Source organism: Methanococcoides vulcani, from assembly GCF_900111645.1.
GTDB classification, from domain to species: Archaea; Halobacteriota; Methanosarcinia; order Methanosarcinales; family Methanosarcinaceae; genus Methanococcoides; species Methanococcoides vulcani.
In genome coordinates this window covers 57672-100656 of record NZ_FOHQ01000008.1, presented here as the reverse complement: position 1 = coordinate 100656, position 42985 = coordinate 57672, and the positions used below count along the sequence as shown (strand labels likewise).

General features: G+C 42.9%; 47 protein-coding genes, 2 tRNA genes and 1 pseudogene (1 of these 50 running past the window's edge). 30 read left to right on the top strand and 20 right to left on the bottom strand.

Annotated elements, in window-relative coordinates; translation table 11 throughout:
• The coding region (locus tag BMX02_RS11085; RefSeq protein ID WP_342707221.1) for a type II secretion system F family protein at positions 1-1136 on the top strand (1136 nt) is incomplete at its 5' end.
• 71 nt (positions 1137-1207) lie between these two features.
• Here the strand turns inward: BMX02_RS11085 and BMX02_RS11080 are convergent.
• The 3 genes from BMX02_RS11080 to BMX02_RS11070 all read right to left on the bottom strand — a co-directional run bounded on the left by BMX02_RS11080 (position 1208) and on the right by BMX02_RS11070 (position 2721).
• A complete protein-coding gene (locus BMX02_RS11080; RefSeq protein WP_091690787.1) occupies positions 1208-1780 on the bottom strand; it encodes a FumA C-terminus/TtdB family hydratase beta subunit in 573 nt (190 codons plus the stop codon).
• Positions 1780-2619, bottom strand: coding sequence for a fumarate hydratase (locus BMX02_RS11075; protein ID WP_091690785.1), 840 nt, complete (start codon positions 2617-2619; stop codon positions 1780-1782). Before BMX02_RS11075 ends, BMX02_RS11080 begins: the two co-directional genes overlap by 1 nt.
• A gap of 16 nt (positions 2620-2635) precedes the next feature.
• Positions 2636-2721: transfer RNA gene (locus BMX02_RS11070), tRNA-Leu, on the bottom strand.
• A 157-nt stretch (positions 2722-2878) separates the two neighbouring features.
• On the opposite strand from BMX02_RS11070, the gene BMX02_RS11065 reads away from it, so the two are divergent.
• The 7 genes from BMX02_RS11065 (at position 2879) to BMX02_RS11035 (ending at position 8927) form a co-directional block, all read left to right on the top strand.
• Positions 2879-3337, top strand: a complete 459-nt coding sequence (locus BMX02_RS11065) for an ester cyclase (protein ID WP_244624923.1) — start codon at positions 2879-2881, stop codon at positions 3335-3337.
• Positions 3338-3448: 111 nt separating this feature from the next.
• Positions 3449-5194, top strand: coding sequence for a site-2 protease family protein (locus BMX02_RS11060; protein ID WP_091690783.1), 1746 nt, complete (start codon positions 3449-3451; stop codon positions 5192-5194).
• Between the two features lie 98 nt (positions 5195-5292).
• The gene (locus tag BMX02_RS11055) at positions 5293-6297 is read left to right on the top strand and encodes a potassium channel family protein (protein ID WP_091690781.1); all 1005 of its coding nucleotides are present in this window, start codon (positions 5293-5295) and stop codon (positions 6295-6297) included.
• Between the two features lie 10 nt (positions 6298-6307).
• Positions 6308-6997, top strand: a complete 690-nt coding sequence (locus BMX02_RS11050; protein ID WP_091690780.1) for a potassium channel family protein — start codon at positions 6308-6310, stop codon at positions 6995-6997.
• A 23-nt stretch (positions 6998-7020) separates the two neighbouring features.
• Positions 7021-7797, top strand: coding sequence for a sulfite exporter TauE/SafE family protein (locus BMX02_RS11045; protein ID WP_091690778.1), 777 nt, complete (start codon positions 7021-7023; stop codon positions 7795-7797).
• 91 nt (positions 7798-7888) lie between these two features.
• A tRNA-Arg gene (locus BMX02_RS11040) sits at positions 7889-7983 on the top strand.
• Between the two features lie 86 nt (positions 7984-8069).
• The gene (locus BMX02_RS11035) at positions 8070-8927 is read left to right on the top strand and encodes a hypothetical protein (RefSeq protein ID WP_091690776.1); all 858 of its coding nucleotides are present in this window, start codon (positions 8070-8072) and stop codon (positions 8925-8927) included.
• 76 nt (positions 8928-9003) lie between these two features.
• Here the strand turns inward: BMX02_RS11035 and pheT are convergent, their stop codons facing one another.
• Positions 9004-10626, bottom strand: coding sequence for a phenylalanine--tRNA ligase subunit beta (pheT, locus tag BMX02_RS11030; protein WP_091690774.1), 1623 nt, complete (start codon positions 10624-10626; stop codon positions 9004-9006).
• Positions 10627-10847: 221 nt separating this feature from the next.
• On the opposite strand from pheT, the gene BMX02_RS11025 reads away from it, so the two are divergent.
• Genes BMX02_RS11025 through rnhB form a run of 3 tightly spaced genes read left to right on the top strand, consistent with a single transcriptional unit; the run spans position 10848 to position 16046 of the window.
• Positions 10848-13088, top strand: coding sequence for a type II/IV secretion system ATPase subunit (locus BMX02_RS11025; RefSeq protein ID WP_244624915.1), 2241 nt, complete (start codon positions 10848-10850; stop codon positions 13086-13088).
• Positions 13089-13107: 19 nt separating this feature from the next.
• A complete protein-coding gene (locus tag BMX02_RS11020) occupies positions 13108-15354 on the top strand; it encodes a type II secretion system F family protein (protein WP_244624913.1) in 2247 nt (748 codons plus the stop codon).
• A 47-nt stretch (positions 15355-15401) separates the two neighbouring features.
• Entirely contained in the window at positions 15402-16046 is a 645-nt protein-coding gene (gene rnhB / locus BMX02_RS11015; protein ID WP_091690773.1) for a ribonuclease HII, read from the top strand.
• A gap of 222 nt (positions 16047-16268) precedes the next feature.
• On the opposite strand, the gene purQ is transcribed toward rnhB, so the two are convergent.
• The 5 genes from purQ to BMX02_RS10990 form a co-directional block, all read right to left on the bottom strand.
• On the bottom strand, positions 16269-16964 hold the full coding sequence (gene purQ / locus BMX02_RS11010; RefSeq protein WP_091690771.1) for a phosphoribosylformylglycinamidine synthase subunit PurQ: 696 nt from the start codon (positions 16962-16964) through the stop codon (positions 16269-16271).
• A complete protein-coding gene (purS, locus tag BMX02_RS11005; protein WP_091690769.1) occupies positions 16965-17213 on the bottom strand; it encodes a phosphoribosylformylglycinamidine synthase subunit PurS in 249 nt (82 codons plus the stop codon).
• An 87-nt stretch (positions 17214-17300) separates the two neighbouring features.
• A complete protein-coding gene (locus BMX02_RS11000) occupies positions 17301-17846 on the bottom strand; it encodes a CDP-alcohol phosphatidyltransferase family protein (RefSeq protein ID WP_244624904.1) in 546 nt (181 codons plus the stop codon).
• Positions 17847-17964: 118 nt separating this feature from the next.
• A complete protein-coding gene (locus tag BMX02_RS10995) occupies positions 17965-18585 on the bottom strand; it encodes a tetratricopeptide repeat protein (RefSeq protein WP_091690765.1) in 621 nt (206 codons plus the stop codon).
• A 141-nt stretch (positions 18586-18726) separates the two neighbouring features.
• Entirely contained in the window at positions 18727-18978 is a 252-nt protein-coding gene (locus BMX02_RS10990; RefSeq protein ID WP_091690763.1) for a hypothetical protein, read from the bottom strand.
• Between the two features lie 163 nt (positions 18979-19141).
• Here BMX02_RS10990 and BMX02_RS10985 point away from each other — a divergent pair, with 163 nt between their 5' ends.
• Positions 19142-20647, top strand: a complete 1506-nt coding sequence (locus BMX02_RS10985; protein WP_167879259.1) for an asparagine synthase — start codon at positions 19142-19144, stop codon at positions 20645-20647.
• A gap of 14 nt (positions 20648-20661) precedes the next feature.
• On the top strand, positions 20662-21351 hold the full coding sequence (locus tag BMX02_RS10980) for a diphthine--ammonia ligase (protein WP_091690759.1): 690 nt from the start codon (positions 20662-20664) through the stop codon (positions 21349-21351).
• A gap of 48 nt (positions 21352-21399) precedes the next feature.
• Here BMX02_RS10980 and BMX02_RS10975 read toward each other — a convergent pair whose 3' ends face one another.
• Positions 21400-21732: an RAD55 family ATPase gene (locus BMX02_RS10975; protein WP_244624902.1), complete on the bottom strand. Its 333-nt coding sequence runs from the start codon at positions 21730-21732 to the stop codon at positions 21400-21402.
• A 266-nt stretch (positions 21733-21998) separates the two neighbouring features.
• On the opposite strand from BMX02_RS10975, the gene BMX02_RS10970 reads away from it, so the two are divergent.
• Positions 21999-22541 carry a TIGR00288 family NYN domain-containing protein gene (locus tag BMX02_RS10970; protein WP_091690756.1) on the top strand — a complete coding sequence of 181 codons (543 nt, stop codon included), beginning with the start codon at positions 21999-22001 and terminating at the stop codon, positions 22539-22541.
• A gap of 108 nt (positions 22542-22649) precedes the next feature.
• Here the strand turns inward: BMX02_RS10970 and BMX02_RS10965 are convergent, their stop codons facing one another.
• From BMX02_RS10965 to BMX02_RS10935, 7 genes are all read right to left on the bottom strand, one after another.
• Positions 22650-23828, bottom strand: a complete 1179-nt coding sequence (locus BMX02_RS10965) for a homocitrate synthase family protein (RefSeq protein WP_091690754.1) — start codon at positions 23826-23828, stop codon at positions 22650-22652.
• A 69-nt stretch (positions 23829-23897) separates the two neighbouring features.
• Positions 23898-24734: an NAD(+)/NADH kinase gene (locus BMX02_RS10960; RefSeq protein ID WP_091690753.1), complete on the bottom strand. Its 837-nt coding sequence runs from the start codon at positions 24732-24734 to the stop codon at positions 23898-23900.
• A 4-nt stretch (positions 24735-24738) separates the two neighbouring features.
• Positions 24739-25539: a bifunctional fructose-bisphosphatase/inositol-phosphate phosphatase gene (locus BMX02_RS10955; RefSeq protein ID WP_091690751.1), complete on the bottom strand. Its 801-nt coding sequence runs from the start codon at positions 25537-25539 to the stop codon at positions 24739-24741.
• Between the two features lie 26 nt (positions 25540-25565).
• On the bottom strand, positions 25566-26573 hold the full coding sequence (locus tag BMX02_RS10950) for a type II glyceraldehyde-3-phosphate dehydrogenase (protein WP_091690750.1): 1008 nt from the start codon (positions 26571-26573) through the stop codon (positions 25566-25568).
• Positions 26574-26736: 163 nt separating this feature from the next.
• Positions 26737-26925 carry a CooT family nickel-binding protein gene (locus BMX02_RS10945; RefSeq protein WP_091690748.1) on the bottom strand — a complete coding sequence of 63 codons (189 nt, stop codon included), beginning with the start codon at positions 26923-26925 and terminating at the stop codon, positions 26737-26739.
• Between the two features lie 138 nt (positions 26926-27063).
• Positions 27064-27939, bottom strand: coding sequence for a damage-control phosphatase ARMT1 family protein (locus BMX02_RS10940; RefSeq protein ID WP_091690747.1), 876 nt, complete (start codon positions 27937-27939; stop codon positions 27064-27066).
• Positions 27940-28277: 338 nt separating this feature from the next.
• A complete protein-coding gene (locus BMX02_RS10935; protein WP_091690746.1) occupies positions 28278-28688 on the bottom strand; it encodes a helix-turn-helix domain-containing protein in 411 nt (136 codons plus the stop codon).
• A 166-nt stretch (positions 28689-28854) separates the two neighbouring features.
• Here BMX02_RS10935 and BMX02_RS10930 point away from each other — a divergent pair, with 166 nt between their 5' ends.
• From BMX02_RS10930 to BMX02_RS10895, 8 genes and pseudogenes are all read left to right on the top strand, one after another.
• The gene (locus tag BMX02_RS10930; protein ID WP_091690745.1) at positions 28855-29511 is read left to right on the top strand and encodes a corrinoid protein; all 657 of its coding nucleotides are present in this window, start codon (positions 28855-28857) and stop codon (positions 29509-29511) included.
• Between the two features lie 16 nt (positions 29512-29527).
• Positions 29528-30904, top strand: a pseudogene (locus BMX02_RS10925) (monomethylamine:corrinoid methyltransferase).
• Positions 30905-31155: 251 nt separating this feature from the next.
• Entirely contained in the window at positions 31156-32529 is a 1374-nt protein-coding gene (locus tag BMX02_RS10920; protein WP_091690744.1) for an APC family permease, read from the top strand.
• Positions 32530-32544: 15 nt separating this feature from the next.
• Complete coding sequence (locus BMX02_RS10915) at positions 32545-32808, top strand: monomethylamine transporter (protein ID WP_091690743.1); 264 nt, start codon at positions 32545-32547, stop codon at positions 32806-32808.
• A gap of 12 nt (positions 32809-32820) precedes the next feature.
• Complete coding sequence (locus BMX02_RS10910) at positions 32821-33066, top strand: hypothetical protein (protein WP_091690742.1); 246 nt, start codon at positions 32821-32823, stop codon at positions 33064-33066.
• Between the two features lie 85 nt (positions 33067-33151).
• Positions 33152-33628 carry a class II SORL domain-containing protein gene (locus tag BMX02_RS10905; protein WP_091690741.1) on the top strand — a complete coding sequence of 159 codons (477 nt, stop codon included), beginning with the start codon at positions 33152-33154 and terminating at the stop codon, positions 33626-33628.
• A gap of 104 nt (positions 33629-33732) precedes the next feature.
• Positions 33733-34146: a response regulator gene (locus tag BMX02_RS10900; RefSeq protein ID WP_091690740.1), complete on the top strand. Its 414-nt coding sequence runs from the start codon at positions 33733-33735 to the stop codon at positions 34144-34146.
• A 608-nt stretch (positions 34147-34754) separates the two neighbouring features.
• Positions 34755-35297, top strand: a complete 543-nt coding sequence (locus BMX02_RS10895) for a biotin transporter BioY (protein ID WP_177165271.1) — start codon at positions 34755-34757, stop codon at positions 35295-35297.
• 184 nt (positions 35298-35481) lie between these two features.
• Here the strand turns inward: BMX02_RS10895 and BMX02_RS10890 are convergent, their stop codons facing one another.
• Positions 35482-35754, bottom strand: coding sequence for a hypothetical protein (locus tag BMX02_RS10890; protein ID WP_135643950.1), 273 nt, complete (start codon positions 35752-35754; stop codon positions 35482-35484).
• 190 nt (positions 35755-35944) lie between these two features.
• Between BMX02_RS10890 and BMX02_RS10885 the strand changes: the two genes are divergently transcribed.
• The 6 genes from BMX02_RS10885 to BMX02_RS10860 all read left to right on the top strand — a co-directional run bounded on the left by BMX02_RS10885 (position 35945) and on the right by BMX02_RS10860 (position 40378).
• Entirely contained in the window at positions 35945-36469 is a 525-nt protein-coding gene (locus BMX02_RS10885) for a VIT1/CCC1 transporter family protein (RefSeq protein ID WP_091690736.1), read from the top strand.
• A 52-nt stretch (positions 36470-36521) separates the two neighbouring features.
• Positions 36522-36962: a universal stress protein gene (locus tag BMX02_RS10880; RefSeq protein ID WP_091690735.1), complete on the top strand. Its 441-nt coding sequence runs from the start codon at positions 36522-36524 to the stop codon at positions 36960-36962.
• Positions 36963-37003: 41 nt separating this feature from the next.
• On the top strand, positions 37004-37951 hold the full coding sequence (locus BMX02_RS10875; RefSeq protein ID WP_091690733.1) for a calcium/sodium antiporter: 948 nt from the start codon (positions 37004-37006) through the stop codon (positions 37949-37951).
• A 123-nt stretch (positions 37952-38074) separates the two neighbouring features.
• Positions 38075-38521: a hypothetical protein gene (locus tag BMX02_RS10870; protein WP_244624900.1), complete on the top strand. Its 447-nt coding sequence runs from the start codon at positions 38075-38077 to the stop codon at positions 38519-38521.
• A 202-nt stretch (positions 38522-38723) separates the two neighbouring features.
• Positions 38724-39002 carry an ACT domain-containing protein gene (locus tag BMX02_RS10865; protein ID WP_091690732.1) on the top strand — a complete coding sequence of 93 codons (279 nt, stop codon included), beginning with the start codon at positions 38724-38726 and terminating at the stop codon, positions 39000-39002.
• 14 nt (positions 39003-39016) lie between these two features.
• Positions 39017-40378, top strand: a complete 1362-nt coding sequence (locus BMX02_RS10860) for a PFL family protein (protein WP_091690730.1) — start codon at positions 39017-39019, stop codon at positions 40376-40378.
• A 28-nt stretch (positions 40379-40406) separates the two neighbouring features.
• Here the strand turns inward: BMX02_RS10860 and BMX02_RS10855 are convergent, their stop codons facing one another.
• The gene (locus tag BMX02_RS10855) at positions 40407-40928 is read right to left on the bottom strand and encodes a shikimate kinase (RefSeq protein ID WP_244624898.1); all 522 of its coding nucleotides are present in this window, start codon (positions 40926-40928) and stop codon (positions 40407-40409) included.
• Between the two features lie 147 nt (positions 40929-41075).
• Here BMX02_RS10855 and BMX02_RS10850 point away from each other — a divergent pair, with 147 nt between their 5' ends.
• Complete coding sequence (locus BMX02_RS10850) at positions 41076-41300, top strand: hypothetical protein (protein WP_091690727.1); 225 nt, start codon at positions 41076-41078, stop codon at positions 41298-41300.
• Positions 41301-41464: 164 nt separating this feature from the next.
• Positions 41465-42571 carry an MFS transporter gene (locus BMX02_RS10845; protein ID WP_091690725.1) on the top strand — a complete coding sequence of 369 codons (1107 nt, stop codon included), beginning with the start codon at positions 41465-41467 and terminating at the stop codon, positions 42569-42571.
• Between the two features lie 404 nt (positions 42572-42975).
• Here the strand turns inward: BMX02_RS10845 and BMX02_RS10840 are convergent, their stop codons facing one another.
• Positions 42976-42985, bottom strand: the 3' portion of a protein-coding gene (locus BMX02_RS10840) for an SRPBCC family protein (RefSeq protein WP_091690724.1). 443 nt of this gene lie beyond the right edge of the window; the window shows 10 of its 453 coding nt (coding positions 444-453); its start codon lies beyond the right edge, outside the window; the stop codon is at positions 42976-42978.

Genomic DNA, 42985 nt, shown 5'->3' with positions numbered 1-42985 from the left:
AGATTGCTGAAACTGGTGAGATTGCTGAAACTGGTGAGATTGCTGAAACTGGTGAGATTGCTGAAACTGGTGAGATTGCTGAAACTGGTGAGATTACTGAAATTGGTGAGGTCGAAGGAGCCGGACATATGGCTGAGACCACTGAGGTGGGTCCAAACGGTGAAACCACTGTAATTCATGAGGCTGAGATCCCGGAAATGGATGAGAAGGAGCTCCGTAAGATCGAACAATATGTCATTAATTTAAGGCTTGGAGATTCAAGAAAGAACATTCGTTTAAAGGAATTCCTTAAGGATCCGAAAGATGCATTTTATAGATATCCTTATTATTCGATGTTATTCAGCGGACCTGCTGCTCTTTTGTTCATGATAACAGGATTCTCGTTCACCTGGGGAACGCCAACTATCGATCATGTTATCTTATTTTCGGTGTGGATATTTATCATCCCGCCAGCAATAACCTATTACAGGAAGCATAAATTTGTCAACAAGGTCGAAGAGTACCTGCCGAATTTCCTGCGTGATATTGCAGAAATGAGCAGGGCAGGTCTTACTCTCCCTGCAGCATTAGGCACTGTTGCAAAGGGTGAATATGGTGAAATGACGGATGAGATCAAGAAAATGGATGCATCTGTCTCCTGGGGTATTTCCTTTGAAGAAACCATGGAATACTTCGCAAAAAGAATGAACACTTCTCTCATATCACGTGCAGTGGCCCTGATCACTCAGGCAAGCCGTGCTGGTGGACGTGTGTCCTTTGTACTTGAAGCTGCTGCGAGGGATGCAAGCGAGATAAAGACACTTGAGAGGGAACGTCGTGGTAACATGGCTGTTTACGTAGTGATAAGCTACATAGCCTTCTTCGTGTTCATCTTTGTGATATTGATGCTGACAACTCGCTTTGTTCCTACGATGTATGAAGCAAGTCAAGCTGTGGCAGGTGCTTCTGCAGGAGGTTCCTTTATTGGAGGTTTTGATCCCGATGCTTTCATACGTACCCTTTTCCATGCATGTCTGCTACAAGGATTCATGAGTGGTCTGGTTGCAGGACAATTGGGAGAGAACCGGCTTTCCGGAGGTCTGAAGCACTCATTCATACTGACCTTTATTGCCTGGGTATGCTTCCTGATCCTGTGATGAAAAGATGCTTGTAGCTAAACAAATAAACAAAAAAGTAAGCATATAATTAAATAATAAATAAGGAGAGTTCACTTCTTTGAAAAGGACTCTCTTGCTTTTTCTTTTATAGATGTGAACAGGTCATTTCCCTTTGTGTCGATACCGACAATGAGAGGGCCGAACTCAACGACTTCAAGTTCCCATACGGCTTCAGGCATTCCAAGGTCCAGCCAGTGAACCTGGGGGACATTCTTTATAGAACCTGCTGCAAGTGCTGCACATCCACCGGTGTATGCGAGGTAGACACATTTCCCTTTCAGGCTTTCAGCCACGTTGTTCATACCACCTTTTCCGACAAGGGCACGAACGTTGAAATGCTTCAGAAGGTTCGGTGTCATCTTTGACATCCTGTCGCTTGTAGTAGGTCCGGCTGCAACGACACTCCATTTTCCTTCTATCTGCTGCATCAGGGGTCCACAGTGGTAAATAGCTGCACCTTCCAGTTCAAAAGGTAGCTCAAGGCCTTCCTCATACATTTCAAGTATTCTTGCATGTGCTTCATCACGGGCTGTCAGGACAGTCCCTGTGAGATAGACAATGTCACCGGCATCGAGTTGTTTGACGTCTTCCTTCTTAAGAGGTGTATTTAGATGGTATTCCATTATTCCTTACCTCCAAGTATAACTGAAGCATGCCGGTTTGCCCAGCACTGGATATTAATAGCTACAGGCAGGGATGCTGTGTGGCAGTGAGATGTGTTAAGATGTACTGCAAGAGCAGTGGTATCGCCGCCAAGACCCATTGGTCCGATTCCCAGTGAATTGATCCTGGCAAGGATGGTCTTCTCTTCATCGTTCATGTCATTTACAGTTCGTAAAAGTGAGGATTTCGCAAGCCTTGCAGCTTTGTCGAAAGACCCTCCGATTCCCACACCTACAATAACAGGCGGACATGGTCGGCCTCCGGCATTGAGTACGGTTTCAACAATGAAGTCATCAATGCTCTTAAGCTCGGTGGGATTCATCATTTTCAGAACGCTCATGTTCTCGGAACCTGCACCTTTTGGAGCTACTGTTATTTTCAGCTGTTTTCCTTCTACAAAGTCATATTTGATATCAGGAAGTCCTTCGCCTGTATTGTCATTGCTGTTGCTTCGGCTAAGCGGATCAACAGCATTTGGTCGCAATGGAACCTGTTGGGTTGCTATCCTGGTAGCTTCAAGTATCGCTCCCTTAAGGTCAAAATCAATATGCAGGTCCCTGCCTATCTCTACATAAAATATAAGTATGCCTGTATCCTGGCAGAGGGGAATGCTGTTGTTCCCTGCAATCTCAATGTTCTTAAGGATCGCTTCTATCTGCGATCTTGCAACATCGCTTGATTCATTTTCTTTTGCTGTTTCAAGAGCCTTTATCACATCATCAGGAAGAAGCGTCTCAGCTTCCTTTATTGTGTTAACAGTGGCTTTAACTACAGCATCATAAGTTATCTTGCCAGTCAAAAAAGATCACCTTAAATGGTGCGGGAGAAGGGATTCGAACCCCCGAACGTCTACACGAGTAGATCTTGAGTCTACCACCGTTGGCCACTTGGTTACTCCCGCATTTGAGAAATACGTTACCAGAAATAGCAGTATTTGTTATAAACTTATCTATCGTTCACTCGTATGTGCCTTTTTAGTTTGAACGGAAATGCTATATTTGCGATAAATATGCTTTTCTTTGAAATATATTTATTAAAGAGTAAGTAATTGTAATCTAATGATGACGACAGATATACCTGAAAATGGTGCATCCTTTGATCCGCGCAGGATCGAAGAAAAGAACAAAGAAATGGTTCTGGGCATTTCAGATCGTGGTTGGCATCCAAAACAATTGACGGATAAGTGCAACCCTGATTATCAGATGCATTTTGGCGGTGATACTCTGGATCTTGAATCTCTCATGGATTTTATGGAATCCATCCACAAGGCGCTTCCTGACCTTCATTTTGTTGTTAATGATGTTATTGCTGAAGGTGATAAAGTTGTGACTCGGTGGACTGCCAGTGGTACGCATCTGGCTGATTTCCAGGGTGTTCCTCCCACACACAAGCCGGTGACCTTTACCGGGATCACGATCACACGTATAGAGAATGGCCTGATCGCTGAGGACTGGGAAGAGGTAGATCAATTGAACTTTGCCCAGCAGTTCGGTGCTTTTTCATCTGATATGCTTTGACAGGGTCCGAATAATACTCAGGTATTAATGGCATATCTTTTATACAAACAGGTACCAGATTAGTTGAAAATGCATGGTCTTATTCCAGACATATAATCCCGGAGAATTCATTTGATAGAAACCAGAATTTTAATTGCCCTGTTCCTTTTGTACTGGGTCATAGTATCGATCCTTGACAAAAAGGGCATACTTGAGCGATATAACATCTCTACCTATGGTCCTATACTTATGATCAGGACCCTCAGGGGCCAAAAACTGTTGGACTTCCTTGCAAGACCCAAAAGTATGTGGAAATTATTCGCGAATATCGGCATAGTCCTGATGTTCATTGGCATGTTCGCTATGTTCCTCATTATAGTTGTATCAGATGTTGCCATGCTGTCGTCCATTGGGGATAATACGCTCCCTGAGCCTGGTAAGTTCAATGAGGCAAGGAACATTTTCCTAATACCTGGTGTAAATGAGTTCATACCTCTTTCCTGGGGTATTATTGCTCTGCTGGTAACACTTGTAGTACATGAGTTCTCACATGCGATCCTGTGTAAAGTAGAAGGTATCAGGGTCAAGTCCATGGGTATCCTGCTTGCTGTAGTTCCTATCGGAGGTTTTGCCGAACCGGATGAGGAGGAGCTTTTCGGGATAAAGAAGGAAGATGGTAAAGATCTGGAAGCAAGTTCCACTGATGGTCCAATCGAAAGGAAGATCCTGGGCATAGAAAAAGAACCAGATACTAGCAAAGTGGCCACAAGGGAACAAAGGGCACGGATACTGGCAGCAGGTGTCATGTCAAATTTCGTGGTTGCAGCAATTGCATTTATACTGTTGTTCGGTCCTGTGCTTGGGGCGATATCACCTCTTGGTGATGCCATGATAGTTAATGTTACACCTGATTCTCCAGCAGATATTGCAGGACTTCAGGATAATATGGTGATCACGCAGATCGATGATACACCTGTTGAAAAAGCGAATGACATTTTACTTTACATGAGTAGCGTTGAACCCGGTACTGTGGTGGAGGTGCATGCTGCCAAAGACCGGGTGGTCTCGGTCTATGATGTTCAGGTAGGAGAAGATGATACTGAAGATGTCAGGGGTATCTATGTAAATGACATCGTCCCGGATTCACCTGCTGAAGCAGCGGGGGTTGAAAAGGGCATGATGATCATCAACATTGATGGCACTCCAATAAATTCATCCGACGATTTTGTGCTCTTCATGAACTCGACAAAAGTGGGTCAGACGATCCTCGTGGAAGCTGTGATGGCAGATAGTCCTGAAAAGAATGCATCCTCTGCTTTCTTTGAAGTAGAACTGGCTTCACATCCTGATGGTATTTCTGAAAAAGGTTTCCTTGGTATCTATTATGGTTCCAATGGACTCCAGATAACTCCTCTTGGGATCACCGTGGGTGAGTTCCCTGCGAAAGCCTATCTTGAAGCCCTGCGCTCAATACCTTCACTGATGACCGGTTTTGTCGGCTGGATCATTCTTCTGGGACTTCCGATCGTAGGCTTTGCAGGCGAAGGTTTCCCCGGATTTAGTGGCACACTTGCCCAGTTCTATCACCCTGTAGGATGGGGGGAACCTCTGGGTATCGGTGTGTTCTGGATCGCCAATACTTTGCTCTGGGTTGGCTGGCTTAACTTCTATGTTGGCCTGTTCAACTGTCTCCCGGCAGTACCACTTGATGGGGGTCATGTATTCAAGGACTATCTCAGGTCCTTTGTTGGCAGGCTTGTATCGGACGAGAGAAGGGCAACAGAGATATCAGCAGCCATAGCAGCAACTTTCACATTTGTGATCCTTATATCCTTCCTGTTCATGATATTCGGACCATATATTGTACATGGATTCTGATGGCTACAAAAGTTTGAAAGATATCCATGAATACATTATGAAAGCACTATGAAAGCACTATGAATAAAGCATAACGTAAGAATTGAAGAGGTCGCGAGATGAGATATCCAAAATTCTTGAGTTCGTCCATTGCAGCTTATATTGCAATTTCTATTGGCGTCGTCCTGCTTTACATAGTAATTTTCATGAATCTGATGGGATATGAGGGACAGCATGAATACGCCAATCTGGCAAATGCTATCTACTGGGTTATGGCTTCTGTAACTACAGTTGGTTATGGTGACATTGTCTTCCAGTCGATGATCGGGAAGATCTTTTCCATTATAGTCATGATTTCAGGCATTCCACTCTTCTTTGGAATCTTGATCACACTGGTCATCACTCCCTGGTTCGAGAAAACGATGAAACTTCCTCTTGCTGTCAAGGTCCCGAAAAAGTATTCAGATCACATCATTGTCTGTGGCTATAATGCACTTGTGGAGACCCTGGTGGAAGAGTTCAAGGAGCAAAATACAAGTTTTGTTATTGTATCAGAAGATGAGGATGCTCTTCGTATGTTATTCAGGAAGAACATTCCCTGCATGTATGGTGATCCAAGCGATGAGATCACACTTGAGAATGCTAACATTAATTCTGCCCGCTTTCTCATTGCTAACCAGTCCGATAATGAAAATGCTAACATTGTTCTTACCGCGCGAAAAGTTAGTGATGTCAGGATAATTGCTGTGGCAGAAGATGCTTCCAAGATAAAATACCTGAAATATGCTGGTGCTGACCGTGTCATATCGCCCAAACTGGTACTGGGCAGGTTCTTTGCAAAGAAGGCTGTTGATCCCTTCCTTGGCGTGCTCTTTGGGACCACTGAGTTCTTTGATGGATGTAGCATCGTCGAGTTTCCTGTATACTCTAAAAGTGCATTGATCGGAACAACTCTGTCACAGGCGCAAATTCATGAAAGGACAGGAGCTACGATCATAGGCTTGAGGAAAGGGGGGCAGCTTACTTTTAACATTCATCCCGGTGATGTGATAAAGGACAATACTGTCATTCTTGCAGTAGGTAGCAGGGAACAGCTTCAGAGATTAGGTAAGTTGACCGATTAAAAGGGGCAATATGATGATAAAAAATGAACATTTGATCGTACTTGGCTATGGTGACGTTGGCAAACGTATAGTTGAAGTATTTATTGAGAACGATGTTCATTTCACCGTGGTCGATAAAAATGAGGCTGCATTCTCAAATGTAGATTTCGACCATGTTTCTGGCGACGGGACCGATGAAGCTGTTCTCATGCAGGCGGGTATTGAAAAAGCATCTACTGTGATCATTACGTTGAATACTGATACTGAAGTCATCTTTGCAACTCTTATGGCACGTGGTCTCAAGCCGGATTGCATTATTTTCTCACGTGCAAATTCGGTGAATTCCATTGACAAGCTATACAAGGCCGGGGCAGATTACGTAGCTTCACTTTCCATCGTATCAGGTCAGCTGCTTGCCAAGATCACATCCAAATGCACCCGTCCGGAATGCTATCAGCTTTATGAGGAGATCGTACTCTATGAAGGTATAGAGATCGAAAAGTTCCAGCTCAAGGAAGGTTCCAGTATGGTCAGCAATAACATAGGGGAACTTGACTTTGTCAATAAATTCGACTGCAAGATCATAGGTGTTGAAAGAAAAGGCTCAGTGACTGTCTCTCTTCCTTCTTCCTTCGTGCTGAAGGTAGGCGATACGATCGCCGTGGTGGGAAACAGGGAGCATGTCGAGAAGTTCAGGAATATTTTCATTAAACAGGATTGATCTCTTTCGGTGGATATGTATTTATGGAGCCATTTTTTTATATTGCAATTGTTTTCTGTCTTTCCATCCTTTTCTCGTTCCTGGGAATGGGTGGTGCGATCATATATGTTCCTTTGCTGTACTGGCTTGGAATGGACCTTTTGACAGCGATCGCCATTGCATTGTTGTTAAATGTGGTGACCACTTTTTCAGCATCTCTGACCTATATTAAAAAAAGGATGGTGGATTTTCATACAGCTGCACCATTTATAGTATCCTCTGCAATAGCTGCACCATTTGGGGCTTTTATCTCACAATCTGTTCCTGATACTACAACATTAAGCACATTCAGTCTGGTAGTTGCATTGGCAGGTATCATTGTTATATTTTCAAAGAGGATCGGAAATACGGAAAGTGAAGTGAAGGTCAGCCGGAAAGCACGCTTCATTATCGGTATCATTTTGGGCTTGTTCATCGGAACAGTTGCAGGAATGCTGGGCATTGGTGGCGGTACATTCCTGGTTCCTGTCTTGCTGCTTCTGGGATTTGGAATAAAGAGTGCACCTGCAACATCCGCATTAGTTGTTCTCTTCTCATCCCTTTCCGGGTTTCTCTCCCATATCGGTAGTTTACAAATAGATCATCAACTGCTTGTTGCTATGGCATTAACAGCATTAGTGGGCGGACAGATCGGCTCACGTCTGATGTATCTGAGACACGATAAGCTTCGCATCTTCTTTGAACAGTATTTCAGCAAAACGCTGGGTTTGGTGCTACTGTTAATATCCGTGATGGTACAGTGGTCTCTTATAGGGAAATAAGATCACAAAATTATGCTCAATGATCCCATTTTCATGATAGAAAGGTTTAATACAAAACATCACAATGATACAACGCAATTCTAAGCTGCAAGGGCTCGTAGGGTAGCCAGGACATCCTCATGGGCTTCGAAGTGGATTATTCCGCGAAGAGACCCATTGACCCGCGTTCGAATCGCGGCGGGCCCGTATTTTATCAACTTTATTTTTTTATCTCTACTCAAAATGTAGGTTCTTATCAAAAACTTATAATGTTTTGAAGATCATTATCATTTATGAGTGTTGGACTAAAAGAAGAGATCAGTAAATTCCATTTTTTGAATGTAAACTGGAAGGACCTGGACATTTTTCTTTTATTTCTTTTTATACCATCACTTTTGATGATGTTTTTTTTCCTTCCGGATTATATGAAGTTCGATCACTTCATTCTCTTTCCATTAGAGCCAAAGATCGAAACACTTTTTTTGTCCAACTATATCCATTCCTCATATTCTCATTTGATGGAGAACCTGATCTTTTATGTGGTTATCATGTTTCTGATCATTAATTTTGAAACTGATAGGAATTTTTTCATTATATCATTCTTGTTATTTTCTTTCGTCCTTCCATTTGTTGTTTCATTTTCAATGGTATATTTTATAGGCCTTCCATTTCCTGTTCAGGGATATTCAGGAATTGTAAGTGCACTGGTAGCTTACCTGATGTTTGCTTTTTATAGATATTGCAAAAAGTATTATTGTCCTAAAATAGGGCACGAGTTCGTTTATTTTTTAATATTTTTGAACCTGTTCCTGGTGCTTTTTAATTTGAAGGCTTCTATTTTCATGTATCTGGCAGTTTCTATGCTTCTACTGGTAACTGCCTACATTAATAGACCTTTCTTTGATTGTGTTTCTCTGAAGCTTCACTCAGTTTGCGGAGCAGGTATGATCAAAAGATCACCGATGCCTATCATATTCTATGTCTTTATTATCTATGTTTTTCTTGTCTATTTCTTAGTAGGTCTTCCATTGTTGATCCCTGAAAATACCATAGATGGGGTATGTATTGTGAACATTCTGGGACATTATACGGGCTATGTATTTGGACTAGTGTCCACTCTTATGCTTGAAAAGGTAAACAAAATTATTTAAAAAAGAATTTTCCCGGACATTCCCGGGAAAATTGAATGAACATTTTATTTTATCTGAATTCTTTAGTTTTTTCAATTTATTCTGTCATATCGATCTCAAAACCAACAATCGGCTGGCCAAGGCTAAAGTTGACGATAACTCCTGGATAGAGTTCTCCCATTACTCCGACCTTCTTACCATCGATAATGATGTCAGCACGCCTGCCTTCGATAAATGCAGGATCGGTTGATTCAGCGACCTCATATGGAATATCCCTCTCCCTCATCACGGCGTCCAGGACTTCCCTGATCTCAGTGAAGTTTGCCTGTGCATGGATCGAGGCAGCTGAAAGATGGAGCCTGTTCTTTGCATTCACAACAACTTCTCCGACTTCAAAGATGCGCTGTGGAAGCTCATGGTGCTGGTTCAGGGAGAATATCTCCATAAGGTTTGGTAATATGGTGGTGCGGACCATTGTCTGGTCTTCGCTTATAGGGTGAAGCACAAATGTAACATCATCTGTTTCTTCACGGCACATCCATTCAAAATGCACTTTCTGGCTGGTGAGCGTAAAAGGCATGACCTCTGAATATCCAAGGCTTACCATTATCTCTCGCATTGCTCCCCTTGTCAGGGATATGGGATGTGCGCTTCCAATGGTGGCACTCTTTGGGAATTTGCTCTGGATCTTGTCAAAGCCATATCCGATTGCAATATCCTCGATCACATCAAAATTGTGCAATATGTCTGCTCTGTAGGACGGGACCATTATGTCGAAGTTCTCTCCGTCATCAGAAAGGCTTGCACCGAATCCCATTCTTTCCAGTTCATTTATGATCTCCTCGTTGGTAAGTTCCACGCCTATTAGTGAATCTATCTCTGATCTTGGAAGTTTGAGGTCGCGGGCTGTCATATCAGGGGTGACCTTTTCAGTTCCATCAGGATAGATGATCTTCACTGATTCGACCTTGCCGCCTCTCTCTGCAAGTGAGGTCACCACGATGTTAAGCGCAGTGTAGACCGCATCACCAAGTCCGGTCACATCAATGAACAGGGCTGTCGTGCTTTCTTCCACTCTTGTAAGTGTTCCATTGATAATTGGCGGGAATGAAAGGACATTTTCCTTTGAATCAGTTATCAAAGGGTATTTTTTCATTCCTTCAAGGATGTCGGCAAAGCGTACGCCTTTTGGATGTTCCTCAAGGATCTCATCCATTGTCATTGGTTCTGTGAAGTCAAGAGGTACGAATTTGTAATCCGGGTCAACTGCCTGATATTTGAATGGCGGGGTGATATTTGCCATGTCATGGACACCGATGGAAACTTTCTTCCTGTTCCTTCCAAGCCCCCAGTGGAGGGATTCCTGAAGGTCCATCAGGGATTTGATAGAGCTGGATGTGAAGTTTATTCCCCTTACAACTGCGCAGCCTAGTACCGGGCGTACGTTCCCGATCTGGTCATCAAGTTCTATCGTAATGTCCGATGGTGTCACATCATAATGACAAAGCCCGGTTTCGATGTTCATAAATCCGCGCATGGCCCTTGCTACTCCTTCCACACTGTAAAGGTCAGGGCGGTCAGGGAAGAACTCAATGTCTATGGACTCTTTTTCGATACGTTCGATGTCTGCACCTATCATTGGTACACGGTCAATGATCGTATCCTTGTCTGAACGTGTGAGTGATTCCAGATCCTCATATTGTAAGGTAATTATTGGCATGTGGGATATCTCCGTGGTCATACTATATATGACCATTAGCAATTTGAACCGATAATAGAACGAACATGTGTAGCTTTTGATTTAATATTTTTCATCAATTTTCTTTGGAATGTACTCCTTTAAATGCAATAACTTTAATAATGTATAATGATTATTATCATTATAATAATAGATCACACCATCTGTGGCTATAATGAACACAGATCCTTTGCGGTGTAACAATGGTAAAAGAGGCAGAAGAAAACCCGGATAACGACAGGATGGATGGTATTGAAGATGCCGATCAGAATACTGCCGTTGGAAACGACCCTGATGCAGCCAATGAAGGAAAGGAACTTAGCGATAACCTATCCGAATTTCACAACAGTAATGAAATTGATGAAGAAGACCTTGAAGCAGTTATTCTAACACCAAGGAGCAGATCTAAAAAAAGTTTTGGTTATCCTCCTGAAAGGAACAGTTTTGATAATGATGCTGATGAGGATCTTAATATCCTTCTACCAAAATCTGAGAATTTTTCCCGTCCGGAACTCGAATCCAGTTCCTCTATACAGGATTGGAAACCAATAGGTGGTTATTCCAATGGTTTTGAACCAGTTTCCATCGATCCGGAAGGATCCGACTTATCTTTACACGAAGAGCGTACCATCACAGAAACGTTCCCAAAGACGCATATTGAGCTGACAGATGAGGGTAGCACTGATAACAAAGATATCGGTGATATCCATATTGTCGATGAACTGGAAAGTAGAAAAGATATCGCTGACTTGGAGGAAGCCAACAAGGGCTTCGAAGATGTTGTCGAAGAGAATGTTGTTAAAGATAGTGTTTCCGAAGATGTCCTTCAGGAAGAACAGGTTTCTAAGGACGATGAAGGAATTCCAGCTGAAAAGATAGGCATTATCGACAAAATAAAGAATCTCTTCAGAGGGGAGAATGAGGAGATCGAACCTTATGACCCGGAAGTCCATGGGATCCTTTCAGAATTTACAGGGGTTGAGGACTATGAAGAAATTGATCGTTACTGGACCTCGGAACCGTATGTTTTTATTGTCATTCTTTACAATGAGGATCGAAATGATCACATTTATTATGTGGTCGAGCCTTCACTCTCTGACTTTGAGCAGGTCTTCCTGACAGAGATACAGGATCGTCTTCATAATGAGCTTCTGGTAGAAGATATTGATGAAAATGAGGATAAGGAAGAAGTGCTTGAAAAAGAGATCCGTGACATCATCAAAGACTATGCTATCGAAATAACTCCTGCAATGCTTGAGAAGGTATTTTATTACATTAAGCGTGATTTCATCAGATTCGGTAAGATCGATCCCCTGATGAATGATAGTTCAATAGAGGATATTTCCGGTAATGGTCACAGTAAGCCGATCTTCCTTTATCATCGTGTTTACCAGAACATTGCTACTAACATCAGTTTTGAGGAAAATGAACTTAATTCTTTCATTATCCAGCTTGCACAGAAGAGCGGCAAGCACATCTCAGTAGCAGATCCTATGGTCGATGCCACTATGCCGGATGGTTCAAGGGTACAGATGACACTGGGTGTCAGTGTTACAACCCATGGTAGTACATTTACTATCAGGAAGTTCAGTGAGGATCCTATCACTCCGATAGATCTCCTGAAGTGGGGAACATTCTCTTCGGAATGTATGGCATATCTTTGGCTATGCATTGAGAACAACAAGAGCCTGATCTATGCCGGTGGTACTGCATCCGGTAAGACTTCTTCCCTGAATGCCGTATCCCTATTTATTCCTGAAAAGGCTAAGATCATCAGTCTTGAAGATACAAGGGAATTGAAATTGCCTCATCCAAATTGGATCCCTGGTGTAACTAGAGATTCCTTCACAGCGGACGATCGCGGTTCTGTAGATATGTATGATCTTCTAAAGGCTGCATTACGTCAGCGTCCAGAATATCTCCTTGTCGGAGAAGTTCGTGGTAAAGAAGCTCTGACATTGTTCCAGGCAATGTCCACAGGACATACAACTTTCTCGACAATGCATGCAGATTCAGTTCCATCCGCTATCCACAGGCTTGAGAACCCACCTATCAGTGTACCGCGTAACATGATACAGGCACTGGACATTATGTGCATTCAGGCACAGACCTATTCCATGGGCAAGCGTGTCAGAAGGAACCTGAAGGTGGTGGAGATCATTGACATCGATCCAAATACACGAAACATCAGGACCAATGATGTGTTCGTGTGGGATTCTTCAACCGATATCTTCAATAGAACAGGCGATTCAAAAGCTTTGATGGATATCCGTATGAGGAGAGGCTGGGGTACAATGGATGTCAACAGGGAATTGGCAAACAGGCAGCGTATATTGGAATATATGGTCAATAATAATATTGAGGACTTTAAGCAGATCTCTAGTATTATTAATGCCTATCAATCCACACCGGAAAAAGTCTTGAAGGAACTTGATCTGCTATAACGTTCTTTGGAGTGATAAGGTGACAGAAGACGGATTTCAGGAAAAAGCTCATGAAAGCGAAATACAGGAAATAGTTCCTGATATTGCTGATCTTGTCGAAGAACAGGATAGTCTTCAGGATATCGAACCTTCAATCGAAACGGAGGTCAGCACCCCCTCCTCACTTTCTTCCGGGACTAAAAAGGATTCATTCCTGAGTGGTATCAAACGAAAGCTATCCGGGGGGCCCAAAAAGGATAATGGCACTTTTGACAGGTTTTATGATTACTTCGCTATCTTTAAAAAGATCCCTTTTGCATTACTTGGTGATCGGATACAGGCAAGGAAAGAAAAATATGCAAATCTCCAGGTGCAACTTTACCAGGCACGTGTGCCTCTTTCATATGAGATGTATGTCTCAAATACGATTTTCTATTCCGTGCTTTGCTGTGTAATTGGCCTTATTCTGGGTCTTATCCTTTCATATATTGTTGTGAATTTGGTCGGACTTCCTGATACTATAACAAATCTGGAGTTCAGCACATCTACTTCCTGGATACTTCAATTTAAATCGTTGTTCATTGGTCTTTTTATAACCGTTCTTTTTGCTGCAATGCTTGGAGGTGTTACCTATGGATTGTTTATGCTTTACCCGGGTTTCAAGGCAGGTGAACGCAAAGGAAATATCGACAGGCATCTGCCTTATGCCGTAACTTTCATGTATGCCCTTTGTAAGGGTGGCATGAACATTATTGAAGTATTCAGGCTGTTAGCCCGTTCAGAGGATACCTACGGTGAGGTTTCGAAAGAGATAGATGCCATCCTGCGTGAGATGGACTATTTCGGACACGACCTGAGAACCGCGATCTCGAACATTAGCGACATAACTCCTTCAGAAAGGTTCCAGGACCTGATGCAGAACCTGCTGACCAGCATTGACAGTGGTGGAAGTATTCCACGTTATTTCCAGGATAAGTCTGAACAGTATATGCAAAAAGCAGTTATAGACCAGAAAGGATTTTTGGAGACCCTGGCATTGCTGTCAGAATCCTATGTTACTGCATTCGTTGCCGGTCCCCTCTTTATCATCATACTAGGTGTTATGATGGCTGTGATGGGCTCAGGATCAGATGTCATGGTATATGCCATTATTTATGCCGTACTTCCGATCGGCTCACTGATGTTTGTTGTGATGATCAGCATTATTACTCCAAGCGAGAGCGGAGAACCTGATATCCTGCCTACCAGAATAGTGCTTGATCATGGTATTCCACAGACCCCATCATATCTTGAACCGGTATATAACGAAGCAGGTGAACTGATAGATGAGACTGAAGAAAAGGTCCGGGAGAGAGCATTGTATGGGGATCTTGCAAAGTCTAAAAGATCATTATCATTGAGGGGTTTCTTGCAGAATCCGATCAAACCACTGATGAATAAACCTCTCTATACCCTTGCTGTTACATTACCACTTGCATTTCTGGTTATTTTTATCCCCTTCTGGTTGAATAAAGGGGATCTTCAGACAACATCACAGGTGGTTGCTTTTATTGATGATTATATTGTACTTGGTCTTTTCCTTGTAATAGTTCCTCTTGCTATTTTCCATGAGGTTAAATCCCATAGGAAGAAAAGCCTTGAGAAACAGTTCCCTGATTTCTTAAAAAAACTTGCAAGCACTAACGAGACCGGAATGACTCTTCGTGATTCCATAAAACTTATGAAAGCTTCCAGTAAAGGAAACCTTGGTAAAGAGATCCACAAGATCTGGAAGGATACCTTCTGGGGAATGAATGTCAATGATTCCCTCATCAGGTTTGCCAACAGGCATCGAACTCATGTTATAGCACGTTCGATGACCCTTATTACAAGAGCCAATGAATCAAGTGGTGATGTGGGTGAAGTGCTTCTGGTAGCAGCACGTGATGCAGCATCAGAACAGTCCATGAAACATGAGCGTTCAATGAACATGATGATCTACATAGTCATCATTTATATTGCTTTCTTCGTGTTCGTTGGAGTCATCTATGTTATCTCTACGACCTTCCTGACCGAGATGGCAATTGCGGGTGAAAAGATGGCTGAAGCAGGAACACAGGGCGGTGGATTCCTTGGAAATTTTGACCTTGAAGCATACACCCGTTTGTTCCTGCATGCATCCCTTCTTCAGGGATTAAGCTCCGGGCTCATGGCAGGTGCAATGGGTGAGGGTAATGTACTTTCAGGACTGAAACACTCAATAGTCATGATCACTGTCGGCTATCTTATATTCACCCTGTTCGTATGAGTAGTTGTTCTGTTTAAGCAGGGCAATTACAATGATGGGAGATTTCAATGAAGATCGTGGGAATTGATGAAGCTGGAAAAGGTCCTGTAATAGGTCCTATGTGCATTGGTGGTGTGAGAATTGATAAGAGTAAAAGCAATGCTCTTAAGAATCTCGGGGTTGCCGATTCCAAGAAACTCTCACCAAAAAAGAGAGTGCATCTCGCGTCCCAGATCAAGAAGTATGCAGATGATTATTTTGTTTTTGAAGTATCCCCTGGCCAGATAGATGAGCTTCGCAAACTGATGACCATGAACGAGATCATGGTCCTTGGCTTTGGGAATGTGATCGAAAATCTTCCGGGTGATGAGATCTATGTTGATGCGGCGGATGTAAAAGAGGAACGATTTGGCAAACGTCTTCTTGAAGGTTATTTGAAGAATCACCCTGATAGCGTAGCTCCCACTATCGTTTCAAAACATGGAGCCGATGATCTTTTCCCGGTGGTATCTGCAGCATCTATTGTAGCGAAGGTCAGGCGCGATGAACTGATTGAAGAGCTTAAAAAAGATATCGGTGTGGATTTTGGAAGTGGATATCCCTCTGATCCAAAGACCAAGCAGTTCCTGAAGGATTGGTATGATGAGCACGGTTCCCTGCCGGATATCGTCAGGCATTCCTGGAAGACCGCACAGAATATCGTTGAAAAATAAGGCTGATCGGATAAATAAAGAATAGACTAAATGCTGTCAGCTCTATAGATGTTACATTAATAGAATAGCTAGGTTAGAGTATAATGGACTATACTAAAGTCGAATGGGATGAGATAGGCTAGAGTAAAATCTAATGGAATGGGATAGACTAGACTAGACTAGACTAGACTAGACTATAATTAAATTAAAATGAATGAAAAAAAGTTGAGTATTCAGGTAATATTACCTGTTGTTAATATACTCCACCATTGACTGGAACATCCTGACGCCATCATCGGAGCCAAGGATAGATTCGGATGCTCTTTCCGGATGGGGCATAAGTCCCATTACATTCCTTTTCCCGTTCAGTATGCCTGCAATGTTCTCCTGTGAACCATTGGGGTTTACTTCATCGGTCACGTGACCATCTTTATCCACATACCTGAAAGCTACAAGCTTTTCATCTTCCATATTTGAAAGGGTCTTCTCATCAGCATAGAAATTACCTTCCATATGGGCTATGGGTACCCGGATAACTTCGCCTTCCTTAAAAGCGGAAGTAAATGGTGAGTCTGTGGTCTCTACTCTCAGGTAGGTCCCTTCACATCTGAACTTCGGGTACATGTTGGTTGCAAGGGCACCATTGAGCAGTCCTGATTCAGTGAGTATCTGGAAACCGTTACAAATACCCATTACCGGCTTACCCTCATCTGCCATCTTCTTGACGGAATCCATGATCGGTGTGCGTGATGCGATAGCACCTGCGCGCAGGTAGTCACCATAGGAGAAGCCTCCGGGTATCACTGCACCTTCGAACCTGTCAAGGTCATGCTCCTTGTACCATACAAGTTCTGCATCCACACCGACAACGTCTTTCAGTACGTGCAAAACATCAAGATCACAATTGCTTCCACCAAACTGAATGATGGCTATTGTCATTTAAGCTTCCCTCATGTCGATGGTGTAATTGTGTATGATCGGGTTCGCGATAAGCTTCTGGCACATCTCATCAACCTTCTTTTCTGCCAGTTCACTGGACTCTTCCTCAAGGTCAATGATATATCTCTTTGATGTCCTCAGTTCGTTTGTGTGGTATCCAAGGTGCTCCAATGCCCTTTTAATGGTGGTACCTTCCGGGTCAAGCATTCCCGGCTTAAGCTCGATTGTTACTTCTGCACGATATTGCATTTTGATCCTCTGTTTTTGCTATAATGTGATTAGGGGTATAATGGTTATCAAGCAATTAAAAATATCGCTTTAACATCCAGGTTTAAGTTATAATGTTTGTTTTGCATTCCATATCCTTTGTACAAGGGTCAGGTGTGCAAGTACTGCTATAACGGCTACTGCAATTAAAATATATCCTGTGATAGCTCCCACTATCAGTATGATCAGTCTTTCAGATCTCTCTGCAACTCCCACGTTCATCGAAGTGGATCCTGCGGCTTCTGCTCTGGCACGTGTATAGCTGACCATGTATGAGCCGATCAATGCGAGAACACACCATAACCACAACGGTGCCTGCAACAGTGTGGTCTGATAAATGCTCCCGTTCACCGAGCCGTAAATGATGCCTGCAAAGATGACAGCATCCGCATACCTGTCACAGACCGAGTCCAGCACACCTCCAAATGGTGTGATATTTCCTGAAGCCCTTGCGACTGCACCGTCAAGGACATCGAAGATACCGCTTAGCATAATGAAGATCGCACCCATGGTGAGCTCGCCGATGGCAAACTCAAGGGCTGCAATGCCACTGATAAGAAGTCCTATGATGGTCAGGATATTTGGTGAGATAGGAATGTTCTTTGCAAGCGGCAAAACCGAGATTCTGATCGTGTCTTTTAGTTCATTGAAAATAATTGATCCCTCTTGCTGTCAAGTTCTATCTTATAGGGCAATGTTATTAATGAAATTACGGTTTGAAGTTATTTATCGGTTATTGCTCACCAGCGCTTTTTAGCTTTTTCATTGCATTTGCCATATTGTTCTTTGCATCTTCATAGTCCGGATCCATGTTGAGAACTTTTGTAAAGCAGGTAATAGCTTCCGCATATTTGCGAAGATGGTAATATGCAATACCTTTCTTATTCCATGCAAGAGCATATTTTGGATCGATCTCCATTGTGACATGGACATGCTCATAACATTTGATGGCTTCCTCATACTCTCCCAGTATGTCATGGAGCATTCCTTTATTTATCCATGCATTATCATATTTAGGGTCGACCTCGAGGGCTTTCGTATAGGATTTGACCGACTCTCTATGGTTACCGAGATATGAGTGTGCAATTCCTTTGTTGTACCATATATCGGGATTAAGGGAATCAAGTTCTAATGCTTTTTCAAAACAGTAAACGGCTTTCTGATATTCACTGAGATCACAGTAAGCGATCCCGGTGTTTGTCCAGACCAGTGCTAGAGCTTCCTCCTTCCACAAAAGAGGATCTCTGGAATCGGATTCGAGTATTGCAGAATAGTATTCTACTTTTTCTTCCGGATATTCTGCGTGGAAGCCAAGATTGAACAGTTGTTCTATTGTTCTTTCTTTCTCTTCCATCAAAGACCACTCCCTTCTTATTTATGAATAAAAATATAAAAAGTCTACCTTTTTTTAGGCATACCATATATCATTAGGTATGATCTGAAGCACAGGCATCTTTCAGATTAATAGAGCAGTCTTTGAATATATATTCAGTGGTCAATATACTTCATTGGTTTCGGGCATTGCAATTCCCAGTCTTCTGTCCCTCCAGGTGTCAAGGTAGACGAGTGCTGGTGGGAATACAATGAATGTGGCAAGAAGTGCCAGTGCAGCATCGATCGCAGTAATATCACCGTTCTCCACCAGTACTACCATGGATTGTGTGTAGAATATGTTAAGGAAAAGGTGGTCATAGTCCTGATAAAGCTGTGATGTTTTCTCAACAAAAGTATCAGTTCCTGACCCCATACTGATCTGGCTGGCACCGCTAAAAGACAGGATTATGAAAAGAAAAGCTATAAGAATAATAGGCAGAGCATTATTCTCAATAAAAAAGCCAAGTTTTTCGAATATTTTATGTCTGCTAATGTATCCGATACATAGATATATGGTTGACAGGTTCTTTCAAATAATGGGCAGGATTGCAGGTTATTTTAACACAGAGAATACGGGAATCGATCCTGGTGCTATTTTCAGGGAGATGAAATCGCGCGGAAACTATGATGCTCTCATCTGTACAAAGGATGAAGTTCTTAGTTTCTCATCCGGATTGGAGATTCCTGATATTTCTTCTGATGGCTCCCTGATAACTTTCTTTGATCCTGCAATGGTTCCTGCAATGACCCCCTCAATGATGGATCTTTCACTGTCTGCAGAGGATATAATAACTGTTTGTGATACTGATCTTTATAATTGGAAACATCTGTCTGAAAGTTACGGAAATGATGTTGCAGGTGCTATCAGGAACAATGCTGATCTTCTTGTTCTGTTCCTTGAAATTTTGTTTAAAAAAGTAGCTGCCGATAAGTTAAATGAATCGGACACTCTGTCCTTTCTTGACACATCACTTCGTCAGCTGCGAGGTGTTTATGCATTTGGCTGTAAGGTAGATGATAAAGTGTATCTTGCCAGGGATCTCATAGGTGTCAAGCCTCTCTGGTATGATCTTTCCAGAGGGCTTGCTTTTGCCTCTGAGAAGAAGTTCCTTGAAAAAGCAGGTTGCAGGGAAGTAAAAGAACTTTCTCCCCGGCAAATATTATGCTATGATCTCGAGGACAACACAATTACGCTGCACGATCGTGAGTTCCTTTCCGAACTCACTGAGGTTGAGGGATCTGAGGATGATGTTCGCGACGAATTGCTGAAGTTGCTGAAAGATGCAGTTTCAGTACGTGTTCCCGATGATAACTTCGGTGTCATGTTCTCCGGAGGGATTGATTCTACTATCCTCGCATCCATCTGCAAGGAGGTAGCCGAAGCAAAGGGTGTTTCTGTTACCTGCTATACTGTCGGACTCTCTGGTGTTGCTTCCTCGCCCGATATAATATGTGCTAAAAGGATAGCCGAAGAACTTGGATTTGAACTGAAGGTCCATGAGATCGACCTTGAGGCGGTTGAAGAGCACCTTAAGGTCGTCGTACCTCTTATAGAGGATGCCAGTGTCCCCAAAACCGGTGTTGCCATGACCATGTATGCTGCAAGCGTTGCAGCAAAGAAGGATGGCATCAATGTCCTTTTTGCAGGTGCCGGTGCAGATGAGCTTTTCGCAGGATACAACCGTTACAAGCAGTCCGGGAACATAAACCAGGATTGTTTGAAGGATATCCTTGAGATGCATGAGGTGAACACATACAGGGATGACACTGTTGCAGCGTTTACAGGAACTGTGCTGCGTCTTCCATATCTTGATGAGAAGTTCGTGGAGTATTCACTGGCTATTCCGGAAAAGTTCAAGATGTCTGATGACATGAACAAAGTCATCTTGCGCAGGGCAGGCGAGGAACTCGGTCTGCCAGAAGCGATCACAAAACGCAGTAAAAAGGCTGCTCAATATGGGAGCCGTTTCGACCAGGCATTGAAAAAACTGGCAAAGAGAGCTGGTTTTAGTAACAAGACCGAATATATCAATAGTTTTTGAAGGAGAATGATAGAGTGAAACTAGGTGTTCTTTTCAGTTCAGGAAAAGATTCGAACTATGCATTGCATATTATGCAGGAGAGGGGATATCCCATCGAATGCCTGATAACCATCAAGAGCAGGAATCCTGATTCTTACATGTTCCACACTCCCAATATCGACCTGGCAAGACTGCAGGCAGAGGCTATGGAACTACCTTTACTGGAGACCTTCACGCAGGGTGAGAAGGAACTTGAGCTTGAAGATCTCAAGAACGCTATCATGCAGGCGCAGGAAGAATTCGGCATTGAGGGAATTGTGACCGGTGCATTATATTCCAATTACCAGAAGGACCGGATCGAGAAGATCTGCAAGGAACTGGGACTTGAGTCGTTCTCTCCGCTCTGGCATATCGATCAGGAACAGGAGATGAGGGAACTGCTGGATAAGGGTTTTGAATTCATCTTCAGCAGCATTGCAGCGTATGGTCTGAACAGCAGCTGGGTCGGCAAGACCATATTTAACAGTGATGTGGATAAGCTTGTGAAGCTTAATGAGAAGATCGGTATGAATATTGCAGGTGAGGGTGGCGAGTTCGAGAGCTTTGTTACCGATGCTCCGATGTTCACGAAAAAGATAAAGATCAATAAGTTCAGGCTTGTCGAACGTGATGAGTACACTGCAAATGTTGTAATTGAGGATGCAGAACTTGTGGATAAAGAATAATCTTTATTTTTTAGCAAATTGTCAATTGATTTAATCTAAATTATCAAATCAAAAGATAGTACCTTTGTATATCTGCAGTCCATCATTTGAAACGGTGGGGATGTGAGAATCCATACTATGCGATGATGCGCGCATTTTTCTCACTTTTAAATAGCGGGTTGCAGTATCATCTTTCGTGTGAACTCCCAGTTCGATTATGCCGTCTGCAAGATAACCCTCGAACTCTTGGTTAAATCCACTTGAGTCTGCTGTTTCCAGGATCAAGAAAGTAGTAAGGTTTTCTCTTCTTAATGGCTCTAAAAGGTGGTAAAGTCGCTTCCTCATGAGCTGAGGATCGGTGTCATGAAATGAATAAAGTGCACCCAGTGGATCCAATGCCAAACACGTGAACTTATCTCCCAGTTGGTACCCGTTATCAAATACATATTCTCAATTTCCATTTGGTACAGTTAATACTGTCAAGCGGAGATTCTAAATAATAGTTGCTCATTTCTTAAAAGGAAGGGATGGAGGGACATATTGCAATTTATATCGATCACTTGTAATCCAAGTGTGATCCAAGTTTCTGGATACTGCAATGCCCAGATAACATAATCATTATAATCTATAAGGGAATTTATTATATTAGTAACAAAATTGAGGGAAGCATGCAGAACGTTAAAACGGGATTTAATTCCATTGTCAAATATCTTAGTACAAAGAAGGAAACCGACAGGAGACGCATAGGGCTCCTTGTTGACGGCCCTAACGTACTACGCAAGGAATTTAATGTGAACCTTGAAGAGATACGCGATGTGTTAAAAGAATATGGCAATGTCAAGATCGGCAGGGTATTTCTGAACCAGTATGCATCGGATAAACTTGTAGAGGCAATAGAGAATAATGGTTTTGAGCCTATCATCTGCTCCAGTGATGTTGATGTACGTCTTGCAGTAGAAGGAATGGAGCTTGTATATAACCCTACAATTGATACTATTGCACTGGTAACAAGAGATGCTGATTTCAAACCACTTCTGAGCAAGGCCAACGAACATGGGAAAGAAACCATTATCTTTGGTGTTGAACCAGGATTCTCAACAGCTCTACGCAACTCGTCCGATTATGTTGTAATACTTGAGAACAACCGGATGAACTATCACGATGAGGAAGAGAATGAAAGAATAAAGCAAAAAAGATCCACATCAATTTAAAGTCCCATGTGACCATACAGCCATAAATATTCTGCATGTAAATTATCTTACATGCAGTTTCTAAAATTATTTAAACTTCGATCGATATTCTGAAAACATTAAACCAATTTATTCCTGATGGGATTGGACAGTTTTAATAAGAGTTTCCAGCCTTTCACGAGATAATCCTTTTTTAACCTCAGTACAGTTCTTTACTTTAAGAATAAGATCGCAGAGCTCATCATGGTCTAAGCTATATCCAAGATTCTTAACTATTCCTTTAAGCGCCTTTTTACCAGTGTGCTTGCCTACTATAAGATTACGCTTTCCACCTACCATTTCAGGACTAAAGAGTTCATAGGTCCGTGGTTCTTCCAAAATTGCCATTACATGAATGCCTGACTCATGAGTAAAAGCATGTTTACCAACTACGGATTTATTCACTGCGATCGGCAATCCGGAATATTCCTGGAGCTTATTTGAGATCCCGGTAAGCTTTGTAGTATCATATCTTTCAATTCCATGTTGCACCCTTAATGCAACAAGCAACTCTTCAAGGGAAGCATTGCCTGCCCTTTCTCCAATGCCATTGACCGTGGTATGCAGCTGCTTTGCACCGGCCTCTGCAGCTACAAGAGTGTTTGCAGTTGCCATTCCAAGGTCATCGTGGCAGTGGATGCAAATGGGCGTATTGACCACTTTATCGATCTCAGACACAAGATAATGAGTAGTTGCAGGGCTTAAAATACCAATAGTGTCTGCGATACTCACATAATCCACTTTATAGTCTTCTGCTGCTATGAACGCTTTTTTGAGAGTTTCCACATCGGTCCTGGTACCATCCTCTGCTGCGAACCTGACCTTAAGACCATGATCTTTTGCGTGCTCAATACTATTCATTGCACAACTGAATACATCTGCACAGCTTTTGTGGTATTTGAACTTTAAGTGAAGGTCTGACATTGCAATAAAAATACTAACAATATCAACATCACAATCGATCGCCGCGTCAACATCACTTATTACAGAGCGTGCAAGACAGCAAATATTTGAATCAAGTCCCAAATTGCTGATCTCTTTGACGATCTCTTTTTCAGAACTGGAGACAACAGGAAATCCAGCTTCGATAACCTCGACACCTATGGCGTCAAGCTCCATTGCAAGGTCGATTTTTTCATCCCTTGTGAAAGCTACGCCTGGAGTCTGTTCACCGTCCCTCAAGGTCACATCACATATCTCGATGTCAAGAGGTTTCATATCGATGAACTTCATAAGTTCATTTTTGGAATAATCATCAGTGTTTGACATAGTATTGATTCCCACTCGTTGTTTGAGAAAGCAATATATAAATATGTAGGTTTTGAACCTAATTTTCAGTTATCTGAGCTTGCTCTCTACCCTCTCATAAAACCCGCTTGTGGAAGTTTCTACAAACCTTGCAGGGAAATTAGACATTGTCAGCGTGACAACATCGTTCTCCTGTATATTATGAGTGTACTGCCCATCGACCACAAGGGCTGCTTCCTTTTCCGGGATGATCATCTCGACCTTGATAAGACTGTCTGCAGGAACTACTAGGGGTCTTGAAGATAATTTGAAAGGTGCAAGAGGCACAATAAGAGTTGCATTGACATTCGGATCGATGATCGGTCCGCCAGCACTCATTGCATATGCAGTAGATCCGGTAGGGGTGGCGATCACAACACCATCAGCACGGACGTCTTCTATTTTTCGATCATCGATGGTGATCCTGAAGGTCAGTATCTTTGCAGGTCTTGCAGTTGTAAGTACAACTTCATTGGTTGCAGGTGGTATCTTTTCCCCGTTGAGCTTGACGGAAAGGCGGGAACGTTCGCTGTACTTGAAGCCTTTTAGCACTTTTTCAATGGTCTCAATGGCCTCTGAAGGATTTACGTCCACAAGAAATCCCAGTGTCCCCATGTTTATGCCTAATATTGGAAGCGGGTCCTCCATGCGGGCAATATTGCGAAGTACAGTACCATCTCCCCCTATGGAAATAAGAAGCTCGACACCGTTTTCCCTCATTTCTTCCACAGGGATGATCTCCACATCATGCAGATCCAAGGGACTGGCTGTGTTCGTAGTAACAGCAATGGCAACTTTTGACTTAAAGTGTTCCACTATCTTCCTGACCATCTCAAGTGCATCTTCATGGTCACACCGCGATACGATCCCGATCTTTTTGATGGTCATGGTATTACCTCCTAATAAGCTTCAATATCTCAGAATGTGCATGTCCGTTCGAAGCTACCATATAAAATGGATTTATTACACTGCCCCTGAGCTTAAGAGGGGAGCCTTCTCCATCAGTGACCTTGCCTCCGGCTTCTTCGATGATCAACTTTCCGGCAGCAATGTCCACAAGACGCAAGGAACCGCGAACATCGACGAATGCATCAAGCCTGCCTGCTGCCACATAGCATAATTCCAAAGCCACACTTCCGAATATCCTGATCCTGCGAACGTTCTTACAAAGGCCTACTGTTCTTTCCACATTCCTTCGATAGCCATAGAGACTTATGCAGAAATTGTTCAGGACAGAATTCCCTGAAGGGGTGATCTTTTTACCATTAAAATATGCTCCCTCCCCCAACCCGGCATGGAAAACATCACCATTTGCAAGGTTCCTCACATATCCGAAATAAACAGAAGAAAGATCCGGCTCACCGATAGCGATGGAAATGCTGTAGGCAGGAATACCATTGGCAACATTGTAGGTGCCATCAAGAGGATCCAGAATTATAGAAAATTCAGGATCTTCACCCAGTTTGATCTCTCCGAATTCCTCACTTAAGATCCTCATTGAACGACCATCTTTTCTCAGGGTCTTAAGTATGGCTTTTTCTGAAACATCATCAATTAGCTTGGTATCGGTACCATCGGCACCCACATAGACCGTTTCGAAGGCCTCAGAGGTATCGACCAGATCGGAAATTGCATTTGCGGCAGCATCTGACAGGAGATCACAGAATTCCAGCGCCCATGAGTAAGTTTTCATATTAGATAGAAAAAATGATGGGCAGATCAGATACCCATTTTGCTGTTCGTCTCAACAATGGACTTCTGCCCATCGCTTTCAAGTTCCATCATTGCACGAATGGCATCCACGTTCTCAGGGATGACATCTGATTCCTGGTGGATCGCCTGGAAGAAATAGAGTTCTCCTTCATACATTGTGATGGATTCATTCCATATGCAGTTCTCCCACATGTCGCCTCTTGGCCTGCCAAGGTCCCTTGCAAGCTCCATGATCTCAGCTGTGGAAGTTATTCCCTGACCTACGAACCTGACACGGCTCTGTTCTGCAAGAATGCTCTCGACATCCTCTGCAGTACATTCCTTCTCAAGCTCAAGATTGATGGTATGCATGTGCATCAGTGTTGTAGGAAGCTTGACAGCTGTGGTCGCAATGTCAACGTTAGGTATGACGGTCTTTACATCAGGACCGTGGTGGGATGGTAATTTGATAGGGTTTGGAATGATCGCATTGATAGGACCGTGCTTAATGTCACCCGGATCAGCAGATCTTCTCATAAGTGTGATACGTGCCTTCTTTACGCCAAATTCCTTGTCAAGTGGTGAGATCACACGGCAAAGACCTGTGGTGTTACATGATACTACCCTGACAAAGTCCTTTCCAAGTGCTTTTTCGTAGTTAGTTTCAGCGTTAAAGGAGCAACCTGCAAGTTCATGGGCCTCGCCACCCTGCCAGATAGCCTTGACACCTGCTTTTTCGTAAAGCTCTTTGTTGGTAGCACCCACTTTACCGGGAGTACAGTCAACTACAAGATCAGCTGCTTCGATCATATCCTCAACTGTACCTGTAACTTCAATGCCTTCCTTTTCCATTGCTTCTACCCTGTCAGCAAGAGTATAGATGGCATATCCTTTCTCCTGTGCCATTGCAGTCTCAAAGTTAGGGCGTGTCTTTGCAATACCGATGACCTCCATATCATCCTGAAGCATTACAGCATCTGCCACTCTTTTGCCGATAGTTCCATATCCATTTATTGCAACTTTAGCTTTTGTCATTTAATGTACCTTCCATTACGAATTTGACACAATTCTCTATAGTATATCAGTATGAACAGTAATAATTTGACACCCGGAGCACACGCAGACCCACGAAGATAAAGATCATCCGTAGCAAAGACCATACTTAATTACCGGTGTGGCTCCTCATGTTCCTGTTAATTCAATTTCCAATAATTATAGTTTCCCCTTTTGAAAAATCGACCTCTTTTATTGTACCGAAGATGATCGCCTTTTCCCCGAATATTCCCGTAAGTTCTATGGAATCCCCATCAACCACCATTTTCGTGACTGATTCCATAACCAATTCCCTTTCATCGCCGTTGATAACTATTGCATTCAGTTCGCACATATCTGCACCTGTTATTGACATTATTGTGATGGTACGTCAGACCATCGGTGAAAGTATTTTGAACTTATTCATATGCTTTAGATTATGCATTAATATGTTCTAATAATAGATAACTACTTTCACACAATCTTCCAGATCTCATCTCACGAGCTTTGCCACGGAATATCCCATTTCAAGGCCCATATCTTCTGCTACAGCTTCGCATTTGGTACGAAGCAGGTATGCAATTGGTCCAAAATTTCTTTCGGACATGGTCTCATAGTTTGCCATTCCTTTGCTTATGATAAGACTTGCATTCTCAAGAGCATCGATGAATTCAGCAGGTGCTTCCTCAAAGCAGACACCTACAGCATTTGAGCCTGTGGTCAGTACCCGGTCCACCTTCTTGTCAAGCTCAAACTCCCGTACATTCTCCATGGTAACATCGGTAAGCATAGGAGCGCCGCGTACTACAAGTGTGATCTTGCCACCAACCTTCCTGATGATGTCAAAAACAAGTGTATCAAGGATGATCTCCCCGCAATTGTCAACCACATAGACAACATCATCAAGCATTCCGAACATCTCGGTGGTATCATCTACATCAAGTCCTTTCCGGAATATTTCTGCAAAGGTCTCATCAAAAACATCTTCACCTACGTCAAAGCCCATGATGCCGAAATCGAAGAAGTTACCGATAACAGACGCGAGCACTGCTCTTCTGAACATCTCCTCATCTGTCGGATCGCCATCATGGATAAGGGAATGGGCATATGGATATACTTTTTCTGCGATCCGGTTGCTTAATTGCCTGAGCTCAAAATAGGGGTCATCGTCATTGAGGATCTCATAAGCTTTCCTGTGGATGGCAGTTGATACCACCCCCGCAGGCACCCCGGGCTTATAGGTCTCTTTGAGCACATCGATCCCTGCCAGCATGGTCTTGTGTATCAGCTCAGTGTCATTGGTTGAAAGCTGTGCTTCATAGTGCACTCTGGAAAGAAGGCAATACGTACATCTTGCATCCATTTTCATTATTTTAGCCCTTTAAGTTGTAATAATAAGTAATATCGATCTTCAGATGGATGTATCAAATAGGCGTCATACACATAAGTTTAACTCAAAGTACTCCCATGTGCCTTGGCACGGCATTGAACGAAGCGGAAGACTCCTTCCGGCAAAAATCAAACTTAATGAAACTACGTAAATCCATGATAAAAATACCCTTAAACGGTGAATCTATTACTTAAAAAGAACATTTATTTCCGATTTAGGCGTATATTATATAAAGCGATTGTTGTCTCTTGTTTATATACCTACATAAGTACAGAAAAAAAGAAAATATGGGGAAAAGAACAAATTGAAGTAATCTTTTAATCAAGGGACTTAATAATAATCCTAACTTGTTTTAATGAATACTCCACTCCAAATTTCTCTTTGATCAAGCCGGCAACCTGGGCAGTTGTCCAGCTCTTTTGCACCCTTAGGTATATCTTCAGATCATTCTTCTGGTCTTCGCTTAGTTTGGAAGGTCTGCCACCGCCATGCCGAGGTAATAATCCTGCATAACCATCCTTATTCCATCGTTTTTGCCATACATATGCAACCTTCTTGGTAACGCCTACTTTGCTTGCAGCTTCCTCCACGGAGTCTCCCATATATCTATGTCGGATAAAGTATAAACGATCCAGTACTTTGATCAGCGTTTCAATATACCGTATTCTTTTGTTGAGTTCCTTGTGAGTCAATTTTTTTTGAATAGGAATCATTTCTGTTTTTGTCATGGCGATTGCTATTGGTTTAAAAGTATAAATACATTGGTTTCAAGTTGGAAAAGTATAAATACAAGTATCCTCAAGGAGTACTTGCAGTTGAACAGGACAAACGACCTTTCGGGAAAACAAGACTTTCCGATCGGGCTGGAAAACTGCTATTAAAAAGGTGATGAAAATGGGAAATCAGGAACTTTTTGACAAACTTAAAAATGCAATAGTGAACCAGGATATCAACGGCTGCCCTGCAATAACACAGGAAGCACTTGATGCAGGAATTAGTGCCTTCGACATTATAAACGAAGCACTTGCACCAGGAATGAAGATCGTCGGTGACAACTTCGAAGCAGCAACTATCTACCTTCCACAGATCATGATGTCTGCAAAGGCAATGAAATCCGCAATGGAGATCCTTGAGCCTATCCTCGCAGAAGAGAAAGGCGAAGAAGAGGGTGTAGGTATGGCAGTAACATTCGTACAGGAAGGAGATATTCACGATATCGGCCACCGTCTCGTTACAACAATGCTCGGTGCAAACGGCTTTGAGATCATGGACCTTGGAACAGATATTCCAAATGAGGATGTAGTAGAAGCAATTGCAAAGAACAAGGGTAAGAAAATGCTCCTTGTCGGTTCCGCACTGATGACAACATCAATGCTTGGCCAGAAAGATGTAGTAAGGTTACTTGAAGAAGAGAACCTCAGAGACTCTGTCAAGATCATGTTCGGTGGCGCACCAGTCACAGATGAATGGATCGCTGAGTGTGGTGCAGACGGCACAGCCGAAAATGCAGCAGAGGCAGCAAGAGTAGCACTTGAGCTTATGAGCGCATAAATTAGGGGAAATTAAAATGACATTCACAAAATCAGTAACTTGCTTTGATTTCTATGACCGTGCACAGAAGGGTGAGAAAGCTACCCAGGATGACTGGGATCTGATGACCATTCCAATGAAGGCAATGGAACTCAAGCAGAAATACAACCTTGACTTCGGCAACGAGTTCGTTCCAACCGACAAGGACCAGATGGAGAGACTCTTCAAAGCAGGTTTCGAGATGCTCTTAGACTGTGGTATCTACTGTACCGACACAAAGAGGATCGTCAAATACACAGAGGACGAGATCTGGGATGCTATCAACAACCCACACAGGGAATTCCAGCTCGGTACCGGCAGGGATGCAGTACAGATGAAGAAGAGGTCCGTTGGTGACAAGAGAAAGCCAATCGTACAGGGTGGTCCAACAGGTTCCCCTATCTCCGAAGATGTATTCGTTCCACTTCACATGAGCTATGCACTTGAGAAGGAAGTCGACACGATCGTTAACGGTGTCATGACCTCAGTACGTGGCAAGCCACCTATACCAGGCAGCCCATACGAAGTTCTCGCAGCAAAGTCCGAGACAAGGCTCATCAAGAACGCAGCAGCAATGGCTGGCAGGCCAGGTATGGCTGTTTAGGGACCAGAGACCTCCCTGTCCGCTCAGGGAAACATCGCTTCCGACTGTGTCGGCGGCCAGGTAACCAGTGACAGCCACGAAGTATCACAGCTCAACGAGCTTAAGATCGATCTCGATGCAATTGCAGTTATCGCACACTACAAGGGTAACAGCGACATAATCATGGACGAACAGATGCCTATCTTCGGCGGATACGCTGGTGGCGTTGAGGAAACAACCATCGTCGATATTGCAACTCACCTCAACTCCATGGTAATGAGCAGTGCAAGCTGGCACCTTGATGGTCCTGTCCACATCAGATGGGGATCCACCAACACCAGGGAAACATTGACCATCGCTGGATGGGCATGTGCAACCATTAGTGAGTTCACAGACCTTATGTCCGGTAACCAGTACTACCCATGCGCAGGTCCATGCACAGAGATGTGCCTCCTTGAAGCAGCAGCACAGTCCGTAACTGACACATCATCAGGCCGTGAGATCCTCTCTGGTGTCGCAGCTGCAAAGGGTGTCATCACTGACAAGACAACCGGTATGGAAGCAAGGATGATGGGAGAAGTCGCACGTGCAACAGCAGGTATGGACATTGACTCCGTAAACGCTGTACTCCACAAACTTGTCGCATCATACGAGGGCGACTACGCAACAGCACCTCAGGGTAAGAGATTCCAGGACTGCTACGACGTTGCAACCGTCACACCAACCGACGAGTACGTCAAGGTATACGAGGGTGCAAGGAAGAAACTCGAAGAGTTTGGTCTTACATTCTAAGACTAAAATAGTACATCGATAGTTTTGCCAGCGACTTTCGCTGGCTTTTTTTATTCATCATTTGTCACTATTTAATGAGATAATTCATTGTCAAATCAACATAAAACAATGCTAAAGGGGGCATACAATATGGATATGTGGACTTTAATAAACGGGGTTATTTACCTCATAGCCTTTGCCTTGATAGGTTGGATGCTGCTAAACGCTAGTAAAGTATCCAATGAATAAATTGATAAGATGGAGGAGGATCAATGTCTGAAAATTCGAATGAACCGATCGAACTGGTAAAGACGCTACGTCCATATCATGTATGGGCACTTGGTGTCGGTATCGTGTTGGTTGGTGAATACATGGGTTGGAACTTCACAGTTGCAAAAGGTGGTATACTCGGTTCACTCTTTGCACTTCTGGTTGCCGGTACCATGTACGTAATGGTTTCATTATGCGCTAGTGAACTGGGTTCATCCACAAAACTTGCAGGAGGACCTTATGATTGGGCAAGATTGTTCGTAGGGCCGGGTGCGGCTGCTATCGTAGGTCTTGCTGTTTACATGGAATATATCGCTCTGGAAGCTGCCGATGCTATTGTCGTAGCATGGATAGCGCAATCGATATTCCCGGAAATACAAACGTTTCCGGTCACATTGCTCGTTATCGCAGCACTTACATTTATGAATTACCGTGGAGTTGTAGCGGCATTAAATCTTAATTTTGCTCTAACATTCACTGCGTTGATCGCTATTATTGCATTCTTCTTTATGAACATCAGCGGATTGGGTGGAACATGGCATCCTGAATATCTTATTTCCGGTGCTATGCCAAACGGTTTTATTGGTATCTTTGCAGCACTCCAGTTCGGTCCCTGGTTCTACCTGGGTATTGAAGGGGCAGCAATGTGTGCAGAGGAATGTAAGCACCCAACAAGAGCAGTTCCTCTTGGACAGCAGGCTGGTATGATAACACTGTTGCTTGCAGCAGGTATGACACTATATGTTTGTGCTGGACTCATCCCAACAGATGTCCTTGGTGTTTCTGCATACCCACTTTATGAAGCAGCAACACAAAGCGGAGTTAAGTTACTGGTTGCTTTCCTTGCAATAGGTACACTCTTTACCTGTCTGGCAAGTGCGAACGGTACTGTCTGTGACTCATCAAGATCATGGTTCGCCCTTTCAAGGGACCACTTCCTTACACCATGGTTCTCAGCAGTACACCCAAAATACAGCACTCCATACAGAGCAGTCATCTTTACAATGCCAATTGCGATCGCATTTGCATTCAGTGGTTTCCTTGACCAGGTCATTACATTCTCGATCACGTCAGGATTGGTATGTTATGTGATGATCCCATTCTCCCTGATACGCTTCAGGAAGATGTTCCCGGAACACACACAAAAGGTACGTCCGTTTGTCGGACCACTGCAACCCGCTCTTGCATACTTTACCATCTTCCTTGCGATAGTGATCATGTCAACACTGAACTGGGGTTACAGCTACAACCTTGTCTTCGGACTGGTGTTCTATATAGTTTCATACTTCTACTTCTCGTGGAGATACAGAAGCATAGAATCAAAGCACGACTGGGGAGAAGACCTTGGATGGCCTGAACCTGCACACAGGAGATAAACGGGAGGAGATAAAATGGTAGATGAAGCATTGTATCATAATAAATTAAAGCAGGATGCAGGAGTAATCATGCTGGTATTGGGACTGCTGTACTTCTCGGAGACATACATTGTCTACAATATCCTGTCAACCCTTTGGGGTGAAGTTCCAGCACTCGGTACGATCTGGCCGATCTACATAGTATTCTACCTATTGGTGATCGGTATAGAGACTATCGGATGTGTAAGGGTCTACAACTCCATCAAGGAACACATGTTCGACTTTGAGTATTATGACTGAGGAGGAAAAGACATGGCTGAAGAAGTAAAGCAAAAAGGCATGTTTATGCAAATATTGGATATCCTGTTCATCTTCATATTGGCAGGTGTCTGCGTTGTAATTCCTGTAATCCTTCAGGGAACGGTCCTTGTGGGCTGGGAAGGAACAGGCGGTATGCAGTTCGTATGGGATCCAGTGGCATATTTCAGCCTTTTGGCTGTAATAATTGTGTTCTTCTTTGTGATCCTGTATCACTCGGTGAAGAATTACAAGTTCTGAACATGTGAAATGGTTGTCAGCAAATTGCTGGCAACTATATATTTTCAAAGACCATATAATATATTGAATTAAGGGGTGAGATTCTATGACCGAACAAGTAATTAACCACCTGAAAGATCCGGAGAATATCACAGAAACCGAGATGAAGCACGTACCTGTCATCGAATCTGAAGATGTGATGACAGCAGAGGGCTTATTTGAAGTTACTGTGAGACTCGGAGAAGTCCCACATGTAATGCAGGATGACCACTATATCGAGTGGATAGAACTGTACCTGGGAGATACGAAGGTCGGAAGAGTTGAGCTTTCACCTTCCGATGAGAAAGCAGAAGCAACATTTACTGTCGAACCTACAGAAGAAATTGTTGGAATACGTGCATATGAGATCTGCCACATTCGTGGTGTGAACGTTTGTGGAGACTGTGGTACAAAAGCTGTGATCATGAAGCTTAAAGCATTAGCAAGCTGTAATGTCCATGGCCTTTGGCAATCTGTCAAACAAGTCGAGATCTTATCAAAGAAAATTGGTGAAGGAAAAGCCTGCCGTTGGCATGCAAAATAAATTGAGATCTGATGTATGGGGGTACATCATAAGAATGCCGGAAATTCCTCCGGCATTTTTTTTCATATTTTGATAAGTGATATTCTATTTCAGGAGAGGGAGCTATGAAAGAAAAGAATATCCTCATAGTGGAAGACGAGATGATCGTTGCCATGATGATCAAGCTCAAGCTTCTAGATATGGGATACAAATTTGCAGGACATGCCACATCCGGGGAAGATGCTATAAGAATGGTTAAAGAGGAAAAGCCAGATCTTGTTATCATAGACATTTACCTGAAGGGAAAGGTGGATGGCATTGAGGCTGCGACTGAAATACTCAAGTCACACATTGTTCCAATTATCTTTCTTACCGGAGATCCATCCAGAGAGACAAGAGTAAAAGCATCTATTGCAAATCCTGTTGGATATCTTCAAAAGCCTTTTATGGATGAGGAATTAGAATATGTTATAGAATCAGCCTTCCATAAGGCCAAAAGTCCGGTTTTCAAGCAAATGGCTCAAGATATGGCCGCTTGATATGGCTTTTATTACATCTTAGCATGTTCAAACTACTGTCAATTGTCTGAAAATGTGGAGTGGAAATCATGTTGTAGGACTTCGAGATGGGGGGATCCATTTGCCCCTGTTTACCTTGGGGACCTACTTACATTATACTATGCGCCACTGACTTCAACTCACAATAACTATTTTTTCCTAAAAATATAAAAATCTATATGCCCAACCGTAGCGTAAAGGACTTAAGAGCTGAGAACGGTATTTTTATTGGGGTGGGAGATAAAAGGTGGTATTTCCTATGGTGACTTCGATCACCTGACTATTTTTCCCGGAAAAACCACTTCTATATACCCCCATACAACTCCCCATTCTCCCACCCCACCCTTTAAGTTTCATTCTTCTCATGACTCACTTCATGCATTTATCAAATAGCAGAACCTGCCTTAATTGTTATATTTATGATCGTATTCCTCTTGCCACCATATTGAACACGCTCGGTTTGCTGGTGACCCATGCTGTCTTTGCTGTCGATTTCGTAATATATCCAGCTTGATTGTGGACTATAATTCTCTAATACATTGACTTTTCGGCAGTAATGCTTAAATATGGCGTTAACCAAATCAATACACATGGTTAACAATGAAACATACAATATGAATTCATTACATCTGAGAAAAATGGTTTTTGCAGCACTTTTTGCGGCAATGACAGCCGTTGGCGCATACATCACCATCCCAATTGGTCCGGTCCCGATCACCATGCAGGTCATGTTCGTGTTTCTAGCAGGTGCCATACTTGGAAAGAAATGGGGAACGATAAGCATGCTCGTGTATGTGCTTCTTGGGATTATCGGACTACCGGTGTTTGCAGGAGGTGCATCTGGTCTTGGGGTACTGTTTGGTCCCACGGGTGGATACATAATGGGTTTCATTCTTGCTGCGTTTGTAATCGGGACTCTGTCTGATCAAAAAGGAACATCGGTTTTCCGGTTGAATGTTGCCTTTATGGTAATTGGACTTGCTGTGATCTATGTGATTGGTGTATCCCAGTTGATGATTGTTGCACAATTAAGTCCTATGCAGGCGATTGCCGCAGGCATGCTACCCTTTTTAATCGGGGATTTTCTGAAAATAATAGCTGCAGCATATATCGCATCAAGATATGAGATGTAAGGCCAGCTGAACACCCACATAATATGATTGCTTTGTTTCTCAACGATGAAAAAGGCAGGATCTTCCTGACCCCATCCTTAGTGGGGACATTCTTATGATTCTCAAGTGGAGCGGCATGTTTAGATTTACCTGGATTCGGAATGTCGATATCAAAATTCTTGTAGAACGATTTAATAGCTGACATCTATATCCCAATGGTTTTTGGAGCATAACCAGCATTGACCAGGGATTTGCGATATCTGATCATGTACTGTTTGATCTTCCTCTCTCGTGGTAGCAGACCATTACGGATATCGTCTTCAGCTTCACGAATAAGTTCTTCAGGAGACTTTTTCGTAAAGTCTATGTACTTACAAATACAATATAAATATCGGGTACGGGTACTTTCGGAATATTCCTGAGTATCAAACCAATCCTCAATCTTGTAGTCATTTAGAATGTCATCCACCACAGACATGCATAAAATGTATGAAACTGAAGCATAAAAACTAACCATTTGATTGCTAGAATCTGTCTTCCACAAGCATATGGCTGAAAAGCGGGCAGCTGTTCTGGCATGATGATCAAGTGTACGGTCTAGTGGGGACTCAGGCCGTCCTCTTCTGATCATAAATAAAAGTTCGAACGATCCGGCAGAGATATTGGATATGAAACTTAATAAGGAACAGGGAAGATATATTATTCTGGGCAGCATCGACGGTCTTCTGGCTGTGCTTGGTGTGGTAATTGGAACATCACATGTTGTTGACGATCCGTCAATTATCATAAATGCAGCCTTTGGAGGTGCGGTCGCTCTTGCCATGACCAACGGTATTGGATCGTATCTTGCAGAGAGTGCCGTCGAATACGGGAACCTGGCTGAACTCGAAAAACCATTGCTAAGGAGTCTGGAATCAACTGATCTGGAGGTCCGGACAAAGAAGAAGATATGGAATGATTCCATAGCTCATGGAGGTTCGAGCTTTTTGGGATCCCTTGTCCCGATCTCACCATTCTATTTCTTTGATGAGATGGCTCTTGAGATAGCCATCACTTTAAGCATCTCGGTTCTTGCCATACTGGGGATCTACTCCGGGAAGATAGCAAAGCAAAGTATCATAAAACATGCTGTGAGAATGGTCGGGCTTGGGGTGCTGATCGTTGCTGCTGTTACAGTACTCGGACTTGAATAAAAGGGAATCCGGTAAATAGATGGAACACAAATAAACTAATGGAGTTATCATTATGGGGGATATAGCATACAGGAACATCCTTGTTCCAATAGACGAGACACAAATGTCAAAAAGGGGTGTCGATCATGCACTTCATGTTGCAGAAAAAGAAGGCGGCAATCTCATAATAGTCTATCTGGAAAAAAAGAAGGAACTTGAATCCATCTTTCCAAAAGAGCTCTCCGAGAAGATGCTGGCAGTTGTCAAAGAGAACATCGAAGCTAATATGGAATATGCAATAAACGAAGCTAAAAAAGCAGGGATACCAACTGAAAAGATCGTTCTCAGCAGCGAGGATATCGGTGGCGACCTTATCAGGATCGCAGAAGAAAAAGATGTGGACCTTACGGTCATGGGATCCGAGTCCCTGAGGAGAGATCCGCTTGGCAGTCTCACACGCTGGATAATTGCAGCAGATGTAGGACCTGTACTTGTTATCACCAGCGAGGACTGAGACATTCAGTTTAAATGTAATGGAAAGCTATAGGGTAGACCATGGTGATGTCGACTTTATTGCTTTTCCTGTTAGGCCTCATTCTGATTACTAAAGGAGCGGATTGGTTCATCGAATCCGCAGTATCCATTTCAACAAAAAGCGGCCTCCCAAAGATCATTATAGGCGCCACAATTGTAAGCTTTGCCACAACTGCACCCGAGTTCACCGTTTCTGCAATAGCTGCATATATTGGTCACACCGATCTCACCATAGGAAATGCAGTGGGCTCAGCTATCTGTAACATCGGTCTGGCACTTGGATTGGTCATAACGATCAAGGCAATACCCATGGAAGATGGAGCATTCCTCCATAAAGGTGCCATCATGCTCTTTTCAGGACTCACTCTTATAGCTTTAACACTGGATGGCAATCTGACATCAATTGATGGTCTGATACTGCTTGCTATTTTCGTAGGCTTCCTTTACTACAACTACCGCCTCCAATCTGCAATATTCAATGGATCTGAAAAGAAGCGGGAAAAGCTATCCCTGAAAGAAATGAAATCTGAAATCTTTTATTTCATACTCGGCTCAGCCTGTGTGGTTATCGGCAGTCGCGTACTTGTAGACACCGGAACTGAGATCGCATACTGGCTGGGGATCCCTGAAATGATCATCGGCCTGACACTTGTAGCCCTTGGAACATCGCTGCCGGAGCTTATAACTGCTGTTTCTGCAACATTAAAAGGACATCAGGACCTCTCCATAGGCAACATCCTTGGAGCCAACACAATGGACATTGCCATGATACTGGGATTTTCCTCACAGATCCGCACACTTCCTATTCTCGATCAGTCCATTAGCTACGACTTCCCGGTCATGATCCTCATCATGTTGATGCTGGTCATCTTTGGAATAACAAGAAAACGGCTTGACAGGTGGGAAGGCGGTGTGATCCTGATCACATACTTTGCCTATCTTGCAGGTCTTTTCATATTCTATAATTGAAATATAGGCGTTTCCCGGAAACACCTACTCATTCCATTTTATTTTAATATCTCTAAAATAAGATGGCATTAGCCCTCGATATGCTTAAATCCTAACAAACCGAAATTTTAATGAGGACTTATCATGAACAAAATGTGGTTGATATTATTGATCGCTATCACTATGGTAGCTGCAGGATGTGCTGGCAATGATACTGAGACAACGACCTACACTGACGATGATGTGGAAGTTACTCTCACAACACCGGAAGATGCTGAAGGACAGTGGTGTCCTGTAGGAACTACTTGGGATGCAGTGAACCCACAAACCGGTGAAAGCATGTCAATGGAGATCGTCGGAACTGAGGTTATTGACGGAGTAACATTGTGCAAAGCAGTAGTCGAGATAGATCCTGTTGTTGAAGATATTGCAAAGATGGAATACCTGTGGTCAGAAGAAGGAGACATGGTTATCTGGACCAGTTATGATGCATCTGGAAATGTCAAATCAAAAATGACGATCATCGATGGGGCTATGACCATTACCGATGAGAATGGCGAAGTGATGAACTTCGGCATAACAGAGCAATAATGTGCTTTTGTGGATATGCGGTATTTTCCGCAATATTCACCCTTTTCTTCACACTTATTCACATTTCAATTTGAATCCCTGGATCAATTTGATATTTTTGTTTTCCCGGACTATTTTCTTTACAGAAGGTAAAGAGCTATAATCCATCACATAGTATAGCTCAGCATCACATTCAACTAATCATTTAAAGAAGGATAGAGAAATGACCTCAACCCGCTTCATAATCACTGTTATCGGTATCGACAAGATAGGTATTGTTGCTAATATCACAAAGGTGATGGCAGATTTCAATGTAAACATTGTTGACATCAGCCAGACCATTATGGAAGACCTGTTCACCATGATAATGCTGGCAGGTGTGAAAGATGAGAAGTTCGATCTCAAAGCATTCCAGAAAGCAATGTCTGATGAAGGAGAAAAACTTGGGGTGGAAGTACGTGTCCAGCACGAAGATGCATTCCGCTTCATGCACAGGATCTAAAAGGAGGATATTTCATGCTTGTCCATCCAGAAGAGATACTGGAAACCATCCAGATGATCAAAGCGGAGAACCTCGATATCAGGACCGTTACAATGGGTATCAACCTTCGTGGTTGCTGTCACAATGATATCGATGTGCTCAATGAAAGGATCTATGAGAAGATCACCAGTTATGCAAAGAATCTTGTCAGGACTACAGAAGAGATACAGAATCTCTATGGCATCCCCATTATCAATAAGCGTATAGCTGTAACCCCGATCGCTATCGTTGCCGAAAGCTGTGATACGGATGATTATGTGTCCATTGCAAAGACACTTGATCGTGCAGCAGAAGATGTGGGAATTGATTTTATTGGCGGTTTCACTGCTCTTGTGCATAAAGGAGCAACTCCCGGAGACATAAAACTTATCAATTCCCTTCCGCAGGCACTTGCAAGTACAAAGAAGGTCTGTTCATCCATCAACGTAGCTACCACAAAAGCAGGCATCAATATGGACGCGGTGGCAATGATGGGAAAGATCATCAAAAAGACAGCTGAAGCAACAAAGGATGATGATGGAATAGGATGTGCAAAACTCGTTGTCTTTGCCAATGCACCGGAAGATAATCCGTTCATGGCTGGCGCATTCCACGGTATAGGTGAACCTGATTGTGTGATCAACGTCGGTGTCAGCGGTCCGGGAGTCGTGAACTCCACCATCAGGGAACTTAAGGACCCTGACCTTGGGGAAATATCAGAAGCGATCAAGAAAACAGCTTTTAAGATCACAAGGATGGGAGAGATGGTCGGAAGGGAAGTTTCCCGTCGCCTCAATGTTGAGTTCGGCGTTGTGGACCTGTCCCTGGCACCAACACCTGAGATCGGTGACAGTGTAGCTGCTATCCTTGAAGCAATGGGACTCCAGAACTGCGGGACCCATGGGACCACAGCAGCTCTTGCACTTCTCAATGACGCCGTGAAAAAAGGTGGATCAATGGCATCCTCCTATGTCGGAGGCTTAAGCGGTGCATTTATTCCGGTAAGTGAAGATGCTGGCATGATACATGCAGTTGAGATCGGTGCGTTGAGCCTTGAAAAGCTCGAAGCTATGACAAGTGTTTGCTCTGTAGGACTGGATATGATAGCCATTCCCGGTGATACAACGGCATCCACGATCTCTGCCATCATTGCAGACGAGATGGCCATCGGCATGATCAACAAGAAGACAACTGCTGTGCGTTTAATACCTGCACCAGGAAAAAAGGTTGGTGACAACGTGGAGTACGGTGGACTTCTGGGACGCGCACCTGTTATGGCCGTCTCTGAATTCAGTTCCGAGGAATTTATAGGGCGCGGTGGAAGGATACCTGCACCTATACAGGCACTTACGAACTAATGTTCAACGTAAAGAACGAGTAAGCAGATCAACTGCCATTTATCTCGAAGCAGATAGCAATGATCCTATCTGCAATGGCACTTTTCCTTTCACCTTTTTCTATTTTAATGTGAACATCCAGGTATTTTTCATATAGTACCTTGCGCTCATGATATAGCTCTTTCAGGCTTTTTTCCTTTAAACCTACAACTCCTCTTTTAGAGGGTTCGATCCTGCGAGCTATCCGTCCAAACGGAGCATCCAGATAAACAACAGTTGAGATAGACCTCAGATGCTCCATGGCAACTTCAGAATAGATCATACTACCTCCTGTTGCAATGATGCAACTTTCCAATGGTTCAAGATCAAGAACAACCTGTTCCTCCAGTTCAAGAAAGGCAGCATCTCCGGAATTGTCAATGAATGATTGCAGGCTCGTACCTATCCTTTTCTTAATGAGATCGTCGACATCAACAAAACCATAACCCAGTTTCTTTGAAAGCAACTTCCCAATTGTGGTCTTGCCCACACCTGACATTCCGATAAGCGTGATGTTCATATTTTTTCTCATTTGTAGTTTTCTCAAAGATTATCCGGATCGAATAAATAATTTTCATAAATAATAAATGGAATTGTAAATATATATTTATAAATATAAACAAATACTTAGTTACGTTTATATCCTAAAAATCTCCCCTTATATATGGGAGAATCCAAAGTGGATCAGTTAAAGGGAAGTCTGTATGGAAACCTGTCTACAAATGGGCCGAAAATACAGACACCAATAGGTCATGCATTACGCATGGACACTGATTTTAGCGTAAGAACTCCTAAAGGAACACTGAATGGAAAAGCCGGAGATTATATAATTAAGCACAAAAGTGGCATGGTCTCCATAATTAAATCATATGTTTTCAACAAAAGATATGACATCTTACGCTAAAAAGAATTCAATTGGCATTCTAATGAAAAAATGAATTGCTATACGGTCTTAGTTGATGCTATATGTGTATCCGGCCGGGAGCCTGACCAGAAATATCGCTCTTTTAAAATCCTTGTCAGGATGTAAAAGCTTATCTAACTTCCAGAGGAATAACAGACACTATCATGGATCATGAAAGGTTCTTACTCTATTCTTCCGCTTTTGTAATAATGGGACTTTCAAATGCAGTTATACCTATACTGCCTGAGCTTGCTGCCACCGGCCAGACAACAGTTGTTACCTCAACAAGCCTGTTATATTCATCTTTCTTCCTGGGTGCACTTTTCACCATGCTCCCATTCGGAATTCTCAGTGACAGATTTTGCAGCATGAAATTTGTAGTACTTGGATTGATACTTTCATTCACATCAGGAATTGCTATAGCCGTCACAGATGATTTCATGGTCCTCGTGCTGGCACGCTTTATTGAGGGAGCATCATGTGGTGCGTTCTTCCCTGCTGCATTTTCAAGGTTAGCACTGTTCACAAAAAAGATGCGATACATAGGAGAATTCAACTTTCTGATCAATGGAGGGCTTGCTGCTGGTGTCGCAGTCACCGGCTATCTTGCGGATATCAGCATCAAATATGGAATATACCTGTTTGTTATACTAACCGCCTTCACTCTCGTTTTCGCATTCTATCATATGACCTGTCCTTCCGGAAAACAGGAAAAAGGAAATGTACCAAGAACGGGCTCAATGTCAGCAAGATCCTATCTCTCATTCGTTACAAGCAAGAGTTCACTCAGTATATGGACCATTTCGTTCCTGCTTGCAGGAACAAGTGGTGTGCTCGTATCCCTTTATCCGGAGTATAGCAGCGACTTTCTGACAAAGACCGAACTGGGGATAGCAATCTCACTATTATATCTATCAACCATGATCTCATCGATCACAATAGCACGTTTTAATTTTAGCTATGATGAGCTGATAAAAAAAGGGATCTTTATAACAACATTAGGAATCCTTGCAACCATATATTTCCCTATGGCAGGATTTACTGTAATAGGTCTTGGATCAGGGATCATGCTGCTTGGACTTCCACTGGCTATCACGACCATGAAGATCGATCATGGAATGGCAATGGGTATTTACAATACCTGCATCTATGCCGGACTGGCATTGATGCCCCTGATAGCAGGAGTGTTTACAGGGGGTTTTGATATCGAGACGATATTTATAGCGACTGCATTACTATTCGGTGCAACTGTGCTCCTGAATGGAAAATAAATCGAAAATGGAGGACAGAAGGCGCTCTCCCATTGGCTTGAAAAAGTTCCTGAAGAAGTATTTCCGAATGCTGCTCTAAAAAAGAAGATCGTAAGGCCAGCATACGGACGTATCTCTATGATGAGGGGACACATTGCCAAAAATACATTCATTCCTATCCTGAAGTTTCGCTTGAATGGAATGATATAAAAGTGATGGATAAGCCCTGGTAAAACGAATGGATCTGGATATTAGCTCACACCTAAAAGGTACTCTGTACTGGATTTTGATCTAAAAGCAAAGGATTGGATCGAAGGAAGCTACTATAGATCATTAGATGTGAGCAAATTCAATTATTTATTAATTTAAGATAATCCTTTCGTTTAACGTAATTTCTTAATAAGAACTTGGGCTATTAAAGGGAATTAATAGCTT

Excerpts from the sequence above, each read along its gene's own strand:
- BMX02_RS11080 (WP_091690787.1), bottom strand. The coding sequence starts at position 1,780 with ATGGAATACCATCTAAATACACCTCTTAAGAAGGAAGACGTCAAACAA.
- BMX02_RS10970 (WP_091690756.1), top strand. The coding sequence starts at position 21,999 with ATGCAGAACGTTAAAACGGGATTTAATTCCATTGTCAAATATCTTAGT.
- BMX02_RS10910 (WP_091690742.1), top strand. The coding sequence starts at position 32,821 with ATGGCTGAAGAAGTAAAGCAAAAAGGCATGTTTATGCAAATATTGGAT.
- BMX02_RS10860 (WP_091690730.1), top strand. The coding sequence starts at position 39,017 with ATGCTTGTCCATCCAGAAGAGATACTGGAAACCATCCAGATGATCAAA.
- BMX02_RS11055 (WP_091690781.1), top strand. The coding sequence starts at position 5,293 with ATGAGATATCCAAAATTCTTGAGTTCGTCCATTGCAGCTTATATTGCA.
- BMX02_RS11025 (WP_244624915.1), top strand. The coding sequence starts at position 10,848 with ATGGTAAAAGAGGCAGAAGAAAACCCGGATAACGACAGGATGGATGGT.
- BMX02_RS10935 (WP_091690746.1), bottom strand. The coding sequence starts at position 28,688 with ATGACAAAAACAGAAATGATTCCTATTCAAAAAAAATTGACTCACAAG.
- BMX02_RS10990 (WP_091690763.1), bottom strand. The coding sequence starts at position 18,978 with ATGGGGTCAGGAACTGATACTTTTGTTGAGAAAACATCACAGCTTTAT.
- BMX02_RS10960 (WP_091690753.1), bottom strand. The coding sequence starts at position 24,734 with ATGACCATCAAAAAGATCGGGATCGTATCGCGGTGTGACCATGAAGAT.
- BMX02_RS10965 (WP_091690754.1), bottom strand. The coding sequence starts at position 23,828 with ATGTCAAACACTGATGATTATTCCAAAAATGAACTTATGAAGTTCATC.
- BMX02_RS10885 (WP_091690736.1), top strand. The coding sequence starts at position 35,945 with ATGAAACTTAATAAGGAACAGGGAAGATATATTATTCTGGGCAGCATC.
- BMX02_RS10870 (WP_244624900.1), top strand. The coding sequence starts at position 38,075 with ATGAACAAAATGTGGTTGATATTATTGATCGCTATCACTATGGTAGCT.
- rnhB (WP_091690773.1), top strand. The coding sequence starts at position 15,402 with ATGAAGATCGTGGGAATTGATGAAGCTGGAAAAGGTCCTGTAATAGGT.
- purS (WP_091690769.1), bottom strand. The coding sequence starts at position 17,213 with ATGCAATATCGTGCAGAAGTAACAATCGAGCTTAAGCCGGGAATGCTT.
- BMX02_RS10940 (WP_091690747.1), bottom strand. The coding sequence starts at position 27,939 with ATGAAAATGGATGCAAGATGTACGTATTGCCTTCTTTCCAGAGTGCAC.
- BMX02_RS10995 (WP_091690765.1), bottom strand. The coding sequence starts at position 18,585 with ATGGAAGAGAAAGAAAGAACAATAGAACAACTGTTCAATCTTGGCTTC.
- BMX02_RS10905 (WP_091690741.1), top strand. The coding sequence starts at position 33,152 with ATGACCGAACAAGTAATTAACCACCTGAAAGATCCGGAGAATATCACA.
- BMX02_RS11045 (WP_091690778.1), top strand. The coding sequence starts at position 7,021 with ATGGAGCCATTTTTTTATATTGCAATTGTTTTCTGTCTTTCCATCCTT.
- BMX02_RS10955 (WP_091690751.1), bottom strand. The coding sequence starts at position 25,539 with ATGAAAACTTACTCATGGGCGCTGGAATTCTGTGATCTCCTGTCAGAT.
- BMX02_RS10855 (WP_244624898.1), bottom strand. The coding sequence starts at position 40,928 with ATGAGAAAAAATATGAACATCACGCTTATCGGAATGTCAGGTGTGGGC.
- BMX02_RS10930 (WP_091690745.1), top strand. The coding sequence starts at position 28,855 with ATGGGAAATCAGGAACTTTTTGACAAACTTAAAAATGCAATAGTGAAC.
- BMX02_RS10945 (WP_091690748.1), bottom strand. The coding sequence starts at position 26,925 with ATGTGCGAACTGAATGCAATAGTTATCAACGGCGATGAAAGGGAATTG.
- BMX02_RS10880 (WP_091690735.1), top strand. The coding sequence starts at position 36,522 with ATGGGGGATATAGCATACAGGAACATCCTTGTTCCAATAGACGAGACA.
- BMX02_RS10875 (WP_091690733.1), top strand. The coding sequence starts at position 37,004 with ATGGTGATGTCGACTTTATTGCTTTTCCTGTTAGGCCTCATTCTGATT.
- BMX02_RS10915 (WP_091690743.1), top strand. The coding sequence starts at position 32,545 with ATGGTAGATGAAGCATTGTATCATAATAAATTAAAGCAGGATGCAGGA.
- BMX02_RS10865 (WP_091690732.1), top strand. The coding sequence starts at position 38,724 with ATGACCTCAACCCGCTTCATAATCACTGTTATCGGTATCGACAAGATA.
- BMX02_RS10950 (WP_091690750.1), bottom strand. The coding sequence starts at position 26,573 with ATGACAAAAGCTAAAGTTGCAATAAATGGATATGGAACTATCGGCAAA.
- BMX02_RS11035 (WP_091690776.1), top strand. The coding sequence starts at position 8,070 with ATGAGTGTTGGACTAAAAGAAGAGATCAGTAAATTCCATTTTTTGAAT.
- pheT (WP_091690774.1), bottom strand. The coding sequence starts at position 10,626 with ATGCCAATAATTACCTTACAATATGAGGATCTGGAATCACTCACACGT.
- BMX02_RS11065 (WP_244624923.1), top strand. The coding sequence starts at position 2,879 with ATGATGACGACAGATATACCTGAAAATGGTGCATCCTTTGATCCGCGC.
- BMX02_RS10985 (WP_167879259.1), top strand. The coding sequence starts at position 19,142 with ATGGGCAGGATTGCAGGTTATTTTAACACAGAGAATACGGGAATCGAT.
- BMX02_RS10845 (WP_091690725.1), top strand. The coding sequence starts at position 41,465 with ATGGATCATGAAAGGTTCTTACTCTATTCTTCCGCTTTTGTAATAATG.
- BMX02_RS11050 (WP_091690780.1), top strand. The coding sequence starts at position 6,308 with ATGATGATAAAAAATGAACATTTGATCGTACTTGGCTATGGTGACGTT.
- BMX02_RS10920 (WP_091690744.1), top strand. The coding sequence starts at position 31,156 with ATGTCTGAAAATTCGAATGAACCGATCGAACTGGTAAAGACGCTACGT.
- BMX02_RS10900 (WP_091690740.1), top strand. The coding sequence starts at position 33,733 with ATGAAAGAAAAGAATATCCTCATAGTGGAAGACGAGATGATCGTTGCC.
- purQ (WP_091690771.1), bottom strand. The coding sequence starts at position 16,964 with ATGACAATAGCCATCATTCAGTTTGGTGGAAGCAATTGTGATCTTGAT.
- BMX02_RS10890 (WP_135643950.1), bottom strand. The coding sequence starts at position 35,754 with ATGTCTGTGGTGGATGACATTCTAAATGACTACAAGATTGAGGATTGG.
- BMX02_RS10895 (WP_177165271.1), top strand. The coding sequence starts at position 34,755 with ATGGTTAACAATGAAACATACAATATGAATTCATTACATCTGAGAAAA.